Source organism: Burkholderia sp. WSM2230 (assembly GCF_000472445.1).
Classification (GTDB): domain Bacteria; phylum Pseudomonadota; class Gammaproteobacteria; order Burkholderiales; family Burkholderiaceae; genus Paraburkholderia.
Window position 1 is genome coordinate 57,672 of record NZ_AXAJ01000011.1, and the last position, 56,338, is coordinate 114,009.

Below are 56,338 nucleotides of genomic sequence, written 5' to 3' on the forward strand. Positions count from 1 at the left end.
CGGCAAGGTCGTGACGGCCGCGTGGACGCATAGCAACGCGCAATGGCCGACGAGCGGCGGCGTGTACAGCCAGACCTACTCGACGAGCTACACGCTCCAGGTCGACGGCGCGGGCACGTCGGGGAATGTGACGAAAATCGATGGATACGGCAACGTCAGTACGATTGCGTACAGCAACGGCGCTGTCACGCTGACGCTCACCGAGGTCCCTCAGTACATCGTGTCAAACAACGCCACGGTGGCGAAGAACAATTCCACCGTTCCACTGGGCTACACGGGACAGTAACTTTCACCTAAGCACCTGCCGGTATCCTGTGGCGTCAACTGCGCTCGCAGATACCGGCCCAATGTTGTGTTCTTCATTGCTTCAGTGCAGCGCACGCGAGCATCTGATCGCCGATCGGGTTCTCGCGTGCCTTCAGCGCTTCTCCTGCGCCCTGAATATCGCGCGCGTCCTTGTTCTGGCCGAGTTTGCGTTTGCCGACGAGCCGGGTAATGCCAATCTCCACGCCGACAATTGCTTTGAGCATCGCTTCAATGTACTCAGCCGGCGCGTCCCCCATTTTCCAAGGCTGCGGCAGAGCGGCTTCGTGCGTGCGCGTGAGGCGTGCCACTACACCGCGCACATATTTCTCGTCGTCGCGAATCGTGATGCGCCCATGCGCATGCGCCACGACGTAATTCCATGTCGGTACCTGCCTGTGCGATTCGTGTTTGCTGGGATACCAGGTCGGCGAAATGTATGCGTCGCCGGCATGAAAGACCACGAGCACTTCGTCGCCATTCGCGACGTCCTGCCAAACCGGGTTGTTTCGCGCCACATGCGCATGCAGCACGCCAAGCTCGCCTTCGTTGGGTGCGAGTTCAAAAGGAATGTGATTCGCGTCGAGTCCGCTCGCGCCATGTGTAATCAGCGTGCCGAACGGGTTCTGCGCGATAAGCGCATGTAGGACGTCTGTGCGAGCTTCGTTGAAATGGGCCGGTACGTACATGAATGCTCCAATGGGTTTCTGCCTGCAGTGTGCGCCGGAATTGGTTTATTCTGTAGAGCCAGTTCCGATCACTTTTATTGGGCCAGAATTATGGCGCGAGCCGCGCGCGTATTGGACATCCCCGCGCTTGGCTGGTACTTGGATTCGGCGGGTTCAGTCGTGCACAAATGGAGGCGGCGGCGCGGCGTCTTGCTCGAGTGATTAGTGACGCCATGCACTCAGGCATAAAGCCGCGGCGCAAAAAGACGGAACTCGTATGGCTGGCAAAAAAAATGGCCTCCCGCTGTAACGCAGCGGGAGGCCAGATTCGAATGCAAATGCGGGTATTCGCCGGATCAGGTGTCCGCGTGGCTCGACGTAAATGTGGTGAATGCACCGTACGGCGGATTCAGTGCAGTACCGTTCGTCATAATGCCAAACGTGTTGTTGCCGCTATCGAGCACGTAGTACATGACGGACTGGATGTTGTGCGTCTTGCGTGCCGCATAGAACGAGCCGAGTTGCGACGTGATGTAATTCGCCCGATACGTCTGCGTCTGTTCCGGGCCGGTATTCCATTCCGTAATAAAGAACGGCACGCCGTATCTGGCCTTGCAATAGGTAGGCAGGTCGATGCCGGGACCCGCGCCGTCCGTGCCGATGTCGAAAATGTTGCCATACACTTCGTAGTTGTGCCACGTCGTGATGTCCCAGCGCACCTTCGGGTAACCACCGCTGCCGTCGGGCTGCATGCCGTCCCACAGCGCGTCGGACGCGCCGACATCGGCGACGCAGAAGTTGATCCCGCATTTCGCGCCGGGCTGAGCCGCCTTCACGCCGTCGATCATGCCGCGCATCGCGCCACGCATGATCGGCCAGTTTGCATTGTTGAAGTCGAGTGCCTTGGTGCCCGCGTTGGTCGAATCGATAATGATCGCCCGGTCGCGCGTCAACTCGTTGCCGCATTCATAGAACGTCACGCCGTAAGGTTTCAGCGTATTGGCGATTGTGAAGGCCGGCCCATAACAGGCGTTGTAGGCGGCGGACTCGCCCGCCAGTAGATTGCCGCTGCTGTCGCGAAGACCCAGGTTCACCAGCACGAGCAGCGTCATGCCAGCCGATTGGAATGCCTGCGCAAGCTTGACCACGGCATTGAGTTGAGCAGGGTCGGCTGAGCAGCCGACACGGTAGCTCGTGCAACCGAGACCCTTCAGGATCGAGACGACCTGCGAGGGCGTGTACGTGTAGTCGAAGTGTCCGTTTATGCCGAAGAAGCTGCCAGCGCTTGCCGCGACGGGCGTGCGCGGATCGCTGCACGGCAGCCATTGTGCGGAGACCTCTGCATTGGCATAGAACTGTCCGCTCGTATTGCGGCAATAGATCTTGCCGCCGTACCAGAGCACCAGCGTCACGTCGTAGTTGATACCCACCACAGCGCCGTTTCGCGAGATGACGCCATTGGTGAGCGTCCAAACGGCGCCCGTCTTGTCGATGATGCTGGAGGCGGAAGGCATGGTGGTGCCGTCCGGCGAAGTGGTGCCGAGGCGTGGATCGCTCGAAGCCTGCCACGTCGATCCAGTCCACTGGTAGAACTGGCCGCTCGTGTTCTCAACGTAGATGTTGCCGTTGAAACACAGCGCGAGAACCACGTTGTAGTTGTTGCCGGCCTTCGCACCGTTGCGATAGGCGACGCCGCCAGAAAGCGTCCAGGTCGCGCCCGCGCCGTCGATCAGGGACGTTGCCGGGGGCATCGCCGTACCGTTCGCAGAAGCAGTCTTTGCGTTTGCGGTGGTCTTCTGGGCCCCTGAAATGGAAGTCGTCGCGCTTGACTCTTCCGTGCCGCCGCCGCCGCCGCATGCGCTCAACACCACACTGCCGCCCAGCGCTGTCAGTGCACCAATAAATTGTCGTCTTTTCAACATTGTGAATTATTCCGCTATCGAGAAAATCCCCGAATAAAGTCCAGGATGTGGGTTCTTATGTGGGTTATTGATTTTGCGAAACCAGAAAACGTTATTTTTTATTGGCACTACTGATGGTCCAGGAAATCCGAGTGCTGTTCGGGCGTTTAAGCTGGGTGTTGCAGAAACGGTCAATGCCGCTGAATCGAACAAGCCAATTCGACAAGCACGCGCGGGCGGTCAACGCTCGAGCCGACGCTTGCGTCAAGGGCTTGGTCAACAGTGGAATCAACTGACTCGGTTGCCGGGACCGGATGACCTCCAGGCCCCGCAAACGTTTGTTCGAGGAAGCGCGCTACTACGTAAATATTGCGGGCTGGCACTCGGAACGGGGTAGATCTTACCCGCTAGATGCGCTGCGCCAAATGAAAATTAGTGATTTTCCGCCAGAAAGCAAGATCGTTTCCGATCAACGCTCGAACGCCGAAGGAATCGCACTATCTCCTTATGGTATGGGAGTGTACCGCCCGCATTTTTTTCACTTTGACCCCAAGAAACACGGGTCATTTTTTCCGCTTTCGCGCAATCGGTTTGAAGGCGGCGGGTGTTCGTCACGGCTCCCGGAGTGTCGCCTCAACGGTCAACACTTTCGGACATTGCGGCGACTGGAGTTGGCCAAGATTGGCGCGTTTTCAGGTGATTTCGGCCATACGCGGCCGTTTCCTGCGTGCTAAGCTGGACTGAAGAATGCAGGTTCCAAATCACTCGATATTCGCCGAGCGCGGTTATCACGACGAGTACTCACCGCGTCGGAATAACGCTTCAGCTCGTTGTTCCGCAGGTGCGGTCTGACCGGAGATTGTCGAATGTCGCAGATTATTCAAGAGGCCCGTGGCGTGCATGGAAATAACGAAGCAAAAGGGGTGCGCCCACGCGTGCTGATGTGTCCTTTCACCAATCCCACGAACCGCTATATAGAGATTCAAAAAGATCTGTACAGGTCGGTCGGCTACGATGTTGCACCACTGTCGATCAAGGGCTTGCTCAACGGTGGCTTTGCCGACCTCTTCAAGCCTGAGAATGTACTCGTGTTCCATTGGCTCGAGTACCGGCCATTCAGCCGACAGAAAGGCACCGCGCGACTGAGCGTAATCGGCTCGTTGATTTTCGCCTTCTATTGCGCGCTGATTCTGATCGGGCGCGCCAAGGTGGTGTACTTCGTGCACGATCAGGCGGTGCACGACACCGTTGGGTTCAACAGGCGCCTGTCGATGCGCATCATCGCGTTCGTGCGGCGTATTGCAGACTTTCGCGTGGTGCACGCGCCGGATTTTCAGGAGCCATTCCGCGCACAGTACTTGCCTCATCCGTTGTATTGGGATGCGCCGGGGCATCCGCCGCGCCATGAAAAAGCGGAAAGATCGGCGCCGCTGTATACGATGCTCGGCGTAATTCGCCCGTATAAGCAGATCGATGCAGTACTCGATCTTTGGCCGGCCGATTGCAAGTTACATATAGCGGGACACGGCACCGACGCTTATCTGGCCACGCTGAACGAGATCATCAATAGAAGATCGCTGCGAGACGTGGTGCGCCTCGAATCCAGGTTTCTCACCGACGCAGAGTTCGCGCAAAGCATCGCGGACAGCGACGTGCTGATCCTCCCGCACGCGGCCGACTCCATGCTGGTGAGCGGCGCCTTTTTCGAGGCTATTGGACTAGTACCGGTACTGATTGCCCGCTCCACACCCTTCATGAAGTGGGCAGCGAGAAAGTTCAATAATGTGATTCTTTTCGATGACGTCAGCGAACTCCCCGCAATACTCCAATCGGTCAACAAGTCCTGGCATGCGGTTGCCAACAATGCGAGCCATCGCAAGGCGCTCGACGAGTTCGGCTGGAAAGCCTGCTGCCGGCATTACGGAACGTTCCTCGAGACTGTCGGGGGGCACGCGAACGCAGTTGAAAAACCAGTGACCGAGTGAGCGAGCTTATGAGCAGGCGCTCGCCGCTGGTTCGGTAACTCGAATTCGCTCGCGAGAGGCCAGAACTGTTGGCGGCAAGCTCTGCTTTGTCACTCAGCGCTGGGTGGCATCCTGGTGGCATAGATGTCCACGTAATTCTGTGGATTGTCGCGCCACTGGGTAATTGTGTTCCGCAAGCGCGCCGTGATGGCTGTCATTGACTCCGTCACGCCTTGCTTTCCCGCATTGGCGTCGGTCTCTTCGATCCGGCCGTGAGTAAAATGGGTTTCGAGAAACTGCAGCACGACATTGGGATCGCCGCCTAGCCGCGCCATATGATACGGCGACCATTCCACAAGGATCGCATCGGCTTTTGCAAGCGTATTCCTGCCGCCCGCAATGACGTAGGGCTCCGCACCTTGGGTGTCGATTTTGACGAAGACTGGCCCATCCAATTGAAGTGAAAGATCGTCCAGCCTCATGCAGCGCACCTCGATGACCTTGCGCCCCAGCTCATTCTGCTTTGCCGGAAGACGGGTTTCAACGTGAAGGCGATGATCACCCAGGTTGCCGTCGGCAATTTCAAAGGGCAACACTTCTTCGCGTTCGTGGAGTGCGAGCTGGAAAGTTTCTATATTGGATGACGGGCAGTTTTCAGCGATGTTGCGCTGCAGGTTCCGGTAATTGACCGGCTCGGGCTCGAACGCGTAACACTTCACGCGCTCGTTGTACTGTGCGATCGGAATGGTCGTCATGCCGATGTTCGCACCGATGTCGAGATAGGTCCCGGCAGAATCGCCAAAGAACTTGGTGAGCTTGTCTGCCAGTTCGGGTGCCCAGCGCCCGGTTTCGGCATATTTCCGCAGGATGCTCAGATCATTCGAGCTGCTAACCATCGTGCCGTACTGCCCCTCTGCCGAGAACCGCACCACGTTGAGCTTGCGCGAAAGACTGGAGAGATAAAGATAGCCATACTCCCTTGCAAGCGAGCTATCTTCGAGAAGCGACTTCGCCATGGCATGCCGGAGCCTCAGCGGAAGCATCGAGGTTACGGCGCCTGTTGCGGAGAGTATGAGTTTCTTCATGGGAAAGAGCATACCGCAGCGCTGTTTCACGGCGTGCGTCACGTCTCCGCGCTTTCGGCAAAGGCATCAACGAAATCGGCCACTCTTTGCGGAGCGCCATTGTTAAGCTTGCTTTGAAAGAGGTCGTCGTCTTTGCAGGTCGATCAAATACTTCGGCTCTGGCCACAACAGCGCCGACGCTAACCGCAACGGCTACCTAATACCGCGTGACATCAGTGTCCTGAACAGCATCTGATGGTCGAACGGCTTCTGGCAGCGCGGATAGTGACGGTAGGGATCGTCGACCGCGTCTGTGCCGTAGCCGGTGGCAAAGATGAAGCGGATGTGCCGCGACGCCAGCGCGTCCGCGACGGAGTAGGACTTCTCACCGTTCAGATCGACATCGAGAATGGCCGCGTCGATGTGTTCGTGACGCCCGGGGCTTTGATTGCGTGCTGTCGACGGGCCTCGCCGCCGGGGTATGTTGTCTGAACTGGTGTTGCCGCAGGCACAGTCTGCCGGCGACGGCTTCACTCGACCGACTGTTGCGGCCGGTATCAATTGCCGCTTTTATGACTATGGCGAGTTGCTCCGTAAGACTGACGCACGACGCCTGCTTGCCCGGCATGGGGGAACTCGCGAACGGATGGTTATCACGGTATCTTACCCCTCTGAGGCCAGGCATCCAATTCTGGACTGCGGCGCAACTGTTGTCCGCGCAGCTCCTCCCACAAGACGTTTCACAGCTCTTGATTGTGACATTCAGAGCCGGGCTTCGATTGCTGTTCTTCATGCAAGGCAGAAGCGTTCTTCCCGATCTTCTCGCGATTATTACGGACGTCGAACGTGTGTGCGTTTGATTGGTGCCTAAGGGACAACACCGTGGTCCCGTTTGCAGGGCTACCGGACCAGGCCGCGTCCGCCTACGATGATTTCGTACGGCGTGTTGCCGCTAACGACACTGCTCGAGCGCAAGTGTTAATCCGGAGAAGACAATGACTCAACGCATCAACTACATTCAGCAGTCGCCCGAGTTGTTCAAGAAGTTGCTGGACCTTAGCAATCAACTGAAAGAGAGTGCAATTGAAGAATCGATCCGTGACCTCGTGTCGATCCGCGCGTCGCAGATCAACGGCTGTGCCTTTTGCGTCGATATGCACGTGAAGGAAGCACGCATACACGGCGAGCGCGAGCTGCGTCTGCATCATGTCGCGATCTGGCGCGAGTCGACACTGTTCGCGCCGCGCGAGCGCGCTGCACTCGCGTGGACGGAAGCGTTGACGAAGCTTGCCGGGCACGGTGTAGCCGACGACATCTACGAACGTGTGCGTACGCAGTTCTCCGAGAAAGAACTGTCCGATCTCACATACGAGGTGATGGCCATCAATGCCTGGAACCGCGCGAACGTCGCATTCAGGACTGTTCCGGGTTCGGCGGACAAGGCATTCGGCCTCGACAAGGCGAATCTTTCCTGAATCGTCGAGTTCTGCTGTTCTTCTTCAGGCTTCGTCCCGCGCGTGCGGGACGCGTTATTGGAGGCACATCATGTTCAGACTGAAGACCGCCGTAATCGCCACGCTCGTCGTCGCAAGCGGGCTTACGGGCGCGGCGCGCGCGGCGGCGCCCGAAGCCATCGTGACCCCGCTGACGACGAGGCCGCTTGACGATTATCCCGGCAAGGAAGCGTTGATGATCAGCGTGACCTATCCACCCGGTGCTGTCGATCCCGTGCATCGGCATCACGCACATGCGTTCGTCTATGTGCTTGAGGGATCCATCGTGATGCAGGTGAAGGGCGGCAAGGAAGTGACTCTGACGCCCGGGCAGACCTTCTATGAAGGTCCGAACGATGTGCACACGGTCGGGCGGAACGCGAGCCAGACCCGACCCGCGAAGTTCATCGTGCTCCTTTTGAAGGACAAGGGTGCGCCCGTTCTCGTGCCCGAGAAGTAAGCGCGTTGATGCCGCGACGCTTTTGACTCTGATGCACAAACGAACGACGCTAATCGCAATGCACCGTCCGCAAACAACATTGAGGTGATATCGCTTTTGAGGCGCACCACTGCCTCGAATGCAGCGTGCTACGATTTAACCAATACCTTTGGTTCTATCGCACGCTCATGCGCAAACTCGCTTATTTGCTGCTGTCGATCACGCTCGGCGCGCCGCTGCCTGCGCTCGCGCTTGGAGGCGGGAACCCGGACTACGATCAGTGCATTCTGAATTCGTTGGCAAACAGCCAGAGCAGCTATGCGGCACGTGTGATCACTAACTCGTGCTATGCACTGTACCGGAATAGCGCGCTACTTTTGCCGCGCGAAAAGTCGTACCACGTATGTGTCCTGCAAAACGTTCAGAGTGTGCGAGGGGTATTTGCAGTCAACGAGATATTGCACGCCTGCCGTCGGCAGAATCCAATGTGAAAACGGACGTCGGCCCGCGACGTTGCGAAATCCCGGGCATCCAGCGGATCTTTCGCTAGCTGATGGTTGAACGGGGGTTACCGCGGAAGTGTCGACTCGTCGCATTCAGCGAGCCGGTTTACCAATGCGCCGCTATCGCGGTAGCAAGCCGGCCGCGCGATAGCTCTCGATTAATGCGTCATAGAGCGAGACATCCGAGCGGCTCCTCGCAATCAGCTGAGCGCCGGCGACGGCAGCGAAGATGGCGCGAGCCCGCGGTCCGCTTTCTGCGGAATCGACCACGCGCGCAGCAGACAGCACCTTACTCAGCCACGCCACATTCACATCTGCAAACCTCTGGACCTCTTTCATCACCGCTTCGGGCAGGTCATCACTTTCGGCAGACATGAAGCTGCAAAGGCACATGCGATTTCCATTCTGCAGCGCCTCGCGGAACGTATCTGGATACCGGTGCAGGCAGCTCAGCGGATCCGACGATTCCGCCAACAGTGCATCCAGCGCAGCCGCTGAATCTTCCCAATACCGCTTCGCAACCGCAGCGCCGAGATCGGCCTTGCTCGGGAAGTGGTGGTAGATGCTTGCCGCCTTGATGCCGACAATCTCCGCGAGATCGCGGAAATTCAGGCCGCTATATCCGTGCGCCTGCGCTACCCGCCGAGCGGCCGCCAGAATGTTCTCCCGCGAATTCGAGCTGACTTCGTTCCCCACTGTTGCCGCCTCATAGCGAAAAAGGACTCTTGACGCCAGGCATTATACCTCCTATCGTAAACCTACCAAGTGGCAGGTAGGGTCAAAGGATGTGGCCGTCGGCTTGTCCGTTCAACGCACTTCAAACGAAGAGGGAAGCAATGGATTTCACGAACTTGAACACCACCAGCATAGGTCCGATGACGATTTACGACTTTCCGACAGGGCCTTATCCGACGCGGGTGCGTATTGCGCTGGCCGAAAAGAATCTACAGTCGCGGGTCCAGTTCGTGATGGTCGACCTTTATAAAGGGGAGCACAAAAAGCCGGACTTCATTGCCCGGAAAAACTACTCGGGCACACTGCCGGTGCTGGAACTCGACAACGGGACCGTCATCGCCGAGTGCACGGCCATTACCGAGTATCTCGACGCGCTTGACGGCGCGCCCACGCTCACTGGCGTGAGCCCGCTGGAAAAAGGCTTGATCCACATGATGAACAGGCGCGCCGAAATCGAGTTGCTCGACGCGATCAGCGTCTATTTCCATCACGGCACGCCGGGGTTGGGGCCGGATGTCGAGATCTATCAGAACGCCGAGTGGGGATTCCGTCAGCGCGACAAAGCCCTCAGGGGTATGCACTACTTCAACGACGTTCTGCAAAGACAGCCGTTTGTCGCCGGAGAAGCCTTTTCGATGGCGGACATCACGGTCATCGGCGGGCTAGTGTTTGCGGCAATTGTGAAGCTACCGGTACCTGTTGAATGCCGGGCGCTTCTGGCGTGGTACGCGAGGATGCAGGAGCGCCCGAGCGTGAACAGCCAGCCCGCGTTCTCGGCGCTGGCCGTGACGTCTGGTTGACTCAACCTGTGTCAAAGAGCCTTGCCGGATTGAGCAGCGGTGCTTTGCGCTAACCTGGCCGCCTAGCCATGTAGAACATCGCCAAACTACGGACTCCTGCCCATATTGGAGAACAGCCTGTTGGCGCCGTCTCACGCACCCGTCGCGCTCGCCTGCTCGTCGCGCGCATATTGCGTGGGCGGCCGTCCTACATGTCGCGTGAACGCGACGCTGAACGTACTGGCGGAGCTGTAGCCGACGCGCTGCGCAATCTCGGCAACGCGGCCCCCGTTGCGACGCAGCAGGTCTTTCGCGAGCGCCATGCGCCAGGTGAGCAGATATCCCATCGGTGCAACGCCAACCGCGCGGCTGAAACGTTCGAAAAACGTCGAGCGGGAAAGCGCCGCTTCCTTCGCAAGCTCGGCGACCGTCCACGCGTGCATCGGCCGTTCGTGCATGACGCGGATCGCGGCCGCGAGGCGGCCATCGGCCAGGCCGCGCACCAGACCCGGCGACGCGTTCGTCCCGGTCGCGGATCTCAGCGCTTCTATCAGCAGCACTTCGAGTAGTCGCGACAGCACGACCTCGCGCGCGGGCCGCTGCTCGCGCCATTCTTCGCGTACGAGGTCCACGAGCGTGGCCAGTCGCGGTTCTCCGCGGACATGCACGAACTGCGGCAGCAGCGACACCAGCAGCGCCGCGTCCGGCGAACCGAAGCTGCAGTGGCCCGCCATCATGCGCGAGTCGACCAGGTTGTCCGACCCGCCGATTTTAAATTCGCCGTTGCCAAGCGCTATGGGCATTGACGTCTCGCCACCCGCCGGCGGCGCGAGGCTCGCTATGGACACGCCATGCGCTGCGGGAACCAGCAGGAAGTCCCCTGACAGCAACTCGATGGGCTCGTGCCCGTCGATCGTGATGCGGCATCCGCCGTCGAGAACCACGCAGTAAAGCGGCTGGCCGGTATCCGAGCGGCGGATGCGCCATGGGCTTGCACCGAGAACGAGTTTGGAATAACGCGCACTCGGCTGCAGCAGCGTGACGACCTCGGCCAATGGATCGATCATTGCCGGACTCCTGCAAATGAAATTCGGATTGTCGATTGTAGTCAGTGCAGACGCTGCAATCTATCGTAGGGGCGTGCACAAACCACCCAAACAGGAGTTTCCATGCCGACCGTACTGATCACCGGCTGCTCTTCGGGCTTCGGCCTTGAGATAGCCCGCTATTTTCTGGCCCGCGACTGGAATGTCGTCGCGACGATGCGCACACCGCGCGCCGACGTGCTGCCGCCTTCGGCCCGCCTGCGCGTGCTGGCGCTCGACGTCACGGATAGCGAGAGCATCCGCCACGCGATCGAGGACGCGGGCCCGCTCGATGTCCTCGTCAACAACGCCGGCTTCGGCGTCGCCGCCCCGTCCGAGCTGACCCCGCTCGCCGCGGTGCGCGAGGTCTTCGAGACCAACACGTTCGGCACGATCGCGTTGACGCAGGCGGTGCTGCCGCAGTTCCGGCAGCGCAGGGCCGGCGTCGTCGTGAACGTCACGTCGAGCGTGACGCTGAAGGCGCTGCCCCTCGTTGCCGCGTACAGCGCGAGCAAGGCGGCCGTTAATGCGTACACCGAATCGACCGCCGCAGAGCTGGCGCCGTTCGGCGTGCGAGTGTGCCTCGTGCTGCCGGGCCGTTCGCCGGAAAGCCGTTTCCGCGACAACGCACGGAGGCACGGGCTCGAGCACGAGGCTTATGCCGATCTCGTCCAGGAGGTGCTCGCGAGATTCGCGGATACGGCTTCGCCGATCACCCACGCGCAGGACGTCGCCCTGGCCGTATGGCGCGCGGCAACTGACCCGTCGTCGCCGATGCGCATCCCGGCCGGCGCCGACGCCGAAGCATGGGCGGCAGAAGCCGGGCGCCTACGCTGACGATCCAAGGGCGCGATGATCGCTTCATGCCGATGGACATCAGGCCGTCAACGACCCATCGATCGACGCCCGAAGCCGTCCCAGTAGCCACTTCTTGAAAATCTTGAGCTTCGGATTGAGGTCCCCCTTGCTGTAAAGGAGGTGATACCCATGATGAATGCAAACTGTGTGCGGGATCGCCTGCACCAGCCGAGCGTCTTTGAAATCCTCCTGAAACAGGAAGAGGGGCACCAGTCCGAAGCCGAGGCCTGACATGGCGGCTTCGCGCATCATCAGCATCTGCAGGAAACGCGGCGATTTGCCGAGGCTCGGCATCTGCAGCCCGTAGTGTTCGAAATAATTTTTCCACGGCTCTTCTCGAGCGCCGGCTACGCTCAGCAAGGGAGCCGTGAGGAGGTCGGCGGGTTCATGTACGTTGGCCTGCTCTTTCAGGCGCGGCGAGCACACCACGCCTGCCACGGTGGTCTCGAGCAGGGTGGTCGAATCGAAGCCCGGCCACGGGGGCGAGCCATAACGGATGCGCGCATGAACGGGCGCGTCGTGGTCGAGTTCCTTGAGTTCCTCTGCCAGCACGTCCACCTGTATGTCCGGGTACCTGGCGCGAAAGTCGCCGATGTTCCGCACCAGCCAAAGCGTGAACCCCACATTCACGGAGAGGACCAGCGTGGACTGAGCCGCGCTTTCTTTCAACCGGCTGCCGGCCTCGGCAATCAGGTTCAGGCCCGCCGTGATCTGCTCGTGATAAGCCCTGCCGACGGGTGTCAGGCTAATCCAGCGGCCATTGCGTTCGAACAGGCGGACTTCGAGTTGCTCCTCGAGCGTCTGGATCATGCGACTGACGGCGCCCTGGGTCACATGTAGCTCGGCGGCCGCCGCTGTAAAGCTTTGCAGACGGGCCGAGACCTCGAAATACCTGACGGCGGTCAGGGAAGGAAGGCGCTTCATTTCAGACGATCTTGCATGAGTTGAACTCATTCTAACGCCAAAGGAATCGTTTTAGATCAGGTACTTCCCCCACCTAAACTGTGCTCACTCGAATTACGCCAAAGAGAGACACGAGATGAACGCAGTGATTGAAAGCCAACCCTTCGCGGTCGCCGAAGGCGAAGCCTACCGGCAGCGCGCGCTGCAAGCGGGCCAGGCATTCCTTTCGGCCGTCGATGCCATCGTGCCGGTGCTGCGTGCCGGCCGTGATCAGTCCGAGCGCGACTGTCGCGTGCCGGACGCCAGCGTCGAGGCCATGCTCGAAGCCGGCGTGTTCCGCGCCCTCACGCCGTTGCAGTACGGCGGCCTCGAGCTATCCCCGGCGGACTTCTACGACGGCCTGATGCGCATCGCGCAATGCGACAGCTCCGCGGCCTGGATCGCCGGACAGATTGTCTGCCACAACCTGGAAATCGCGGCGATGGACCCGCAGATGCACGAGGATTTCTGGGGCGTCCACGGTCCGGATGCGCGCGCCTCGAGTTCGTACGCGCCGCTTGGCAAGACCGAACCGGTCGAGGGCGGCTACATGCTCGACGGCCGCTGGACCTTCTCCAGCGGCGTCGACTTCGCGCACTACGTGGTGCTCGGCGGCGGCGAGCGCAACTTCCTCGTACCGATCAGCGATCTGACCATCGACCACGACAGCTGGGACGTGCAGGGCATGCGCGGCACTGGCAGCAAGGCGGTCACGGCGAACAAGGTGTTCGTGCCGAATCACCGCATTCACGTGATGGCCGATGTGGTCAACGACATCAACCCTGGCTACGAGACCATCACCACGCCGTTGTACCGCGGCGTATCGTGGATGACCGTGTTCTACGCAACGGCCGCCAATACCGTAATCGGCACCGCGATGGAAGCTGTGAACGTGTTCCTGGAGCAGTCGCGCAACCGCTATACGAAGATGGGGACGGGCGCGCGCCTCGCTGAAAATCCGTTCCTCAATCTCAAGCTGGCGGATGCGAAAACGCGCCTGAACGACATCCGCACGCGCACTCTGAACAACTGGCGTCATATCTTCGATCAGGCCTGCAAGGGCGAGCCGATTTCGCATCAGGAGCGCCTGCGCGTGCGTTTCGAATCGGCCGATTCGTTCGCTGCCTGTTTCGATGTCGTGCAGGACATCTGGCCGATGGTCGGCGCGCTGGCTTCACAGAGCTCCAATCCGCTGCAACTCATCTACCGCAATCTGATGGCGTCGCGGGTCCACGGCACGGGCGGCAAGGAATTCGCTGCGATCGCCTATTCACGTTCGCTGCTGGGCCTGCCGGCGCCCGAATTCAAGGTCGTCGATTTCGGCGCAGCGGCCTACTGGCGCTGAGCAGCCGAACCTCATGGAGGCGAAAAATGATGATTGAAGAAGAAGTTGCCACCGGTCCGGGCCAGTCGTCCCTGCTCGAGCGTGGTCGCCCGCTGGATGACAGCCGCGCATTCCGGCGCTGTCTCGGCCAGTACCCGACCGGGGTGGCGGTCATCACTGCCAGCCACGGCAGCGGCCCCGTCGGCATGACGGTGAATTCCTTCGCGTCGGTCTCGCTCGATCCGCCGCTGATCCTGTGGTCGATCCGGCGCGAGTCGCGAAGTGTCGAAGTATTCCGGAGTGCAGAGCATTTCGTGGTGAACGTGCTCGCGCATAACCAGGTCGAGGTGTCGCAATGGTTTTGCAAAAGCGACCCGGAAAAATTCGAACTGGTGACGTGGGAAGCGGGGCTTGGCGGTGCGCCGCTGATCCATGGGGCGGTGGCGCAGCTGGAATGCCAGCGCTTTTCGGTGCAGGAAGCCGGCGATCACCTGATCCTGATCGGCGAGGTCAAGCAGTACGCGCACTTCGACGGCAAGCCGCTGACGTTCAGCAACGGCGAATATGCGATGACGCAGGTGCTGCCGCGCGAGCCGGTCAGCCGGCCCAATTGACGAGGGACTCACAGTGAAAATCGAAGAAATCGGATATCTGGGCATCGACGCCACCAACATGGACGAGTGGCGCAAGTTCGCGGCGGATTACATCGGCTTTGAAGTGCGTGACATGGATCACGGGCGCCTCGGACTGCGCATGGACGACTACGCCTGGCGCATGCTGGTGCGTCCCGCCGGGCGCAATGGCGTCGGTTTTCTCGGCATGAAGGTCGAAAGCCTCGAAGCCCTGGAGACGGTGCGCAGCGAAATGACTGCGGCCGGCCTGGAGGTGCATGAGGGCAGCGTCGAGGAGCGTGCCGAGCGCAGCGTGCAGCAAATGCTGTGGGTGGCGGACCCGGATGGCAATCGCGTCGAGTTCTTTGTCGGGCGCAGCATCGACGATGGTCTTTTCAAGCCGGGCCGTCCGATCGGGGGCTTCCGTACCGGGTCGCTGGGCTTTGGCCACGTGGTGATCGGCACGCCGCTGCTCGAAGAGATGGAACATTTCTACATGAAGCTGCTGTGCTTCGGCCTCTCCGACTACATCGACAAGGACATCAAGGTCCGCTTCATGCATGCCAATGCGCGGCATCATTCGCTCGCGCTGGTGAAGACGCCGGCGCCGTTCCTGCATCACGTGATGGTCGAATACAACTTCATGGACGATGTGGGCCGGCTTTACGACAAGGCGCTCAACATCCCCGGCATGATTCAGACGAGTCTTGGCCGGCACGACAACGATCACATGCTGTCGTTCTATTCGAAGACGCCGGGCGGATTTCTCATCGAAACCGGCTGGGGCGGCCGGCTGATCGACCGCGACACCTGGAAGCCCGTGGAGCTCTGGTGTATGAGCCTGTGGGGACATGAGCGCAGCTGGGAAACGGCTGACAACCAGATCAAGCAGCGCGCTCAAAAAGAACGCGCGGCCAGCGAGGGTCGGCTCACGCCGGTGGAAATCAATGAAGCCGGCGGCTTCGTGACCCGCGGGGCCGCCATCTGACGGATGGGGCGCAAGCGCCCGCGCGCGTTTGCCCGCAGGCGCGGAACAACTGCTTCCAATGCATCTGCGATGCCCCATCTTGCCCGACGCCGGACTCACCGGGCGGCAACTGTCGCCCTGAATCTAATGAAGGCGTTTGCATGATCTGGGCTCATCCAGGCCGCGAAAATGTTGCTTTGTCACAGAGTTTCGGGCCCATATCCTTGATGCATTGGTAGCTGGGCACGACGGCTCATCAACACTTACCAGACAGACCTATAAATTGGAGACTCAGCATGTCACAGGCACTCAAGGCCAGCTTCAAGCACGTCGGCATTCACGTGATGGATGTCGACACGATGGTGGACTTTTACACGAACTGGTTCGGTCTGGTCAAGACGGATGAAGGCAACGGTCCGGTAGGAAAGGGCGTATTCCTGAGCGGGGATCCCAGCGAGCACCACCAGATCGTATTCGTGGCCGGACGCGAACCCGGTACCCGATCCATCATTAATCAGTTGTCCTTTCAGGTCGCCGATCTGGCCACGGTGCGGGCTTACCACAAGCGGGCTCAGGACGAAGGCCGCACGGTCACCCAGATCAAGAGCCACGGTAATTCCTTCAGCGTCTACGTGCTGGATCCGGAAGGCAACCAGATGGAAATCTATTGCGACACGCCCTGGTACGTCAGCCAGCCGGTCAGCCTGCCGCTGGACCTGAGCCAGTCCGACGAAGACATTCTGGCGCAAGTGGAGAAGGCCGTACGCGCCAACCCGACCTTCATGATGCAGGACGAGTGGGTCAAAAAGGCCAGGCAATTGATGGCGAGCTGAGCCCGGACCGAATATCTCGCGCAAGCTGGACGATATCGGGCAACTGAGCAAGGCATGCCGGGGTATAGGCGCGATCGCTATTTAGACAACCATCAAGACAAATAAAAAATGCCGCGCAACGGCTAATCGGAGACAGAAATGAAGAAGGCAGTAATGGCGGCTGCTGTCGCTGCGATATTCGCAGGCCCCGCGTATGCGCAAAGCAGCATCACGCTATACGGGGTTATCGATGACGGCCTCAGCTACATCAGCAACGCGGGCGGTCACAGCAATTTCAAAATGGATAGTGGCGTGATCTATTCCGACCGCTGGGGAATGACAGGCAAGGAAGAACTGGGTGGCGGTCTGAGGGCAATCTTCACGCTGGAAAATGGCTTCGACGTCAATTCGGGCGCTGCGTCGCAGGGCGGCGCGCTATTCGGCCGGCGGGCATTCGTCGGCTTGTCGAGCGACCGCTTCGGTACGCTCGTCGCCGGTAACGACTACGACTTCATCTACGACTATGTGACGTTCTACACGAACACGGCGCAGTTCGGTGGCGTGTACTCGTTCCACCTCGGCGATGACATCGACCGCCTGGCCGGCGAGCAGGTACATAACGCGATCCGCTACGAAACGCCGAACGTCGGTGGCTTTGGCGCCGGGGTGATGTACGGCTTCAGCAACGTGGCAGGCGGGTTCGGTGGCACATCCACGGTGCCGCGCACACTCAGTGTTGGCCTGAAGTACAGCCCGACGGGCAGTTTCAATGCACCGTATTCGTTTGGCGCGGCGTTCACCAAGCTGGATGGTGGCTACGCCGCACCAGGGGCGGGCTCGATCGCTCAGGTGGCGCTGGGCGCCAGGTCGATCTATACCGCAGCCTTGGGCGGGATCGTGAAGCTCGGCAATTTCTCGATCAACGGCGTGTATACCTATACGAATGCGTCGGACACCCCGCGAGGCACCGTGACCGTGAACGCCTATGAAGGCGGCCTGTCCTGGCGCGCTTCACCGGCTTTCCTGGTGGGCGCGGGCCTCGCGTATATCGATGAACGCAAGCTCGGTAAATACGATATCGCGACGCTCGGCGTCGACTATCTCCTGTCGAAGCGCACCGATCTGTTCGCGGTCGGCACCTACCAGCACGCATTCGGTGGCGCTCATGTCGCGGGGAATTTCTTCGCGGTGACGCCATATTCGGAATCGCCCGCCATGCCGAATGGCGCCGGCGCTTCGTCGACATCGAGCCAGGCGATCGCGCAGATCGGCATCCGTCACAAGTTCTAGGGAGAGCGTCATGAGCAGTCCTTTGAGCACGAAGATGATGCCGGCCTCGCTCGAGGCATCGTCGAAACTAACCAGATCAGCAAGCCTCTGGATCGTTTGCGGTGCCGCCATCGGCTTGATGTTCGGCTTCGGTCCTCTGTTTTTCAGCGTCGCCGGGGTCTTTCTGAAACCGATGGCCGCGACGTTCGGGTGGGGCCGCTCCGACGTCGCGATGTTGCCGATGTTTTCGCTCGTGGGAACGACGTTGGGCGGACCCGCCGTCGGCTACCTTGCCGACCGGCTTGGCTGGAGCAAGGTCGTGGCGGGTTCGGTCGCGCTTCTCGCCATCTCGCTAGCCGCGCTTGCTGTTGCGCCAGCCAGTCACGCCTATATCGGTGCAGTCGGGTTTCTGATCGGCTTTCTCGGAGCAGGAACGACACCGGCGGGTTATCTGGGCGTGTTGCCGCGCGTCTTTGACAAGCGGCTGGGTATGGCGCTCGGATTCGCGATGATCGGTACCGGTATCGGTGGGCTCTTTGCGCCGATTGCCGCCAACCGCCTTGGCACGATGATGGACTGGCGCCACTGGTATGGCGCCTGCGCACTGGTCGCGCTGGTGTTCGGCATCGTTGCACACCGGCTGATGTTCCGCAATTTGCCCACTCAAAAGTACTTTGCCGCAGAGGTACAGGCGGCTGCGTCCGTCGAGGCAGGGCACACGCTCGGCGAAGCGGTGCGTACGTACCGCTTCTGGCTGCTTGCTGTCGTCATGTTCCTCATTTCCAGCGCGATTATTGGCGGCTTCGTGCATCTCGCGCCGTTCGCCAGCGACCGCGGGCTTGGACGTGACGTCGGGGCACAAGCGGCGGGCGTGGTGGGTGCCGGTCTTGCGATTGCGCGAGTGGGACTCGGTGCGGTGCTTGATCGCGTGTTCGCTCCTCTCGTGGCGTGCGCTGCGTTTTTTGTCGGTGCGGTGGGCTTCGCGATCTTTTTGACCGATGCATCGCACGTACCTTCGATGGTCATTCTGGCTGCCCTGCTGCTCGGCATCTCAACAGGTTCCGAAGGCGATCTGATTCCGTTTCTGGCACGCAGGTATTTCGGCAAGCGTTCATTCGGCTCGATCTACGGTTGCCTGTTTGGCGCGGCGACGCTGGGTGGCGGGGTGGGTCCGTTCCTGTATGGCCTCGCTTTTGATCGCCTTGGCTCTTATACCGTGGTGCATGTGGTGTCGTTGGCCGCATGCCTCACAGGCGCTGTCGGGATTCTGCTGCTCGGGCGCTATCCGGCGGCGAATGCGACAGCTCAGTAACGATCGGGAGGACACGCCAATGACACTGACAAGAGACAACACCTCGAAATTTATCCAGGCCGGTGCCGTCAACGTGCATTACCACGAGGCGGGCACGGGCCCGGCCCTGCTGTGCATCCATGGCGGTGCGCCGGGCGCATTTGGCTGGGGAAACTTCGGCCGCAATCTGGAGGCGCTGTCGCGCAACTTTCGCACGATCATTGTCGATCTTCCGGGTTACGGCCGATCCGACAAGCCGCAAATCGAAGGGCCGCGCACCAGTTTTTATGCCCGCACCTTTCGCGACATGTTGGATGCACTCGATATCGGCAAGGCGCATGTGATGGGTCTGGCAACGGGTGGTTCAGTAGCGATGAAGATGGCGCTCGACTATCCGGAGCGAGTCGATCGTCTGGTGGTCATCAGTTCGCCTGGCGGCCTGTCTCTTTTTCAGCCCATGCCGCCGAGGCCGGACACGCACAACTACTACAGCGGCGAAGGCCCCAGCATGGAACGCATGCGCGCAAATCTGGAGCGTCTGGTCTATGACCCGACAATCCTGACCGAGGAAGTGATCCGCGAACGCTACGAAGCCAGTATCGAGCCGGAATTCATGAATCAGGCGCCGGAAGGGCACGGCGGTAAGCCGGGGCAGACCCTGGAGCCGCTGTGGCAGGACTTGCACCGAATCCAGGCCGAGACATTGATCATCTGGGGCCGTAGTAACCAGACGATCAACTACGACAACGCTCTGTTCATGCTGACCCGGATCCCCAAGGCGCGCGTCCATATCCATGGCAACTGCGGCCTGTGGGTGCCCTACGAAAAGATGGAAGAGTTCAATAGCAACGTCACCGGCTTCCTGTCGGTGGACCTGACGGCGAGGCCCGCACAATGATGAAGCACACCAGCATCTGGCAACACCTGTTCAAGACTCCTCACAAGCTCGCGTGGATCGATGCGGCCGGCGTCAATACACGCTGCCTCGAAGCGGGACCAGCCGATGCACCGGTGGTCATTCTGCTGCATGGTACCGCGGGCAGTCTGGAGAATTTCAGCGCAAATTATGCGGCCTATGCCAGGCACTTCCGCGTGATTGGCCTGGATATGCTGGGCTGCGGCTTGACCGACAAGCCCGACTACGACTATCAGATCAAGGACTACGCCGAACATGTGCGCAGCTTCATGGATGCCCTGGGTATTGCGAAGGCAGCCGTGGTAGGCGTTTCCTTGGGTGCATGGGTGGGAGCAGCATTGGCTTTGGCGCATCCGGCTCGTGTCGACAAGCTGGTTCTGGTGGCCCCTGCGGGCATCATCGTCGATCCGGAAGAGGAACGGCGCTTTGCTGAAGGCTTGCGTAAGGCCCGCTCCTCCGCCGCGGCCGAGCCGAGCTGGGAAACTGTTTCCGCTGCGCTGAAAGCGCTCGTGTTGAACAAGGAAACCCTGTCCGACGAATCGGTCGCGATCCGCCTGGACATTTATCGCGATCCACGCATGCAGGCCGCCATGCCTCATCTGCTAGCCTTCTCGCAAGGCGGACAAGCGCTTCGGGAAGATCAATGGCGCAGCCTGGCCCTACCTATTCTTGTGATCGCCGCGGTGGATGCACCCAACATGTTCCTCACTAATGCGTATGCAATTGCCAGGACCGCACCGCATGTACATCTCGTGGAAATGAAGGGCTGCGACCACTGGGCTCAATATGAACAGCCAGAAGTCTTCAACGAGCATAGCATCGCTTTTCTAGAGGATGCCTGATTATTCCCTGAACTACACGCGCACTGATGCTGCCTTAGGCGACGGCTGCGCGCGTGGGTGATTCTCTCGGCCAGTTGAAGGCGCCGCGACGCAATCCGCCTTGCAAGAATGACGGCGCTACTTTTCGTTCAGTGCGGCGACGACCTGCGCCGCCGCTTCCTGCAATGGCGGAACATAGCGGCGCACCGCATCCGCCAGAGTCACCGCGCGCGATAGAAACACTACGTTCAGACTCGCGAGAACGCGATCCTCGGCCTTGATGGCCACCGCCACCGCGCCGATCTTCGCCTGCGCAGTCCAATCCCCGTAATTCGTCCCGAAGCCGTCTTCGCGCACGCGCCGGATCAGGCTGCGCACCAGCGTGTCGTTGCGCGCGAGCGCCTGCTGCTCCTCGCCGCCGGAACCCGAGCGCAATAGTTCCAGAATGTCCTCGCGTTCCTCGTCGGGGCACATTGCGAAGTAGGCGCGGCCCGCTGCCGTCAAGAGCATCGGCAAACGCCGCCCGACCATCGCGCGATGAAACGACAACTGGCTGAAGCGATGCGTCGTCTCGCGGATGATCATTGCGTCGCCGTCGGGCGTCGTGAGATCGGACGGCCACGCGACCCGCTGCAGGAGCTGACCCATGATCGGAGGCGCGACGGTGGCGACGCGCTCCGTATCTGTGAAACCTTCGCTCAATGAACGCACCGCCAATGTCAGGCGAAAGCTGTCGTCTGACGTACTTCGGCGTACAAAGCCTTCTTCCATCAGCGTTTCGAGCAGACGGCGCACCGTCGTGCGATGCAGGCCCGTCAACTCCGCGATCTGCTGGCTTGTTGCGCGTCCGCCTTCGATGGCATTCAACGCGCGCAGCACCTGGAGGCCGCGCGCGAGTCCGCGCACGTTCGTGTAAGTCGTCACGAGAAAATCTCTATGAATCAGCCGTGTGCATTCTATGCACAAATCGGAGATTTTGTTGAGCGGGTTTTTCCCGGCTCATAGACTGCACACATCAATCGAGCAAAGCCTCGCTTTCGCAGCGTTCGACGAAACACACTCAGGAGACAAGCATGCGCCCCGCCTTCGACCCGGTGGCCGGCAACGGCCGCGCTCATCCGTTCGAAACATCACATCAGCTGCTCGACGCCGATGTCGCCATTATCGGAGCCGGTCCCGTCGGGTTGATGATCGCGAATATTCTTGGCTCGCAGGGCGTGCGTGTCGTGCTCGTCGAGAAGCTCGCGCAGATCATCGATTATCCACGCGCCATTGGTCTGGACGACGAAGCGCTGCGCGTATTCCAGTCGATCGGTCTCGCCGACACGCTGCTACCGCACACGACGCCGAATCACTGGATGCGCTTCACGCTGAAGGGCAAGTGCTTCGCGTCGATAGAGCCGCGCACCGACGAGTTTGGATGGCCGCGCCGCAATGCCTTCATTCAGCCGCTCGCGGATCAACTGTTGTACAGCGGGCTGCAGCGCTTTGCGCATGTCCAGTCCTTGCTCGGCCATACGGTCGAGAGTTTCGCGCAGGACGAAGACGGCGTGATGATCGACGTGACGGACGCCGGCGGCGTACGCAAGACTCTACGAGCGGCCTATATGGTCGGCGCGGACGGCGGCAACAGTTTCGTGCGGCGCACGCTCGACGTGCCCTTTGAAGGCCGTACGAAGCCGAATCAGTGGATCGTGATCGACGTGCGCCATGATCCGATCGGCTCGCCGCACATCTATCTGCATTGCGATGCCAGGCGTCCTTATGTATCCGCCGCGCTGCCCCACGGGATTCGCCGCTTCGAGTTCATGGTGATGCCGGGCGAGACGGAAAGCGAACTCTCGAAGCCGGAGAACATGGCGGCGCTTTTGAGGAATGTAGTGGCCGATCCGCAAAAGGTGGATTACATCCGTCAGCGTGTCTATACGCACAACGCGCGGCTCGCGAGCACCTTTCGCGTGAAGCGCATCCTGCTCGCAGGCGACGCCGCGCACATCATGCCGGTGTGGCAGGGGCAGGGCTACAACAGCGGCATTCGCGACGCCAGCAATCTCGGCTGGAAGCTTGCGATGGTCGTGAAGGGCATCGCCGGCGACGCGCTGCTCGACAGCTACACAATGGAACGCCGCGCCCATGCGCGCGCGATGATCCATCTCTCTGAAGTGGCCGGCGATATCTTCGCGCCGACGAGCTTCGTCGGTTCGAAGGTGCGCGACGCCTTCGTGCGCAGCTTCAGCGTCCTGCCTGCGGTGAAGCGTTATTTCGTGGAAATGCGCTTCAAGCCGATGCCACGCTACGAGGAAGGCGTTGTGCTGCTGGACAAACACGAGCGGCGCGACGGTCTGCTCGCACGCATGATCGCGAGAGGTGGGCATTCGGCGCTCGGCCGCCTGCTCGGTGTGATGAGCGAGAAGCGCGAATCGTGGATCGGGCGCGTGGTGCATGGCCGCGATCCGCACGCGCATACGCCGGTGGGCCGCATGTTTATCCAGCCGCGCGTGCGTCTCGCGGATGGCGCGGTCGTGCGTTTCGACGATGCGATCGGCAATCGATTCACGATGATCGGCTGGGGCGCGGACCCGACGTTTTGCCTTACGCCCGAGGCGCGGCGCATCTGGGCGTCGATTGGCGGCGTGTTCGTCATCGCCAAGCCCGATCCGCAGCTCGCCTTCCATGACGACGTGCCCGAAGGCGTGATCGCGCTTGGCGATATCGACGGGCGCCTGAAGGACTGGTTCGCGCGCGTGCCCGAGTCGGTCGTGCTGTTGCGACCGGATCGCTTCGTCGCGTCGATGTGCTCGCCACAGCGCGCGTCGGATCAGGTCGTGCAACTCGCGCGCAAGCTCTCGCTCGCGACGCCGCCCGAAGCGCACGAGGTAGCGCAAGCCGGTGCGAAGCGCATGCGCGACGTCATCACGGAAGGAGCCTGACATGACCATTCATCTCGAGTGCATGTCCCACACGCCGCTCTCGGGCTACTACGATCCCGCGCCGGAAGTCGTCGCTGAAGTGGAGCGGGTGCAACGCGCGGCCCGCGAACGCGTGCGCCAGTTCGACCCGGAACTCGTGATCGTGTTCGCGCCCGATCACTACAACGGCTTCTTTTACGACGTGATGCCGCAGTTCTGCATCGGCGCGAATGCGACCGCCATCGGCGACTTTGGCAGCGCCGCTGGGCCGCTTGGCGTCGCGCAAGAGGCCGCGCTCGCCCTCGCCGATGCGGTGCTCGCAAGTGACATCGACGTCGCCGTGTCGTATCGCATGCAAGTTGACCACGGTTGCGCGCAGGCACTCGATGTGATGACGGGTGGCCTCGATCGGTACCCGGTGGTGCCGGTGTTCATCAATTCGGTCGCGCCGCCGATAGCTTCCTGCCGCCGCGCGCGGCTGCTCGGCGAGGCCATCGGCCGCTTCGTCGCCGGTGCACAGCGGCGTGTGCTGCTGCTCGGTTCGGGCGGCATTTCTCATGAGCCGCCGGTTCCGGAGATTCACGGCGCGGATGACGTCGTCGCGGAACGGCTGATCGCGGGACGCAATCCGTCGCCGGAATCGCGCGATGCGCGCCAGTCGCGCACCGTTGCGGCCGCGAAAGCGTTCGCCTCGGGCGAGAGCCGTCTGCATCCGCTGAATCCGGCGTGGGATCGCGCGTTTCTCGAACTGCTGGCGCGCGGTGACGTAGCCGCCGCCGACGGTTTCACCAACGACGCGATCACGCGTGACGCGGGGAAGTCTGCTCATGAAATCCGCACGTGGATCGCGGCGTTCGGCGCGCTCGCGGCGTGCGGGCCGTACGAAGCCTCGATCGATTATTACCGTGCGATTCCCGAGTGGATCGCGGGCTTCGGCGCCATGCACGCGCGTTCGAGCCGACGCGCGCCGTTGCATATCGCTGCGGCCACCAGTAACGAACCCGCGTGAAAGGAGAACACGACATGTCGAACATTCAGTCCATCGCTGCGCGCCTGCGTGAAGCGCAAAGCTCGTGCGAGCCGATTGCGCCCGTACGCGACGAAGTGCAAGGAGGCGACGTGGCGCTCGCTTATGCAATCCAGCAGGTCAACGTCAATCTGCGCGTGGAGAAGGGCGAACGCATTGTCGGCAGAAAGATCGGCCTCACGTCGGCCGCAGTGCAACAGCAGCTCGGCGTCGATCAGCCGGACTTCGGCACGCTGTTCGCGTCGATGGCCTACGGCGACAACCAGCCGATGCCGCTCGCGTCGCTGGTCCAGCCGAAGGTCGAAGCCGAGATCGCGCTCGTGCTCGAACACGATCTGACTTGCGAGAAGCACACGTTCGCGGATCTGATGCGCGCGACCGCATACGCCGTCGCCGCGATCGAAGTGGTGGACAGCCGAATTCGCGACTGGAACATCCGCTTCTTCGACACGGTCGCGGACAACGCGTCGAGCGGGCTCTTCGTGCTCGGCAGCCGTCCGGTGCTGCTGCGCGACGTCGATCTCACGGCATGCGCGATGACGCTTTCTCGCGACGGCGAGGTGCTGTCGCGCGGCAACGGCGCGGCCTGCCTCGGTAATCCTCTCAACGCCGCGGCGTGGCTCGCGGACCGAATGGTGGAGCTCGGCACGCCCTTGCGTGCGGGCGACACGGTTCTGACCGGCGCGCTCGGTCCGATGGTCACGGTGAAAGGCCCCGGTTCATACCTCGCACAGATCGAAGGCCTCGGCGACGTGCGAGCCACCTTCAGCGAATGATTCACGAAACATACGGAGACACTTGATGGCAACAGACAACCCCAAACGCAAAGCCGCGATCATCGGCTCGGGCAACATCGGCACCGATCTGATGATCAAGATCATGCGGCGCAGCGAGTATCTGGAAGTCGCGGCGATGGTCGGCATCGATGCGGGATCGGATGGACTTGCACGCGCGGCACGTCTCGGTGTAGCAACCACGCACGAAGGCGTGGAAGGTTTGGCACGCCTGCCCGTGTTCGAGGAAATCGACTTCGTGTTCGATGCGACTTCCGCCGGAGCGCACGTGAAGAACGACGCGTTTCTGCGCAATCTCAAGCCCGGCATCCGCATGATCGATCTGACGCCCGCCGCCATCGGCCCATACTGCGTGCCGGTAGTGAACCTCGACGCTCATCTCGATGCGCTCAACGTCAACATGGTCACGTGCGGCGGACAGGCGACCATTCCGATGGTGGCCGCCGTATCGCGCGTCGCCAAAGCGCACTATGCGGAGATCGTCGCATCGATCAGCAGCAAGTCGGCCGGTCCTGGCACGCGCGCCAATATCGACGAGTTCACCGAGACCACTTCGAAAGCGATCGAAGTTGTTGGGGGTGCGAAGAAAGGCAAGGCGATCATCGTGTTGAACCCGGCCGAGCCGCCGCTCATGATGCGCGACACGGTATATGTGCTGTCGGAAGCGACGGATCAGGCCAAGGTCGAGGCTTCTATCGAAGAGATGGCCAAGGCCGTGAACGCCTACGTGCCCGGCTACCGGCTCAAGCAAAGAGTCCAGTTCGATGTGATTCCCGAGAGCGCGCCGCTCAACATACCGGGCCTTGGCAAATTCAGCGGGCTGAAGACGTCGATCTTCATCGAAGTCGAAGGCGCGGCACATTACCTACCTGCGTATGCAGGCAATCTCGACATCATGACGTCCGCTGCGCTCGCTACCGCCGAGCGCATGGCCGGAACGCTCGTGGATACAGCAGCATAAAGTGGACGCCAACATGGACAAGAAACTCTATATCTCCGACGTGACGCTGCGCGACGGCATGCACGCGATTCGTCACCAGTACTCGATCGACGACGTGCAGGCGATCGCCCGTGCGCTCGATGCAGCGAAGGTGGACAGCATCGAAGTCGCCCACGGCGACGGCCTGCAAGGCTCGAGCTTCAACTACGGTTTCGGCGCGCACAGCGATCTCGAATGGATCGAAGCTGTCGCCGACGTCGTCACGCACGCGAAGGTCGCGACGCTGCTCCTGCCGGGCATCGGTACGATCCACGACCTGAAGGCCGCGCACACCGCGGGCGCGCGCGTCGTGCGTATCGCGACGCACTGCACCGAGGCGGACGTGTCGAAGCAGCACATCGAGTACGCGCGCGAACTCGGCATGGATACGGTCGGCTTCCTGATGATGAGCCACATGACCACGCCCGCGAACCTCGCCATCGAAGCGAAGAAGATGGAGAGCTACGGCGCGACGTGCGTATATGTCGTGGACTCGGGCGGCGCGCTGAACATGAACGATGTGCGCGATCGCTTCCGCGCACTGAAGGGCGCATTGAAGCCTGACACGCAAACCGGCATGCACGCGCATCACAACCTGTCGCTCGGCGTCGCGAACTCGATCGTCGCGGTGGAGGAAGGTTGCGACCGTATCGACGCGAGTCTGGCAGGCATGGGCGCAGGCGCGGGCAATGCGCCGCTCGAAGTGTTCATCGCCGCGGCCGAACGAATGGGATGGAACCACGGCACGAATCTCTACACGCTGATGGACGCGGCCGACGACATCGTGCGCCCGCTGCAGGACCGTCCGGTGCGCGTGGACCGCGAAACGCTCGCGCTCGGTTATGCAGGCGTGTATTCCAGCTTCCTGCGGCATTCTGAGGCGGCCGCGAAGAAATACGACCTGAAGGCGGTGGACATTCTCGTTGAACTCGGCAAGCGTCGCATGGTGGGCGGTCAGGAAGACATGATCGTCGACGTGGCGCTCGATTTGAAAAAGCGCGCCGCGCACGCCTGAGAACTTTCGATTTGCGAAGCGCCATGAAGAGCGCCGCATCCTTTAAACCGGAGACTTTTCGATGAAACCTTCAACGATCGTGCCCGTGCGTTCCGGCGGAGCGCACACCATCGGCACCATCGGCCTGTGCCTCGTGGTCGCGCTGCTGGAAGGGCTGGACCTGCAATCGACGGGCGTCGCCGCGCCCCGCATGGCGGCCGAATTTCATCTCGCCGTGGCGCAACTCGGCTGGGCGTTCGGCATCGGCGCGCTCGGGCTGCTGCCGGGCGCGGCAATCGGCGGACGTCTCGCCGACTCCGTGGGCCGCAAGCGCGTGCTGATGCTGTCGGTGGCGCTGTTCGGCCTCTTCTCCATCGCGACGACGCAAGTGTGGGATCTGCAAAGCCTGCTCATCGTGCGCTTTCTCACTGGCCTGGGTCTAGGGGCCGCGATGCCTAACCTCATTGCGCTGTGCGCCGAGGCCGCTTCGCCCGAGCGGCGCGGCGTGGCGGTCGGCGCGATGTATTGCGGCATGCCCTTCGGTGCAGCGTTGGCGGCGGTCATCGGCATCGTGAGTCCGGGCGAGGAAGGCTGGCGGCACATCTTCTATGTCGGCGGTCTCGGGCCGCTTCTCGTTTTGCCGCTGCTCGGCCTGTATCTGAAGGAGTCGACGCACTTCATCGCCGCCAACGAACGCACGCGAGGCGGTGTCGTGAAGGCGCTCTGGAAAGAAGGGCGTGGCGGCACGACTCTCGCGCTGTGGACGAGCTATCTGGGCACGCTGATCGTGCTGTACTTCCTGATGAACTGGCTGCCGTCGATGGTCGTGAGCCGCGGCCTCACGCGAGTGCAGGCGAGCGTCGTGCAGATGATGTTCAACATCGGCGGGGGCATTGGCGCGATCGTCATCGCGGCGCTGATGGACCGCATTGGCAAGCGGCCGGTGGTCGTCGGCATGTATGTCGGCATCACAGCATCGCTGCTTGCGCTGGCGGGCGCGACCGGCAGCGTATCGATGGCGTGCGGCGGGCTGCTTGCCGGACTGTTTCTCGTGGGCGGGCAATCTGTGCTCTATGCGCTGGCGGGCGCTGCCTATCCGACGAAAGTACGGGGAACGGGCGTCGGCGCCGCTGTGGCCGTGGGCCGCATCGGCTCGATGGTTGGCCCGCTGATCGCGGGGCAATTGCTGGCGCTCGGTCAAAGCGCGTCGATGCTGGTGCTGTCGAGCATTCCGTTGATCGTCATTGCGGCAATCGGGGCGCTCGCCGTGGCCGCGAATCTTACCCGCGAAACGCCCGATGTCTCGGTGGCGCTTCACACCGAATCTATTTGAACGAATGTCTGAGGAGATTGACATGACGACCAACGAAACATGGACGGAAGCCGCCACGAGCAAGTTCGTGAGCGTGATGGAAGGCGACAGCGAACTGCGCATCCACTACAACGATACTGGCGCGGGCGGCGAAACGCTGGTCATGCTGCATGGCTCGGGCCCCGGCGCGAGCGGCTGGGCAAACTTCTACCGCAACGTCGATGCGTTTGCCAGTGCAGGCTATCGCGTGATCCTCATCGACTGTCCGGGCTGGGGCAAGAGCGATTCGATCGTCTGCACGGGCTCGCGCTCCGACCTCAACGCGCGTGTCGTCAAGAGCGTGCTCGATACGCTCGACATCGAGCGCGCGCACTTCGTCGGCAACTCGATGGGCGGACATAGCGCGGTGGCATTTGCGCTGTCGTATCCGGAGCGAGTCGGCAAGCTTGTGCTGATGGGAGGCGGTACAGGCGGCCCGAGCCAGTTCGTGCCTATGCCGACTGAAGGAATCAAGCTCTTGCAGGCGCTGTATCGCGAGCCGTCGCTCGAGAACCTCAAGCGCATGCTCAACGTGTTCGTGTACGACGCCAGCACGATGACCGAGGAACTGATGGCGGCGCGTCTGCAGAACATGCTGGCGCGACGCGACCATCTGGAGAACTTCGTGAAGAGCCTCGCCGCGAACCCGAAGCAGTTTCCCGACTACGGCCATCGACTCAACGAGATCAAGGCGCCAGCGCTCGTGATCTGGGGACGCGACGACCGTTTCGTGCCGATGGATGTGGGCTTGCGTCTCGTTTGGGGCATGCCGGATGCCGACTTGCTCGTGTTCGGTCGCTGCGGGCACTGGGCGCAGTGGGAGCATGCGGAGCGATTCAATCAGACAGTGCTGACGTTTCTGGCGCGGTAGTGCGGGGTGCAGCGCTGCCGTATTCGCTCGCGGGAAATCAGCTGCTTCGTTTCCACGCCTGGAGTTGTAGCGCTTCGCAAAGCATCGATTGGGGCCACGTTTCGTCGAGTGCGCGGCGCAGGAGCGCTTGCTGACTCGCGGGCGCGAGGCCACCTGCTGGTGGATCGCGATCGAGGTTGGTCGGAAACGCGTATCCTTCCGCCGTTGATGCAATGACGGAATCGATGTCAGTCGCAGTCAACTGGCCGTTGGCCTTGTACTCGAGAAGTATCGGATAGACGGCCTCGCACATGCGCGTGCGATCGACACTTTCCATCGCGCGCCCATAGGCCGAAGATATCTGCAACAGATTCGCCATACGCTGCACGTCTGACGTGCGATTCGCGCCGGCGGCATGAAACAGCGCCGGATTAAAGAAGAGCGCGTCCCCTTTCGCAAGCGGTAACTGCACGCAGTGGGCTTCGAAGAAGTTGCGAAAGTCGGGACGTCGCCACGCCAGATAGCCTTGTGCATAACGCTGCGAAAAGGGCAGCAGCTTCGTGGGACCACTTTCAACTGGCATATCGCTGTGGGCGACGGCGCCTTGTAGCGTCAGGAACGGCGACATCGTATGGACATGCGCGGGAAAACGCTGCGCCTCCTCTACGGTCTGGAAGCCAAGATGGTAGTCGCGATGTGCTTGCTGTGCCTCTCCACCGGGGCGAACGACGTTGACCTGACTGGTCATCTGAAAGCCAGGGCCGAGCCATGCGTGCGCTACAGATGCGATGAACGCATTCGAGAAATAGCGTACAAACACCGAGGGTGCCTGCAGACAGAGCTTCTGCTGAGCGTTCCAGATGCGATCGTTCGCGCCCGCTTTGGCAAAATGATCCGCTCCGTGTGTCCCAGATTCACGTTCTTGCCGGATGATCTCTTCGAAGACGCGAGTCGCTTCGTCGACGGGTGCGGTATCCTGGAAGGCGTTCTTCAGTATCAGCACGCCCGCGCCGTCGAGAAGCACGTTTGCCCATTCGGCCTGCAGCGTCTGTTTCCGCACAGGATCCGCCAGAACTTCACCAAGCCCATGGCAATCGTAAATGGGAATTTCGCACTCCGTCTTGGCCGCAAATCGCAACTCCAGATCAGGCTTCTTTCGAAGTTGATCCGAGAAAGCTTCGAGTGAGCAGCCGCTCTCCCGATACCAGTACTCTGCCAAGGTTTCGCCGCCTTGCTTCGTGGCATTCATGTCTCCCTCCATTTTCGTCAAGCATAGACGCATCGTCGGGCAGGGAGTTACCTCGTCTTTACAAAGGCAGCGATCAGATGCGGGGCGCGGTTCCGCTCCAGGCATCCTGCAGTAAAGACCGAAGCGGGAACACCAGTACGTGCGATTTGCTCATGCCCCGCTGTCGATCAAGCATGGGCTTTATGTCGCCGTGCTTCAACGTTGCGGAACTGCTCCATGGTTGTATCGAACGACCTGGTCGCCATTTCTGGCCGCGGGAGCTTGCGATATTCGGTCGAGATGATCTCCACGCCATACCATTCGCCATTGAACCCGGCGTTCAGAACCGCCTCTCTGAAGCCCGGACAGTCGAACTCGCCTTCGCCACAAAGCTTGCGGCGAAAGACAGTGTCTTCCAGCAAAGATCCTTCGACGATCGGGCTGACGTCGAGTTAAATCGCCTTGATGAACTGCGGAGGGACTTTTGCGATTTCGCTGAAGTCGATGCCTCCGCGAACGGTTTTATTCCCCGTCCTAGTGGTTTCTACTGACCGTTGTACGGGCCGCCCGTTGCACGCCGGTTACAGCCGGCGAGGGCCTCGACCGGCTGCGTCACATAGGGGCGATCGTCCAGCAAGTCATTGTATTCATGAGAATTTTCGGTCGGCAGTGGCGTACTCAGAGTTCAGACTCAAGTGAACAAAGTCCAGAGTTAGCTGAAATTCGACCCCTCCAGCCCCGCTCCGCATCCCTTCTTGAATTTGTCACCACCCGTCCATATAATTAGCACTCGCTGCACGAGAGTGCTAACAACTTCGCCGGTTGGCTCGGCCAGCCGGGTTTTCCAAGCGTTCTTCAGTCTCAATCAAGAGAGGAGTATGTATGAACCTTCGTCCTTTGCATGATCGCGTGATCGTCAAGCGTCTGGATCAAGAAACCAAGACCGCGTCGGGCATCGTGATCCCCGAAGCCGCAGCAGAAAAGCCGGATCAGGGCGAAATCCTGGCCGTCGGCCCGGGCAAGCGTGACGACAAGGGCGCAGCAATCGCCCTCGACGTGAAGGTTGGCGACCGCGTTCTGTTCGGCAAGTACGCAGGCCAGACCGTCAAGGTCGACGGCAACGAACTGCTGGTGATGCGCGAAGAAGACATCATGGCCGTGGTGCAGAAGTAAGCGCAAAGCCGCTACTTCCCCGGTTATATCTCAAGAATTCAAGGAGTTAGAAGATGGCAGCTAAAGACGTCGTATTCGGTGATTCCGCCCGTGCCAAGATGGTCGAAGGCGTGAACATCCTCGCGAACGCTGTGAAGGTCACGCTGGGTCCTAAGGGCCGCAACGTTGTCCTGGAACGCAGCTTCGGCGGCCCGACGGTCACCAAGGACGGTGTGTCGGTCGCAAAAGAGATCGAACTGAAAGACAAGCTCCAGAACATGGGCGCGCAAATGGTCAAGGAAGTCGCTTCCAAGACCAGCGACAACGCAGGTGACGGCACCACGACCGCAACGGTCCTGGCTCAGTCGATCGTCCGCGAAGGCATGAAGTACGTCGCATCGGGCATGAACCCGATGGACCTGAAGCGCGGTATCGACAAGGCTGTGACGGCCGCTATCGAAGAACTGCGCAAAATCAGCAAGCCGTGCACGACCAACAAGGAAATCGCTCAGGTCGGCGCGATCTCGGCAAACAGCGACACGTCGATCGGCGAGCGCATTGCTGAAGCAATGGACAAGGTCGGCAAGGAAGGCGTCATCACCGTCGAAGACGGCAAGTCGCTGCAAGACGAGCTGGACGTCGTCGAAGGTATGCAGTTCGACCGCGGCTACCTGTCGCCGTACTTCATCAACAATCCGGACAAGCAAGTCGCCGTGCTCGACAACCCGTTCGTGCTGCTGCACGACAAGAAGGTGTCGAACATCCGTGATCTGCTGCCGGTTCTGGAACAGGTCGCCAAGGCTGGCCGTCCGCTCCTGATCATCGCAGAAGACGTGGAAGGCGAAGCACTGGCAACGCTGGTTGTGAACAACATCCGCGGCATTCTGAAGACGGTTGCCGTGAAGGCTCCGGGCTTCGGCGATCGTCGTAAGGCCATGCTGGAAGACATCGCGATCCTGACCGGCGGCCAGGTCATCGCTGAAGAAACCGGCCTGACGCTCGAAAAGGCAACGCTGGCAGAGCTGGGCCAGGCAAAGCGCATCGAAGTGGGCAAGGAAAACACCACGATCATCGACGGCGCTGGCGAAGCTGCGAACATCGAAGCTCGCGTCAAGCAAGTGCGCAAGCAGATCGAAGAAGCGACGTCGGACTACGACCGTGAAAAGCTGCAAGAGCGCGTTGCCAAGCTGGCAGGCGGCGTTGCAGTGATCAAGGTCGGCGCTGCGACCGAAGTCGAAATGAAGGAAAAGAAGGCACGTGTCGAAGACGCACTGCACGCAACGCGCGCAGCTGTGGAAGAAGGCATCGTTGCTGGCGGCGGCGTCGCGCTGATCCGTGCACGTACGGCAATCGCCGGCCTGAAGGGCGCTAACGCCGATCAGGACGCAGGCATCAAGATCGTGCTGCGCGCAATGGAAGAGCCGCTGCGCCAGATCGTCACGAACGGCGGCGAAGAAGCCAGCGTCGTGGTGGCGGCAGTTGCTGCTGGACAGGGCAACTACGGCTACAACGCAGCAACCGGCGAGTACGTCGACCTGGTCGACGCAGGTGTCGTGGACCCGACCAAGGTTACGCGCACGGCGCTGCAAAACGCAGCATCGGTTGCTGGTCTGCTGCTGACCACCGACGCAGCTGTTTGCGAACTGCCGAAGGAAGACGCACCGATGCCCGGCGGCATGCCCGGCGGCATGGGCGGCATGGGCATGGACATGTAACTTCATGTCCGCTCTCCGTCTGGGCTTCGCAAAGAGGCTCAGCCGGGAGCTCATGGGAAAGCGCGCCGCGAGGTGCGCCTCGCCAAAGAAAAACCCGCAGAAATGCGGGTTTTTCTTTGGCTTCGTGCTTTTGCTGGACTCAGTTGCCGGCTATGCCGCCACCGCGAGGCAGTGTTCGCGCAAGTACCCGAAGATGCCGGCCACGCTTTCACTCGGCGTCAAAGTGGCGGTGTCGATAACGAGTTCGGGATCCAGCGGCATTTCATACGGCGCCGAAATGCCCGTGAACGCCGGAATCTCGCCGGCCAGCGCTTTCGCGTAGAGCCCCTTCGGGTCGCGGCGCGCACAGGTTGCGACGGATGCCGACAGGTAGGTCTCGATGAAATTGCCGGCGCCAATGATGTCGCGCGCCATTGCGCGGTCGGCGTGCATCGGCGAAATGAGCGCCGTGATGACGATCAGGCCGGCGTCGTTCATCAACTGCGCGACATGCGCCACGCGGCGGATGTTTTCGTGGCGGTCGTGCGGGTCGAAGCCAAGGTCGCTGCCGAGGCCGTGGCGCACGTTGTCGCCGTCGAGCACATAGCAGGCATGCCCTTGCGCCACGAGCTGCCGCTCGAGTTCGAACGCTATGGTTGACTTGCCCGCACCCGAAAGGCCCGTGAGCCAGATCGTGATCGGCTTCTGACGAAGAATCCGCATTCTGTCCGCAAGCGTGATAGCGCCGTGAAAGCGTTGCACCGGGCCGCAGGGCTGTTTCATTCTATGTTCCTGAAAACTTAAACGCAGTGCCAACCCTGGCGCCACACGCCCGCGTTGTGCAGTTGTTCCGCCGAATCGGCGAGAGCGACATGAAATCCGTCGGGCGCGCCCGGCGGCAAAGCGATCGAAAAGCCGGCGTAGGCACTCGGGTAGCCGGCATTGGCAACATCCGGCCGAGGCTCGCCGCTCGAGCCGCGCGCAATGACTTCGCTGCCGACGCGCACTTCGAGCAGCACCTTTTGTTCCGGGCGGCTGAGGTTCACGGCCCAGCCGGAGACGACACCATCGCGCACCGCGTCGACAAATCCGTCGTACATGTCCGCAAGCGTTTGCGTTTCGGTCTGTGCAAATCGCAGATATTCGTCGATCGGTGCGAGGTCGAAACGGCCGATCACGCCGTGTACCTTCGCGAGGAAGGCTTCGTCGAAGCCGAACACCACGGACCTATGCAGATACGGATTCTCAAGTCGATTGATCTCGGTCTGAATCTTCTCGACCAATTCCAGAGCTTTCGCGAACACGCCGGCTGACCTGTGCGCGTCGTTGCGAATCTCGCGCCTGACATGCTCGAAAAGCTCGTAATCGAGGCGATTGTCGTCGATAAATTTCTGTTTCGCGCTTTCGCTCAACTGGCCGATCTGTTCAGACGAACCGCTCGTAATGTTCGTCTTGAAGTAAAACGGCAATTTCAATCCGGTCTTTGCGCAAAGCCGGAGAAGAAATTCGCTCATGTTTTCGCAGATGCCGACCGTGCTGAAGTAATGCTGGAGGTTGGCTTTGGCAATACCGAGACTCAGTTCGTCCGGCGCCGAATGACCGCTCAGCATTTGCACGAATATATTCCTGCCGCCGAGCGACTCGCTTACCCACTCATCCAGCGAAAGGGTGCCGCGAAGCACGAGCGCCTCAGTTGCCGACACACTTGCGCCGCGTGCCACTTCGCCATTTTTTCCATTCAGCGCATAGCGGTAATGCGATATGTGCCGCGCAAGGGGGTCGCGCAGAACGGTGCAATAGGCGAGTGGAGTCTTCAGGCTTCTGTGAATGCCATACGATTGATGACCGCCGCCAATATGCGTTTCGAGTAACCTGTTGCGGCAGTTGTCCCAGCCTTCTCTATCCCACTCAAACACGACGAATTGATCTTTGCCTTTGTTCAGGTCGAAGAATGAGATTACCGTCGATCCCCCGCTCTTGGGCGGGTGGATAAAAAACGTTGGCGCGGACATATAACCACTGAAGAGAATTACGATCTGCAAGTTTAGCGCGCGGTTTTGCCGCCATTGTAACGTTTGTTTACATAACTCAAATTCGCTTACGTCCGCCGTCACGTCCGAATGGACAATGCTGCAGCGTCGCGGGACCGCACGCTGCAGAAAGCGCCAGATTGCGCGAAGTTCGTTGAAGAAGGTGTGGGAAGCGATAGGGCGGATCCCGCGACTGCAAGGTGTGCCGTCCTGGCCGGCGCGCCATGAGTGCGGAACGCGCAACGTGCGCTAAAGCGAAAACGCGTCAGTGCCGGGCTTCGCCGGGTGCCGCGTCCTTGCCGCTCGTCGGCGGCGTTTCGTCGTCGCTGCTTCGCGCCCAGAAGAAGCGATCCGGCATATAGGCGCCCATGCCCGGCCGGAATGCGCTGCGTACCGCCTGGTAAAGATATTCCTGAGCCTCGCGTACAGCCTCCGCCGGCTCCTGACCGTTGGCGAGGAGTGCCGCGATGGCCGAGCCGAGCGTGTCGGTCAAGCCCATGATGCGGTTACTGCCGCGATCCCACATGTCCTGACGTAACTGGCCGTCTTCGCTGAAAAGCGTATTGACGAGCCTGTGAGTGCCGGTTTCCGTGGAAAGGATGTATTCGCAGCCGTGCGACAGCAGATGCGAAATGGCCGCGTCGAGGCTTGGTGCTTCCGCGTCGCCGTCCGGCTGGGCAAGCGCGAGCAGTGTGGCCGCATCGGCCACCAGCAAAGTGGTCTGGGGCGCAAGCAGATCGGCGATGGCCTCGCGCAGTTCGTCGGCCGCCAGCACGTGTTCGTCGTCGAGCGTGAAGTCGGGGGCGAGAATCAGCGGAATGTCGTCGTAATCGGCTACCACTTCGGCAATCGCGCTGACCACCTCCGCGCGGGTGCAGGCGCCGACCTTGAACGCTGCGATCGGCATGTCTTCGAGCAGCATGCGCGCCTGGGTCGCCACCACTTCTGGATCGAGCCCGTTGACCTCGTCGCAGGTTGCCGAGTCGCGCACGGTGTAGCCGGTGAGCACGGAGACGCCGTGACAACCCATGCTGGCAAGGGTCATCAGGTCGGCTTGCAGGCCGGAGCCGCCGGTGGGATCGGAAAGGCCGAAGGTGAGGACAATCGGAGGCGTGTCGCTGGGCATGAAGATTTGAGAGGAGCAGTATTTTCGGCGCACTGGGTGCGCAATTGGCTCAATTATGCGTCCTAAACCGACGCGGGGGCGTTTTTTCGCAACCTGACGGCTTGCTGCGCAGTGCGCGGCCAGGCTGTGGCGCCACGCCGCACATTCCACCGGCGCCATCCATCCGGCATTGCCGGAGGCCGTTGGCGCGTTGGATTGCGCGTTTGCCATTGCTAGGCATTGGGGCGGCAACACGGTACCATCATGGCTCCCGTTTCCACGGACTTCACGACGCGACACAAGAATGGAATATCAAAGCTGGATGTGCCTGATTTGCGGCTGGATTTACGATGAAGAAGCCGGTTTGCCGGAGGAAGGCATTGCGCCGGGCACTCGCTGGGAAGACGTTCCCATCAATTGGACCTGCCCTGAGTGCGGCGCTCGCAAGGAAGACTTCGAGATGGTCCAGATCTGAAGTCGAATGGCGGCCGGCGGCGCGCGGCCGGGTGTGGCATCGCGCCGGAACGTCGCCGTATCGGCAGTGTCGCAAGCGTAAGCTGACATTGTCCCGTCTTTGCGGCGCATTGGTCGTTCAGTATTCGTCAGTGCGCACGCGTCATCCGCGCACTGGTCATTGTGTGTTTGTCATTGTTCAGTGGCCGGTTCGCGCGTAAGGCGCTCAGTCTGCGCGCGGCGCCAAACGGCGGCCCGCCGACTTTCCGTCGCCAACTCATGACTCTTCGATCCGCAGCTCCCGTTTCCTTCGACGCATTGCCCAACCCGCGCGGCGGCGCTGTACGTCCCGCGGAGCTGGCGCTGGCCGAGGCGCTGTTGGCCTTCGAGCAGCACACCGGCTGCACCACCGCGCTGGTGCGCGCTTCGCACGCGTTGCGCAGCGCCGGCTGGCTCAGCGCCACACGTTTCGCCGACGTGCTGGTGCGCCTGTCGCCGCTTGCCGCGGGCGATCCGGCCGAGGCCGAAAGCGTACGGCCGGGGTTCGGCGCCGCGCTGCGCGATTTCCGGGCGGCGCTCGAGCGTCACAATCTTCGCGAGCTTGCCTGCTCGCCGACGCTCTTCAACCATTACCGCGCGCTGTGCGCCGATCTTGGCGAGCACACGGCGGCGTCCCCCGTCGCTTTCGAAGATCTCGCGCTGACCGCGCGACCTGTGCCGCCGGTGCTGTTTCATGTGCAGCCGGCCGAGCAACTGGCTCATCTGCGTGCTCGCTATGAACGGGCGCTGCTGCCGGTTCTGCGCTCGCAGCCGGACAGCGGCAGCATGGCGGCGCGCGCGGCCACCGAAGCCGCGCTGGACGAACTCGACGCGGTATTCACCGAACTTGCCGGCCCCGATGCCTACGATTTCTGGCGTCTCGCGAAGGCGTGCGCGCGGGCGTTGCGAGTCAGCGGCCGCGCAGCCGGCGAACCCGACGCGCGCCGCTTTTACGCGCGCTGCAATCTCGCGCTCGCCGAGCATGCGCGCGGCATCGAGCGCGCGCAACGCTCGCTCGTGCGGGCCACGCTCGCGCTGCTGTGGCGCGACTACGCGCTGTTCGGCGCCGCCGCCGAAGACGCCGACCAGGTCGAGGTGCTGCACGACTACGGCTTGACGGTCGACTGGCACGTCGCGGGCACCCAGGCATCCGAAATGCTTTGGGAAGCGGGCGCGGTCGACGCGCAGTCGTTGAGCGCGCGCACCTCGCTGACGCGCGAACTGGGCGTGCTGAGTGTGAATGCGCATGCCTACGAGGACTTTCTGCAGACAGCCGACGCGGCCATCGCCGCGCTCGCCGACCATGCGCGCGCCGCGGATCAGCCCGAAAAGGCCGATCCGGGCGAAGCGCTGCAAGCCGGCGACGCCGCCTACCGGCTCGGGTCCGCAGCTTGCGCGCTGGGTCTCGGCCACGTCGCGCTGCTGGCCGATGCGCTTGGGCTCGCGTGGCGCCGTCGCGCGCATGCCGGTGTCTCGACGCCAGCGGTGCGCGCGCATGTAATCGTCGATGCCCCCGCGGCGAGCGCGCTGGAACATGCCGCCGAGGCCTTGCGGGCGACGCTGCACAAGGTGGCGGCGGGCGTCGCGCCGCCCGCGAGCGGCGCGGCGCTGGCCGCGCTGACGCGCGCGATCGAGCAGGGCGGCGCATAACTGGCGCATAACGGGGAATAAACGGCGCAAAAGCGGTGGCGCAAAAGCGGTGGCGCACAGTCGGCGCACCACTGAAGCGAGCCCCGCGAAGGCTACGCGGCGGACCCGCCAAACAGGCCGCCACGCAAGCCGGCGCGCCCCTCGAATACGCGGCATGGCAAGGGCCGCGTGCGTGATAGAGTGCAACATGATTCGCCGTCGATGGCTCGCGGCACGCTTTCAGGATCCACGTCGCCGCTCCACGCTCAAAGCCCGCCATCCTGCACCGTCTTTGCTAAAATCCGAACTATGTCCAAGAGTACCGATCGCATCAATCTGACCAACCAGTTCCTGATCGCCATGCCGAACATGGCCGATCCGACGTTTTCCGGAACGGTGGTTTACCTTTGCGATCACAGTGAGCGCGGCGCGCTCGGCCTCGTGATCAACCGGCCGACCGACATCGACCTGCAAGCGCTCTTCAGTCGCATCGACCTCAAGCTCGAAATCGAGCCTCTTCTTCACGTTCCCGTGTACTTCGGCGGCCCGGTGCAAACCGAGCGCGGCTTCGTGCTGCACGATCCGAAAGACGGGAATACCTACACGTCGTCCATGTCGGTGCCGGGCGGGCTCGAGATGACCACGTCGAAAGACGTGCTCGAAGCGGTCGCAAGCGGCACCGGTCCTGAGCGTTTTCTGCTCACGCTCGGTCACGCCGGGTGGGGCGCGGGTCAACTCGAAGAAGAGATTTCGAAGAACGGCTGGCTGACGGTCGAGGCCGATCCGAAAATCGTCTTCGACGTGCCCGCCGAAGAGCGCTTCGAAGCCGCGCTCGCGCTGCTGGGCGTCTCGCTGTCCATGCTGTCGGGCGAGGCCGGGCACGCATGAGAGGCACCGCATGAGCCTGCCGGGCGTGCGTGAGGCGACGCTGCTCGCGTTCGACTACGGCGAGAAGCGCATCGGCGTGGCGGTCGGCAATTCGCTCACGAAAAGCGCGCGGCCGCTCGTCATCGTACAGAATCGCAGCCGCGAATATCGCTTCGCGGAAGTCGGCAAGCTGATTGCCGAATGGAAGCCGGACGCGCTCGTCGTGGGCTTGCCCATGCATCCGGACGGCACGCCGCACGAAATGACGCAACTCGCCAAGCGCTTCGGCAATCAGCTGAACGGCCGTTTCAATTTGCCCGTGACGTGGGTGGACGAGCGCTATTCGTCGGTCGAGGCGGAGGCGGGCATGCGCGCCAACAAGGGCCGCGCGGATATGCTCGACGCCGAAGCCGCCAGCATCATCCTTCAGCAATATCTTGACGGACTTTCCGACAACCATGAGTTCCATTGACGCCGAAGCGCTATATCGCACGCTGCTCGATCAGATTCGCGCCGCCTACGGCGAGAAGCTCGGTGCGGCCGAGGGCGCCGCCGGGACAGTGCTCGCCGGCATCCACAGCGGCGGCGCGTGGCTCGCCGAGCGGCTCGCGCACGACCTGAATCTGGCGAGCTACGGCGTCGTCAATGTCGCGTTGCATCGCGACGACTACGCGAAGAAGGGGCTGCACGCGCAGGCGAGCCCGACGTCGCTGCCTTTTTCCGTCGACGGCCGGCGCATCGTGCTCCTCGACGACGTGCTGTACACCGGCCGCACGATTCGCGCGGCGCTCAATGAGTTGTACGACTATGGCCGCCCTGCGGCGGTCGAACTGGCGGTGCTCGCCGACCGCGGCGGGCGCGAACTGCCGGTGGCGGCGCGCTTCGTCGGCGGCGTGGTGGACGTGCCCGCGGACGCAACGCTCGTGCTCGCGCGCGACCAGAGCGGCGGCGCGGGGCAGCCGCGTTTCACGTTTCACACCGAAGCACGCGTTGATTGAGTGCGGCGCAGAAGCGTTGGGAGCGAGGCAATAAAAGCGCCGCGCTCACCGCCGAGCTCCGCATCAGCCAACTGCGAAGCGCCACCCGAGCGACGAGCAACGAAAGACGAAACGAAAGACGAGCGACATCCAGCACCCAGCGCCCAACGCGCACATCGCATCGCAACCACACGTTGAAGCCCGTATTTCAAGCAGGTACATCATGAACACCGCCACCCAGGCTCCGCAGGATTCCGCCGATAGCGCCACCGAGCGCTTCCGTTATGGTTTCCTGAAGGGCAACCCGCAGCTCACGAAGAACGGCGAGCTCAAGCATCTGTTGTCGATCGAGGGTTTGCCGAAGGCGATCGTCAATCACATTCTCGACACCGCGAGCCAGTTCGTCAGCGTGACGGATCGCGAGGTGAAAAAGGTGCCGCTTCTGCGCGGCAAGTCGGTGTTCAATCTGTTCTTCGAGAACTCGACGCGCACGCGCACCACGTTTGAGATTGCGGCCACGCGTTTGTCGGCGGACGTGCTGAATCTGAACATCAATGCGTCGTCGACGAGCAAGGGCGAATCGCTGCTCGATACGATCAACAACCTGTCGGCCATGCACGCCGACATGTTTGTCGTGCGCCATGCGTCGAGCGGCGCGCCGTATCTGATTGCTCAGCACTGTGCGCCGCATGTGCATGTGATCAATGCCGGCGACGGCCGTCATGCGCACCCCACGCAGGGGCTGCTCGACATGTACACGATCCGCCACTACAAGAAGGACTTCACGAATTTGCGCGTGGCGATTGTCGGCGACATTCTGCATTCGCGGGTCGCGCGCTCGGACATTCATGCGCTGACCACGCTCGGCGTGCCGGAAGTGCGCGCCATCGGCCCGCGCACGCTGCTGCCGGGCGGACTCGAGCAGATGGGCGTGCGCGTGTTCCATAACCTCGACGAAGGCCTGAAAGACGTCGACGTGATCATCATGCTGCGTCTGCAGAACGAGCGGATGAGCGGCGCGCTGTTGCCCTCGGCGCAGGAGTACTTCAAGAGCTGGGGCCTGACGCCCGAGCGGCTCGCGCTGGCGAAGCCGGATGCAATCGTGATGCACCCCGGCCCGATGAACCGTGGCGTCGAAATCGACTCGCAGGTGGCGGACGGTCCGCAATCGGTGATCCTGAATCAGGTGACGTTCGGCATCGCGGTGCGCATGGCGGTGATGGGCATTGTCGCGGGCAACAACGACTGATGCGCGGCTAAGACCAACGCGCCCACCGCAACCACGCATACGCGGCAAACAACGCAGAATCTGGCCAAACCCGGCTGAAACAAAAAGGCAGCGCATGAAGATTCATATTCAAGGCGGCACGCTGATCGATCCGGCAGCGGGCACCGAGCAGCAGCAGGACATTTTCATCGCGGCGGGCAAGATTGTCGCGCTCGGCAACGCGCCCGCCGGTTTCGAGGCGACGCAAACCATCGACGCGCGCGGCTTGCATGTCGCGCCGGGCCTCGTCGACCTGTCCGCGCGCCTGCGCGAGCCGGGCTACGAACACAAGGCCACGCTCGAATCGGAAATGGCAGCGGCACTCGCGGGCGGTGTGACGAGCCTCGTGTGCCCGCCGGACACCGATCCGACGCTCGACGAGCCCGGCCTCGTCGAGATGCTGAAATTCCGCGCGCGCAATCTCGATCAGGCGCACGTGTATCCGCTCGGCGCGTTGACCGTCGGCCTCAAAGGGCAGGTCATCACCGAAATGGTGGAGCTGACCGAGGCGGGCTGCATCGGTTTTTCGCAGGCCGATTCGCCGGTGGTCGATACGCAGGTGCTGATGCGCGCGCTGCAATACGCGAAGACCTATGGCTTCACGGTGTGGCTGCGTCCGGTCGATGCGTATCTCGGCAAGGGCGGCGTCGCCGCGAGCGGCGCGCTGGCGTCGCGCCTGGGTCTTTCCGGCGTGCCTGTTGCGGCTGAAACCATCGCGCTGCATACCATTTTCGAACTCGTGCGCGTGACGGGCGCGCGGGTGCATCTGTCGCATGTGTCGTCGGCGGCGGGCATTGCGCTCGTGCGCGCGGCCAAGGCCGAGGGCCTGCCGGTTTCGTGCGACGTCACCGTGAATCACGTGCATCTGATCGACCTCGACATCGGCTACTTCGACGCGCAGTTCCGGCTCGACCCGCCGCTGCGCCAGCAGCGCGATCGCGAAGCGATCCGCGCGGGTCTCATCGACGGCACGATCGACGCGATCTGCTCCGACCACACGCCGGTCGACGACGACGAAAAGCTGCTGCCGTTTGGCGAAGCCACACCGGGCGCGACGGGCCTGGAGCTGTTCCTCTCGCTGACGGTGAAATGGGCCGACGAAACCGGCGTGCCGCTTGCGAAGGCGCTCAACCGCATCACGGCTGCGCCGGCTCAAGTGCTCGAGCTCGAAGCCGCCGGCCGTGTCGCGGTGGGCAGCGTGGCTGACCTGTGTGTGTTCGACCGTCACGCGCATTGGCGCGTCGAGCCGCGCGCGCTGAAGAGCCAGGGGCACAACACGCCGTTCCTCGGCTATGAATTGCCGGCGCGCGTGCGCGCGACCATCGTGTCGGGCCGCGTTGCGTTCGAACAGCGCTGAAGTTCGCTGCACGATCTCGCGGCAGAATTCACGAACCGGCCCCGCATTGAGCCCATATTGACCCGCCAGGAAAAGCTCCGACCATGAAGCTCGCGTTACGCAAAGCCCGTCTCATCGCGCATCTGCTGCACGGCATGTGGATCGTCACAACGCGTTTTCCGAAAGCCGATGCCGACCGGCGTCACGCGCTCAATCGCGCATGGTCGCTGAAAATGCTGCGTCTGTGCGGCATGCGCCTCGTCGTGCATAACGACGGCGCGCGGCTCGACCGCGGCGCGCTGGTGGTGGCCAATCACATCTCGTGGATCGATATCTACGTGATCAATGCGTGGCGGCCCACGCCGTTCGTCTCAAAGGCGGAAATCCGCCAGTGGCCGGTGGTCGGCTGGCTCGCGGAGCAGCTCGACACCGTGTTCATCCAGCGCGAGAAGCGCAGCGACGCGAAGCGGATCATGCACGAGTTGTCCGACCGTCTGGGCGCGGGCGAGTTGATGTGCGTGTTTCCTGAGGGCACCACGTCCAATGGTCTCGCGCTGCTGCCGTTTCACGCGAACATGTTTCAGGCGGCGGTGTCGGCGTCCGTGCCGGTTCAGCCGCTGTGCATCATGTACGAGGACGCCGAGGGCCGGCAGTCCACGGCGCCTGCCTATATCGACGATCTATCACTCGGCGACTCGCTCAATCTGCTGCTGCGCGGGGGTCCGCTGACTGCGCACGTGTATGTATGCGGGCCGCTGGCGCCTGGTGCCGACCGCCGCACGCTGGCGGCGGAGGCGCAGGGCGTGATTGCCGCCGCGCTGCGCGAAATGCAGGGAGGCACGGCGGCGAGCGGCGCGCTGATAGAGGAGCCGATGGAGCCGATCGAGCCGTCCGCTGTCAGCGAGACGCTGATTGAACCAGTCGATCCGTCGGGCCGCTCGCCGAGCGTCTGACGAAGGATTAGCGAACTGTCGCGTTGCCGCCGCGCGCGCGGCAGTTCTCGCATTCCACCTGGGTCAGCGTGCGCTCCGCCGGATTCGCCGCGAGCCGCACTGCCGAGAGCTTTTCGCCCCATACGCAGCCCGAGTCGAGCCCGATCAGGTTATCGCGCAACATGAGGCCAAGCGCGGCCCAATGGCCGAACACCACGGTCACGTCCGCGGTCTTGCGCCACGGCACGTCGAACCACGGCATGCAGCCAGGCGGCGCGGCGTTCAGGCCGCCGCTGCTGCTGAAGTCCATCGCGCCTTCGGCATTGCAGAAGCGAACGCGCGTCAACGCGCTGCACGTCACGCGCAGCCGCTCGATGCCCTTCAGATTCGGCGTCCACAGACTCGGCTCGTTGCCGTACAGGCCTGCGAGCGTTTCTTTCCAGTTCGGCGCGCGTAGCGCTCGCTGCAATTCGTCGGCGAGTTCGAGCGTGAGGTTCACGTCCCATTGCGGCACCACGCCCGCATGCACCATCAACATGCCGTTTTCGTAGTAGGCGATCGGGCGGTGGCGCACCCATTCGAGCAGATCGGCGGCGTCGGGCGCGGAAAGAATTTCGTCGATCGTGTCGCCTTTTTTCGACTTGCGAATACCCGCCGACACCGACAGCAGATGCAGGTCATGATTGCCCAGCACCGGCACGGCACGCTCGCCAAGCGCGATGATGTCGCGCAGCGTGGCGAGCGATTCGGCGCCGCGGTTGATCAGGTCGCCCGCGAACCACAACGGCGCATCCGCCGGCGGCGCGGCCTTCGCGAGCAGGCGCTGGAAAGGCGTGCGGCAACCTTGCAGGTCGCCGAAAGCGAGAGGCGCCGGGCGCTGCTGCAAAGTGGATGGAGCGAAGGAAGGCGCGGTGGACGGTGTCATCGACGGAATATTTGCGGTTCGATACACGCGGCGGCGCACGGCGCGTGCCGCGTTGAAGCGGTGCAGCAAAAGAGCGTGACATAATAGCCCGTTTGCAGCGTCGGCATCGGCCAGTGCGGCAGCCGCGGCTTCTGTTTGGCCCATGCGTTCGGCACACGCGTCGGCCGCAGTGAACGACGGGCGCGATATTGCATCACAACAGAATGACCCTCGTGAACGGAGAAAGCATGTCGTCTTCCCATGCGAAGCAACCAGTCCGCACGCTCGTCACCGGAGCGAGCGGCTTTACTGGCCGCTATCTGGTGGACAATCTGCTCGAACGCGGCCATACCGTGATCGAAACTTTTGCCGGCAGCGACCAGGCGGAAACGCCCACGCGCCTGCGGCTCGACATCACGTCGCCGCAAAACTGCCGGCGCGTGATCGAAGCCGTGCGGCCCGATTACATCGTGCATCTGGCTGCGATCAGCTTTGTCGGGCATGACGATCCGCTCGACTTTTACCGCGTCAACGTGATCGGCACGCTGAACGTGCTGGAGGCGTGCGCCGCGACCGGTCACACGCCGCGTAAGGTGCTGATTGCGAGCAGCGCGAATGTGTATGGCAACGTGACGAGCGACGCGATCGACGAAAGCTTTCCGCTCACGCCGGTCAACCACTATGCGGCCAGCAAGGCGGCCATGGAAACGATGGTGCACACGTGGTTCGAGCGGCTGCCTATCCTGATCGTGCGGCCGTTCAACTACACCGGCCGCGGACAGGCGTCCAACTTTCTCGTGCCGAAGATCGTCGAGCATTTTGCGCGGCGCGAGCCGTCCATCGAGCTGGGCAATATCGACGTAGCGCGCGATTTTTCCGACGTGCGCTATGTGGCGCGCGCTTACGAAGCCTTGCTGGATTCGGCCGCGACGGCTGAGACGGTGAACGTCTGCACGGGCACGCCTTATACGCTGCGCGAGATTCTGTTCGCCGCAAGCGATCTGACCGGCCATAAGCTGCAGGTGCATGTCAATCCCGCGTTCGTCCGGCAAACCGATGTGAAGGTCCTCGCCGGGTCGCCCGCCAAGCTGCGCTCGCTGGTTCCCGAAGTGCAGGCCATTCCGTTCATGGATACGCTGCGCTGGATGCTCGCGGCCTGAAACACGCGGACGGGCGCTCGCCCGTCCGTCGAATTGCGCCGGCCCGAGGGGGCCGCGGCCCGCACCATTCCCTTTCCATGCTTTTCTCCACCGCGCCGCGCGTCCCGCGTACGGGGCACAGCGTGGTGTCGTATCACGCCTCGCGTGTGCGCAAGGCGATTCGGTAAGCATGAACGGTCAGCATGCAGCAGCGGAAATTGAACCCGAAACCAGACTTGTCAAGCTGTTTCAAGTTGTTAGGGTCCTAGTTTTTGTTCTCCGCGGCTTTATAATCGGGGCTTCATAAGATTGGCGTCTAAGCGCCTGCGTGCTGTGCACAGGCCGCGGGCGTCGAAAAATCGGACTCACAACGCGTGGCGAGCGGGCCGGCTGACCAATGCCGGGGCTGTCGCTGACATCTGGAAGGGAATTTCATGATCCTGGTAACGGGCGGTGCCGGCTTTATCGGCGCCAATTTCGTGCTCGACTGGCTGAATACGTCGGACGAAGCGGTGCTGAATGTTGACAAGCTGACTTATGCCGGCAATCTCGGCACGCTCAAGTCGCAACAGGGCAATCCGAAACATGTGTTCGTGCGCGCGGATATTTGCGACCGCGCCGCCATGGACGCCCTGTTCGCCGAGCACAAGCCGCGTGCCGTGCTGCACTTCGCCGCTGAAAGCCACGTCGACCGTTCGATTCATGGCCCGGCCGATTTCGTTCAGACCAATGTCGTGGGCACCTTCACGCTGCTCGAAGCTGCGCGAAGCTACTGGAACACGCTCGGCCAGGCCGACAAGGCCGCTTTCCGCTTCCTGCACGTGTCGACTGACGAAGTGTTCGGCTCGCTGTCCGCAACCGATCCGCAATTCTCCGAAACCACGCCGTATGCGCCCAATAGCCCGTACTCGGCCACCAAGGCCGGTTCGGACCACCTGGTGCGCGCGTACCATCACACGTACGGCCTGCCGGTGCTCACCACGAACTGCTCGAACAACTACGGTCCGTACCAGTTCCCCGAAAAACTGATTCCGCTGATGATCGCCAACGCGCTCGGCGGCAAGCCGCTACCCGTCTACGGCGACGGTCAGAACGTGCGTGACTGGCTGTATGTGGGCGACCATTGCAGCGCGATTCGCGAAGTGCTCGCGCGTGGCGTACCGGGCGAGACGTACAACGTGGGCGGCTGGAACGAGAAGAAGAACCTCGAGGTCGTGCACACGCTGTGCGATCTGCTCGATCAACTGCGTCCGAAGGCGGGCGGCTCCTATCGCGACCAGATCACGTATGTGAAGGACCGTCCGGGCCACGACCGCCGTTATGCAATCGACGCGCGCAAGCTCGAACGCGAACTCGGCTGGAAGCCCGCGGAAACCTTCGAGACGGGTCTGGCCAAAACGGTCCAGTGGTATCTCGACAATCAGGCATGGTCTGACGAAGTCGCTTCGGGCGAGTACCGCAAGTGGGTTGAGACCAACTACGCGCAACGCGCGTAAGGGCATAGCCATGGCGCGCAAAGGCATTATTCTCGCGGGCGGATCGGGCACCCGGCTCTATCCGATTACGCACGTCGTCTCAAAGCAGCTGCTGCCGGTCTACGACAAGCCGATGATCTACTACCCGCTTTCCACGCTGATGGTGGCGGGCATTCGCGACGTGCTGATCATCTCAACGCCGCAGGACACGCCGCGCTTTGAAGCCATGCTCGGCGACGGCAGCCAGTGGGGCATGAACATTCAATACGCGGTTCAGCCCTCGCCGGACGGTCTCGCGCAGGCGTTCATCATCGGGCGCGAGTTTGTCGGTAATGATCCGTCGGCGCTGATTCTCGGCGACAACATTTTCTACGGTCACGACCTCGCAAAGCAGCTCGAGCGCGCCAACAATCAGGCCGAAGGCGCGACCGTTTTCGCCTACCACGTGCACGATCCCGAGCGCTACGGCGTGGTCGAGTTCGACAAGCAGTTCCGCGCATTGTCGATTGAGGAAAAGCCTGCCAAACCGCGGTCGAATTACGCGGTCACCGGTCTGTACTTCTACGACAAGCAGGTTTGCGACATCGCCGCGGACATCAAGCCGTCGCCGCGCGGCGAGCTTGAAATCACCGACGTCAATTCGCGTTACCTCGCCAACGCCGCGCTCAATGTCGAGATCATGGGCCGCGGCTATGCGTGGCTCGATACGGGCACGCACGATTCGCTGATCGAAGCGGCCACATTTATCGCAACCTTGCAGAAGCGCCAGGGCCTCGTGGTCGCGTGTCCCGAGGAAATCGCGTACCGCCAGCAGTGGATCGGTGCCGAGCAATTGCTCGCGCTCGCCGCGCCGCTCGCGAAGAACGCCTACGGGCAATATCTGCAAAACATTCTTACGGACCAAGTTGCATGGCCATCCAAGTAACCGCTACGGCGCTGCCTGAAGTCAAGATCATCGAGCCGAAGGTGTTCGGCGATGCGCGCGGCTATTTCTACGAGAGCTTCAATGCCGTTGAGTTCGCGGAGCACGTCGAAACCGGCGTGACGTTCGTGCAGGACAATCATTCGCGCTCCGCGAAAGGCGTGCTGCGCGGCTTGCACTATCAGATTCAGCATGCGCAGGGCAAGCTCGTGCGCGTGGTGGAAGGTGAAGTGTTCGACGTCGCCGTGGATATTCGCAAGAGTTCGCCGAATTTCGGGAAGTGGGTGGGGGTGACGCTGTCGGTGGAGAACCATCGGCAACTGTGGGTGCCGCCTGGCTTTGCGCACGGTTTTGTCGTGCTGTCCGAGTCCGCGCAGTTCCTCTATAAGACGACCGACTACTGGTTTCCTGAGCACGAGCGCAGCATCGTCTGGAATGATCCGGCAATTGGTATCGAGTGGCCTATCGATTTTGAGCCGTTGCTCGCTGCGAAGGATGCGGCGGGTAAGCGGTTGGGTGACGCGGAAGTCTACGCATAAGGGGCCGCCGCATGAGCGCACAGAATGGCAAGCGGACGATTCTCGTCACCGGCGTCAACGGCCAGGTTGGCTATGAGCTCGCTCGCACGTTGCAAGGGCTCGGCAGCGTGGTCGCGGTGGACCGGTCTACGCTGGACCTGTCGAACCCTGATCAGATCCGCGCGGTGGTTCGCGATGTGAAGCCCGCGTTGATCGTCAATCCCGCGGCCTACACGGCGGTTGACAAGGCGGAACAGGAGCAGGACCTTGCCATGCGCATCAACGGCGAAGCACCGGGCGTGCTGGCCGGGGAGGCAAAGAAGCTCGGCGCGGCACTGATCCACTATTCGACCGACTACGTGTTCGACGGCGAGAAGGAGGGCGCTTATGTGGAAAGCGACCCCACCAATCCGCAAAATGTGTATGGCCGGACCAAGCTTGCTGGCGAACAGGCCATCGCGGCCAGCGGCGCCAATCACCTGGTGCTGCGCACGAGCTGGGTCTATGGCACGCGCGGCAAGAATTTTCTGCTCACCATGTTGCGGCTCGGCGCCGAGCGGCCCGAGTTGAAAGTCGTCGCCGACCAGTTCGGCGCGCCCACGTGGTGCAACACCATCGCAACGCTCACCGCGCATATCGCGGCGCAGTCGTTCGCGGCGCAAGACAGCGCCTCCTGGTGGCAGGAACGTTCGGGCATCTATCACCTGTGTGCCGGCGACTCCACGTCGTGGCACGGTTTTGCGTCGGCCATCTTCGAACTGGCGGACTTGCCCAACCGGCCCAACACGCTGCCTATTCCTGCTGCCGAGTATCCGACGCCAGCGAAGCGTCCGTCCAATTCGCGCATGTCGAATGAAAAGCTCGGACAGGTCTTCGGGCTCGCTGCGCCCCATTGGCGCGATGCGTTGAAGCTGTGCCTGACCGACGGGTTCCCGAAGTCGCCTGCCGCGCGCCTCTGAGGCTTTGGCGCAAGCTGCCGGCGCGGCTCGTGAAGGGTCCGGGTTGCGGGCTGCGGTTCGCGGCACGCTCGTCGCCCGAGCCCCACGCTGGCTGACGATACTGAAAGAGGGCGAGGGTAGAATATTGATCTTCCTGTGACGCTTGCTCCGGCCTGACTGATGTGTTGTGCAGAACGTCTGCCGACCGTCGCGACGGGCTGTGGCGCGGCATGCCCGACATGCTCGCGGCAAAGCGGCCAAGTAATAGATGCGGTATTGAAGGGGTGCCTGTGAGTTTGTTGCCGATCATTCTGTGTGGCGGGGCGGGTTCGAGACTGTGGCCGGTCTCGCGCGAGTCGCACCCGAAGCCGTTCATCCGTCTCGCGGATGGCGAGAGCCTTTTGCAGAAAGCTTTCCTGCGCGCGGTCGCATTGCCCGGCGTGAAGGAAGTGCTGACGGTAACCAATCGCGAGCTGTTCTTCAAAACGGAAGACGACTTCCGCGAGGTGAACACGAAGGGCTGCGCGACCTCGTTCATTCTTGAACCGTTTGGCCGCAACACGGCTGCTGCTGTCGCGACGGCGGCGCTCCATACGGCGAAAGCGCACGGCGATCAAACCGTCATGCTGGTGCTGGCGGCCGATCATCTGATCGCCGACCAGGCGGCGTTTGCCAAGGCCGTGGCGGCAGCGCAAAAGCTTGCCGAGGCCGGTAAGGTGGTCACCTTCGGCGTGCAACCGCAAACACCCGAGACGGGCTACGGCTATATCGAGGCGGACGGCGAGAACGTCGTGCGTTTCGTTGAAAAGCCGTCGCTCGAAAAAGCACGCGAGTACCTGGCGTCCGGCAAGTTCGTCTGGAATTCGGGCATGTTCTGTTTCACCGCGCGCACCATTCTCAAGGAGATGCAGCAGCACTGCCCCGAGATTCTGAGTGCAGCAGCCGAATGCATGAAGACTTCGCCATCGGCGCAAGGGCCGGACGGCGCCGCGCAGATCCGTCTCGAACCGGGCTGTTTCGGCGCCGTGCCCGACGTCTCGTTCGACTATGCAGTGATGGAGAAGTGCGAGCACGCCGCGGTCGTGCGTTGCGACATCGGCTGGACAGACGTCGGTTCCTGGACGGCGCTGAGCGATCTTTCGCCGGCGGATGCGAGCGGCAACCGCGTGGAAGGCGAAGCGCTGCTGTTCGACGTGAAGAACTGCTACGTGCGCGGCGGCAACCGGCTGATCGGCGCGGTGGGCGTCGAGGATCTGATCGTGATCGACACGCCGGACGCGCTGCTGCTTGCGAACAAAGATCGCGCTCAGGACGTGAAGCAGATCTTCGCGGAACTGAAAGCGCGTGGGCACGAGGCGTACAAGGTGCATCGCACGGTGCACCGGCCGTGGGGCACGTACTCGGTGCTCGAGGAAGGCCCACGTTTCAAGATCAAGCGTATCGAAGTCAAGCCGGGCGCGAGTCTGAGCTTGCAGATGCATCACCACCGCAACGAACATTGGGTGGTGGTGAGCGGCATGGCCAAGGTCGTCAACGGAGAAAACGAATTCTTCGTGTCGACCAACGAGTCCACCTATATTCCGGCGGGCCACAAGCACCGCCTCGAGAATCCGGGCGTCGTCGAGCTCGTGATGATCGAAGTGCAAAGCGGCGAATATCTGGGCGAAGACGACATCGTCCGCTTTGAAGACATTTACGGACGTACTTGAGATGGACATCACCTTTATCAACGACAGTAGTGAAGACCTCACACGGCACACGCAGAACGACGATCTCGTCGTCGGCATGAAGTCGGTGCGCGTGTGGGGCACGCTCGGCTGGCACGACATCCGTCAACGCTATCGCCGTTCGGTGCTCGGGCCGTTCTGGTTCACGTTGAGCACGATCATCATGGTCGTCGTGCTTGGCGCGCTGTACTCCACGCTGCTGCATCAGGAAATCTCCGACTACCTGCCGTACCTCGCGGTTGGCCTCGTGGTCTGGGCCTATCTCGCTTCTGTCGCCAACGAAGGCTGTCTGGCATTCATTGGCGCCGCGTATCTGATCAAGCAGATCCGTCTGCCGCTTACCGTGCACGTATGCCGCATCGCGTGGCGCAACTTCGTGATCCTGCTGCATAGCCTGCCGGTGGTCGTGGTGTTGCTGCTCGCTTTCGGGCGCTGGCCAGGCTGGGAATTCCTGCTGGTGCCCTTCGCGCTCGGCATTCTGTTGCTGCACGGCGTATGGCTCGGCGTCACGCTTGGCGTGTTGTGCGCGCGCTTTCGCGACATTCCGCCCATCGTCACCAATCTGATCCAGGTCGTGTTCTTTTTCACGCCGGTCATGTGGTCGCCGGAAATCCTCAAGGATCGCGGCTGGATCGCCGATTACAACCCGCTCTATCACCTGATCGAAACGGTTCGCGCGCCGCTCACCGGCCGTCCTACGCATTGGGAGTCGTGGGCGTGGTCGATCGGCCTGTTGATTGTCGGCTTTGCATTCGCGCAATTCCTGATGAAGCGTTTCCGTAATCGCGTTCCTTACTGGCTTTGATATTGTGAGTTCTTCATCGATTGTCGCTCGTAACATCTCCGTCGAATTTCCGATTTACGAGAACTCGCATCGCTCGCTGAAAAAGGCGGTGCTCAACCTCACGACGGGTGGCCGCATCGGCCAGGACGCAGGACGCCATGCGATCGTCAAGGCGATCGACGATCTGTCCTTCAGCTTCACCGAGGGCGATCGCGTGGGCCTCGTCGGTCACAACGGCTCGGGCAAGACCACGCTGTTGCGCACGCTGTCGGGCGTGTATGCGCCGGTGCGCGGCGAGCTGAAAGTGCACGGCAAGATTGCGTCGCTGCTGGACGTGTCAATGGGCCTCGACCCCGACGCGACCGGCTTCGAAAACATCTATTTGCGCGGCATTCTTGATGGGCTGAAGCCAGCGCGCATCCGCAGCAAGATTGACGAAATCGCGGATTTCAGCGAACTGGGCGACTACCTGAACCTGCCGGTGCGCACGTATTCGAGCGGCATGATGCTGCGCCTCGCGTTCGCAATTTCCACGAGCGTCGAAGCCGACATCCTGATCATGGACGAGTGGCTGAGCGTGGGCGACGCCGAGTTCAGCATCAAGGCTGCGGAGCGTTTGGAAAGTCTTGTCGGCAAGGCGTCGGTGCTGGTCGTTGCGTCGCACGATCCGTCGCTGGTGGCACGCGTGTGCAATCGCAAGATTTCGATGGAGCACGGCCGGATGATCGCAGACGAACCCGTCGTCCCGCCGGCCGAGAGCGAGGGCCCGGTCGTCAGCCACACCGCGCAATTGCCCCATTGACGCTGGAGTAAGAGTCGAGGTCGCGGGGGTACCGGGTCGTTGAGACTTGCCGCCGCAGCAACGCATGCAGTGTGTCAATGAAAGCCGGATGCGTGCGGGCCGTACTGTTTCCGCGCGTTTTCATTCCAGGCAAAGCTTCGCGCTCAATACAAATCGTGCCGCCGAAGCGCCCGCGAAACTTTCGCGGCGCATCCGGCGACAGCAGTCAGGCGCAAGAGAGGCGCAACAAGGTTCGAAGTCATGCGAGCTAATCACCCATTCCTGCGTTATTCCGAATCCCTGTTCGTGCGCCAGCCGTTTCGCACGCTGAAGGGTTTTGCCGGTGGCTACATCGCCTATCCGATCGCGGAGAGCCGCGAAAAGCGCAGCGTGCGCCCAAAAATCCAGGAACTGCGCGAGCACTACAGGCTGCCCATGCCGCATCGCCGGCGCATTGCCCTGGAACGTCTTGCGGGCATGCTCGAATTCGCCGGCGAAAAAGTGCCGTATTACCAGGACCTGTTCAAGGCGAGGCAGTTCGATCCAGCCAAGGTCAAGCAGGACCCTCGCTACCTGGAAGAGCTTCCGTATCTGACCAAGGACATCATCCGTGAACAGGGGCCGCGCCTCCTGTCCGGGCCGCTCGAAGCAGGCCAGCATCACGCATGCAAGACCGGCGGGTCGACGGGTTTGTCCACCACGATCTATTACGATCAGGAAGGCGCGGACTACTCGTCGGCGGTCACCAACTATTGCCGCGAGCGCATCGGCAAACTACGTCATCGCTCGGAGCTTCACTTTGCGTGCCGTTTCCCGGATCAGGTGATTCCCGAATGGCCCTCGCGCGAAGATTTCAAGTGCTTCGCGATGAACCGCAGCAATATCTTCTTCGACCGCATCGACGATCAGGGTCTCGAGGAGATGTGGCGCACGTTGAAGCGCCGCAAGCCTTACCTCGCGCATTCGCATCCTTCCACCATGTACGCGCTCGCCTGCTACGTGCAGCGCAAATACGGCGGCGGCAAGGCGTTCCAGGTGTTCGAGTCGAGCGGCGAACTGCTCGAACCGCATGCGCGCGAAATGATCGCGTCGGCGCTGCGTTGCCGCGTGATCGACCGTTATGGCCTCGCTGAACTTGGCGTGATGGCCTATGAGCTCGACGGTCACGAAGGCGGTTTCCAGATTCTCGAATCCGAAGGATGGCCGGAAAGCCGCGTCCCGGAAGGCAATCCGGACGGCACGCACGAACTCGTGTTCACGGGCTTTCGCAACAAGCTGATGCCGCTCATCCGCTATGCGACGGGCGACAACGCGCGCGTGCAGGAAACGGAGAAAGGCTTTTTCCTGACCGATGTGGTCGGCCGCATTCACGACGTCGTGCCGATCAACGGCGTTGCGCACCCCACGCACCACATCCAGGACATGCTCGATCATCGCGTCGGCGGCATTCAGGAGTTTCAGATCGATCTGCGCACCTCGCCGCCCACGCTGCGCATCGTGCTGGAGCCGCACGCGAATGCGGAAGAAACCACCGCCAGGCTGCGGCATTTCTGGCAGGACGCCTTCACGATCGCCTATGTCGGACACGACGATTTCGTGCGCGTCGGCAGCCGGGCCAAGTTCCGTCACGTGGTGACTGCATGATCGGGATTCTTTCATCAAACGCTTCGGCACAAGCCGGCCACCATGCGCTCGCCGCCGTGCAGCGCTCGGTCAGCGCGAGCCAGGTGCAGCCGATCTCGCGCAGCCTGCTGCGTGGGATGGCGCCTGATATCGTGGTTGCCGTCGACACGCCCGATGGCTGGAGCGCCGATCTGATCGCGTGGCTGCGCGCCCGCCCTCGCAAGCTGGTGGTGTTCGGCAAGATGCCGATCGCGCTTGCCGACTATCTCGGTTATCAAAGTGCGGATCCGCACGCCGATCTCACTATGGCAAGCCGCAGCGAACCGGCGCCCCCGGGCGAGCAGCGCGAGAGCGCCGCGGCGGTGAATTACGGCGCGCTGGCGCAGACGCTTGGCGGCGACACGTGGCATCGTCCGTTCGAGCGTTTCGATTTCGCCGACGAATGGAACGATCTCGGCTTCGGCGCGATCCGCGGCGACGGCTCGATGTGGGCGGTCGGCAAGCCGGTGCAGGTGCCCGCAGAGGCGGAACTTGCGGCGGTCTTTGTCGGCGGCGAGAGGCAGTTCTCGTACGGCGCGCTGTCCGATGCGGGTGCGTCGAGCGTGCTGTGGTTCAACCGGCCAGTCGGTCCGTGCGATTCGTTCGAGTGGCGCCTCGTCGAAAATTTTCTGTCGAGCTATCGGGCGCAGGACATGCTGCCCTGCCAGCCGGTGCTGAGCGAACTGCCGTGGGGCTACGACGCGGCAATCACGTCGCGCCTCGACTGCGACGAAGGCGTTGAATCCGCGCGTCCGTTGTGGCAGGCCTATCAACGTCTTGGCGTGCCGTTCACGCTCGCCGTCCACACGCAAAACCTGAACCGCCCCGAGCAGCACGGCATTTTGCGCGAGCTTCTCGTCGACAGGACACACGCTGCGGTGCTGTCGCATACGGCGACGCATGCGCCGAACTGGGGCGGCACTTACGACAATGCCGTCGCGGAAGGCATGCAGTCGGCGGCCTTGCTGGAAGCGGCGACGGGCGTGCCTGTGCGCTATGCCGTCTCGCCGTTTCATCAGTCGCCGTCCTATGCAATGCGCGGTCTCGCGGACGCCGGCTACGAAGGCTGCGTCGGCGGAATCATCCGCAACGATCCGGAGTTTCTGACCGCTCGCGGCGGCGCGCTGGCC

General features: G+C 61.9%; 56 protein-coding genes (2 of these 56 only partly in view). 42 read left to right on the forward strand and 14 right to left on the reverse strand.

What is annotated here, in order from left to right; genetic code table 11:
• On the forward strand, nt 1-286 hold the 3' portion of the coding sequence (locus A3AC_RS0120565; RefSeq protein ID WP_025601110.1) for a hypothetical protein. The gene continues 2,015 nt to the left of window position 1, outside the view; 286 of the gene's 2,301 nt are visible here — the last part of the coding sequence; its start codon lies off the left edge, out of view; the stop codon is at nt 284-286.
• 73 nt (nt 287-359) lie between these two features.
• On the opposite strand, the gene A3AC_RS0120570 is transcribed toward A3AC_RS0120565, so the two are convergent.
• Together A3AC_RS0120570 and A3AC_RS0120575 are read right to left on the reverse strand one after the other, a co-directional pair.
• On the reverse strand, nt 360-992 hold the full coding sequence (locus A3AC_RS0120570; RefSeq protein ID WP_025601111.1) for an FMN-binding negative transcriptional regulator: 633 nt from the start codon (nt 990-992) through the stop codon (nt 360-362).
• 335 nt (nt 993-1,327) lie between these two features.
• Nucleotides 1,328-2,893 carry a hypothetical protein gene (locus tag A3AC_RS0120575; RefSeq protein ID WP_025601112.1) on the reverse strand — a complete coding sequence of 522 codons (1,566 nt, stop codon included), beginning with the start codon at nt 2,891-2,893 and terminating at the stop codon, nt 1,328-1,330.
• An 809-nt stretch (nt 2,894-3,702) separates the two neighbouring features.
• Here A3AC_RS0120575 and A3AC_RS0120585 point away from each other — a divergent pair.
• Entirely contained in the window at nt 3,703-4,857 is a 1,155-nt protein-coding gene (locus tag A3AC_RS0120585) for a hypothetical protein (RefSeq protein ID WP_232231974.1), read from the forward strand.
• 89 nt (nt 4,858-4,946) lie between these two features.
• Here the strand turns inward: A3AC_RS0120585 and A3AC_RS0120590 are convergent, their stop codons facing one another.
• Both A3AC_RS0120590 and A3AC_RS29415 read right to left on the reverse strand, forming a co-directional pair.
• Complete coding sequence (locus tag A3AC_RS0120590) at nt 4,947-5,921, reverse strand: FkbM family methyltransferase (RefSeq protein WP_232231975.1); 975 nt, start codon at nt 5,919-5,921, stop codon at nt 4,947-4,949.
• 192 nt (nt 5,922-6,113) lie between these two features.
• The gene (locus tag A3AC_RS29415) at nt 6,114-6,434 is read right to left on the reverse strand and encodes a hypothetical protein (protein WP_025601115.1); all 321 of its coding nucleotides are present in this window, start codon (nt 6,432-6,434) and stop codon (nt 6,114-6,116) included.
• A 461-nt stretch (nt 6,435-6,895) separates the two neighbouring features.
• Here A3AC_RS29415 and A3AC_RS0120605 point away from each other — a divergent pair, with 461 nt between their 5' ends.
• From A3AC_RS0120605 to A3AC_RS31240, 3 genes are all read left to right on the forward strand, one after another.
• Nucleotides 6,896-7,375, forward strand: coding sequence for a carboxymuconolactone decarboxylase family protein (locus A3AC_RS0120605; protein WP_025601117.1), 480 nt, complete (start codon nt 6,896-6,898; stop codon nt 7,373-7,375).
• A gap of 70 nt (nt 7,376-7,445) precedes the next feature.
• Nucleotides 7,446-7,853 carry a cupin domain-containing protein gene (locus tag A3AC_RS0120610; RefSeq protein ID WP_025601118.1) on the forward strand — a complete coding sequence of 136 codons (408 nt, stop codon included), beginning with the start codon at nt 7,446-7,448 and terminating at the stop codon, nt 7,851-7,853.
• Between the two features lie 167 nt (nt 7,854-8,020).
• Nucleotides 8,021-8,323, forward strand: a complete 303-nt coding sequence (locus A3AC_RS31240; protein WP_025601119.1) for a VF_A0006 family four-cysteine protein — start codon at nt 8,021-8,023, stop codon at nt 8,321-8,323.
• Between the two features lie 132 nt (nt 8,324-8,455).
• On the opposite strand, the gene A3AC_RS0120620 is transcribed toward A3AC_RS31240, so the two are convergent.
• Entirely contained in the window at nt 8,456-9,031 is a 576-nt protein-coding gene (locus A3AC_RS0120620) for a TetR/AcrR family transcriptional regulator (RefSeq protein ID WP_025601120.1), read from the reverse strand.
• Between the two features lie 179 nt (nt 9,032-9,210).
• Between A3AC_RS0120620 and A3AC_RS0120625 the strand changes: the two genes are divergently transcribed.
• On the forward strand, nt 9,211-9,870 hold the full coding sequence (locus A3AC_RS0120625; protein WP_025601121.1) for a glutathione S-transferase: 660 nt from the start codon (nt 9,211-9,213) through the stop codon (nt 9,868-9,870).
• 131 nt (nt 9,871-10,001) lie between these two features.
• Here A3AC_RS0120625 and A3AC_RS0120630 read toward each other — a convergent pair whose 3' ends face one another.
• Nucleotides 10,002-10,916: an AraC family transcriptional regulator gene (locus A3AC_RS0120630; protein ID WP_025601122.1), complete on the reverse strand. Its 915-nt coding sequence runs from the start codon at nt 10,914-10,916 to the stop codon at nt 10,002-10,004.
• A gap of 102 nt (nt 10,917-11,018) precedes the next feature.
• Here A3AC_RS0120630 and A3AC_RS0120635 point away from each other — a divergent pair, with 102 nt between their 5' ends.
• Entirely contained in the window at nt 11,019-11,771 is a 753-nt protein-coding gene (locus A3AC_RS0120635) for an SDR family oxidoreductase (RefSeq protein ID WP_025601123.1), read from the forward strand.
• 39 nt (nt 11,772-11,810) lie between these two features.
• Here the strand turns inward: A3AC_RS0120635 and A3AC_RS0120640 are convergent, their stop codons facing one another.
• Entirely contained in the window at nt 11,811-12,716 is a 906-nt protein-coding gene (locus tag A3AC_RS0120640; protein ID WP_025601124.1) for a LysR substrate-binding domain-containing protein, read from the reverse strand.
• Between the two features lie 115 nt (nt 12,717-12,831).
• Between A3AC_RS0120640 and A3AC_RS0120645 the strand changes: the two genes are divergently transcribed.
• The 8 genes from A3AC_RS0120645 to A3AC_RS0120680 all read left to right on the forward strand — a co-directional run bounded on the left by A3AC_RS0120645 (nt 12,832) and on the right by A3AC_RS0120680 (nt 20,766).
• The gene (locus A3AC_RS0120645; protein ID WP_025601125.1) at nt 12,832-14,079 is read left to right on the forward strand and encodes an acyl-CoA dehydrogenase; all 1,248 of its coding nucleotides are present in this window, start codon (nt 12,832-12,834) and stop codon (nt 14,077-14,079) included.
• 26 nt (nt 14,080-14,105) lie between these two features.
• The gene (locus tag A3AC_RS0120650) at nt 14,106-14,672 is read left to right on the forward strand and encodes a flavin reductase family protein (RefSeq protein WP_025601126.1); all 567 of its coding nucleotides are present in this window, start codon (nt 14,106-14,108) and stop codon (nt 14,670-14,672) included.
• A 13-nt stretch (nt 14,673-14,685) separates the two neighbouring features.
• On the forward strand, nt 14,686-15,657 hold the full coding sequence (locus A3AC_RS0120655; protein WP_025601127.1) for a VOC family protein: 972 nt from the start codon (nt 14,686-14,688) through the stop codon (nt 15,655-15,657).
• A 275-nt stretch (nt 15,658-15,932) separates the two neighbouring features.
• Complete coding sequence (locus A3AC_RS0120660; protein ID WP_025601128.1) at nt 15,933-16,469, forward strand: VOC family protein; 537 nt, start codon at nt 15,933-15,935, stop codon at nt 16,467-16,469.
• Nucleotides 16,470-16,607: 138 nt separating this feature from the next.
• On the forward strand, nt 16,608-17,738 hold the full coding sequence (locus tag A3AC_RS0120665; RefSeq protein ID WP_025601129.1) for a porin: 1,131 nt from the start codon (nt 16,608-16,610) through the stop codon (nt 17,736-17,738).
• A 10-nt stretch (nt 17,739-17,748) separates the two neighbouring features.
• Nucleotides 17,749-19,029 (forward strand): MFS transporter, encoded by a 1,281-nt coding sequence (locus tag A3AC_RS0120670; protein WP_025601130.1) that lies wholly within the window; start codon nt 17,749-17,751, stop codon nt 19,027-19,029.
• Nucleotides 19,030-19,048: 19 nt separating this feature from the next.
• Nucleotides 19,049-19,906, forward strand: a complete 858-nt coding sequence (locus tag A3AC_RS0120675; protein WP_025601131.1) for an alpha/beta fold hydrolase — start codon at nt 19,049-19,051, stop codon at nt 19,904-19,906.
• Nucleotides 19,903-20,766 (forward strand): alpha/beta fold hydrolase, encoded by an 864-nt coding sequence (locus tag A3AC_RS0120680; protein ID WP_025601132.1) that lies wholly within the window; start codon nt 19,903-19,905, stop codon nt 20,764-20,766. Before A3AC_RS0120675 ends, A3AC_RS0120680 begins: the two co-directional genes overlap by 4 nt.
• Nucleotides 20,767-20,883: 117 nt before the next feature.
• Here A3AC_RS0120680 and A3AC_RS0120685 read toward each other — a convergent pair whose 3' ends face one another.
• Nucleotides 20,884-21,669: a DNA-binding transcriptional regulator gene (locus A3AC_RS0120685; protein WP_025601133.1), complete on the reverse strand. Its 786-nt coding sequence runs from the start codon at nt 21,667-21,669 to the stop codon at nt 20,884-20,886.
• A 149-nt stretch (nt 21,670-21,818) separates the two neighbouring features.
• On the opposite strand from A3AC_RS0120685, the gene A3AC_RS0120690 reads away from it, so the two are divergent.
• The 7 genes from A3AC_RS0120690 (at nt 21,819) to A3AC_RS0120720 (ending at nt 29,670) form a co-directional block, all read left to right on the forward strand.
• Nucleotides 21,819-23,675, forward strand: coding sequence for a bifunctional 3-(3-hydroxy-phenyl)propionate/3-hydroxycinnamic acid hydroxylase (locus A3AC_RS0120690; protein ID WP_025601134.1), 1,857 nt, complete (start codon nt 21,819-21,821; stop codon nt 23,673-23,675).
• A gap of 1 nt (nt 23,676) precedes the next feature.
• Nucleotides 23,677-24,663: a 3-carboxyethylcatechol 2,3-dioxygenase gene (locus A3AC_RS0120695; RefSeq protein WP_025601135.1), complete on the forward strand. Its 987-nt coding sequence runs from the start codon at nt 23,677-23,679 to the stop codon at nt 24,661-24,663.
• Nucleotides 24,664-24,677: 14 nt separating this feature from the next.
• A complete protein-coding gene (gene mhpD / locus A3AC_RS0120700) occupies nt 24,678-25,457 on the forward strand; it encodes a 2-keto-4-pentenoate hydratase (RefSeq protein WP_035475571.1) in 780 nt (259 codons plus the stop codon).
• 25 nt (nt 25,458-25,482) lie between these two features.
• On the forward strand, nt 25,483-26,436 hold the full coding sequence (locus tag A3AC_RS0120705) for an acetaldehyde dehydrogenase (acetylating) (protein WP_025601137.1): 954 nt from the start codon (nt 25,483-25,485) through the stop codon (nt 26,434-26,436).
• A 13-nt stretch (nt 26,437-26,449) separates the two neighbouring features.
• The gene (gene dmpG / locus A3AC_RS0120710; RefSeq protein ID WP_025601138.1) at nt 26,450-27,469 is read left to right on the forward strand and encodes a 4-hydroxy-2-oxovalerate aldolase; all 1,020 of its coding nucleotides are present in this window, start codon (nt 26,450-26,452) and stop codon (nt 27,467-27,469) included.
• A 61-nt stretch (nt 27,470-27,530) separates the two neighbouring features.
• Nucleotides 27,531-28,781: a 3-(3-hydroxy-phenyl)propionate transporter MhpT gene (gene mhpT / locus A3AC_RS0120715; protein ID WP_025601139.1), complete on the forward strand. Its 1,251-nt coding sequence runs from the start codon at nt 27,531-27,533 to the stop codon at nt 28,779-28,781.
• A gap of 22 nt (nt 28,782-28,803) precedes the next feature.
• The gene (locus tag A3AC_RS0120720; protein ID WP_025601140.1) at nt 28,804-29,670 is read left to right on the forward strand and encodes an alpha/beta fold hydrolase; all 867 of its coding nucleotides are present in this window, start codon (nt 28,804-28,806) and stop codon (nt 29,668-29,670) included.
• Nucleotides 29,671-29,707: 37 nt separating this feature from the next.
• Here A3AC_RS0120720 and A3AC_RS0120725 read toward each other — a convergent pair whose 3' ends face one another.
• Entirely contained in the window at nt 29,708-30,898 is a 1,191-nt protein-coding gene (locus tag A3AC_RS0120725) for a phytanoyl-CoA dioxygenase family protein (protein ID WP_025601141.1), read from the reverse strand.
• Nucleotides 30,899-31,065: 167 nt separating this feature from the next.
• Complete coding sequence (locus A3AC_RS30495) at nt 31,066-31,299, reverse strand: hypothetical protein (protein WP_156924649.1); 234 nt, start codon at nt 31,297-31,299, stop codon at nt 31,066-31,068.
• Between the two features lie 460 nt (nt 31,300-31,759).
• Between A3AC_RS30495 and groES the strand changes: the two genes are divergently transcribed.
• Both groES and groL read left to right on the forward strand, forming a co-directional pair.
• Entirely contained in the window at nt 31,760-32,050 is a 291-nt protein-coding gene (groES, locus tag A3AC_RS0120735; protein WP_008923887.1) for a co-chaperone GroES, read from the forward strand.
• 53 nt (nt 32,051-32,103) lie between these two features.
• Complete coding sequence (gene groL / locus A3AC_RS0120740) at nt 32,104-33,744, forward strand: chaperonin GroEL (protein WP_025601143.1); 1,641 nt, start codon at nt 32,104-32,106, stop codon at nt 33,742-33,744.
• Between the two features lie 150 nt (nt 33,745-33,894).
• On the opposite strand, the gene cysC is transcribed toward groL, so the two are convergent.
• From cysC to A3AC_RS0120755, 3 genes are all read right to left on the reverse strand, one after another.
• Nucleotides 33,895-34,506 carry an adenylyl-sulfate kinase gene (cysC, locus tag A3AC_RS0120745; protein ID WP_025601144.1) on the reverse strand — a complete coding sequence of 204 codons (612 nt, stop codon included), beginning with the start codon at nt 34,504-34,506 and terminating at the stop codon, nt 33,895-33,897.
• A gap of 17 nt (nt 34,507-34,523) precedes the next feature.
• Entirely contained in the window at nt 34,524-35,735 is a 1,212-nt protein-coding gene (locus A3AC_RS0120750; protein ID WP_025601145.1) for a sulfotransferase family 2 domain-containing protein, read from the reverse strand.
• A gap of 283 nt (nt 35,736-36,018) precedes the next feature.
• Nucleotides 36,019-36,879, reverse strand: a complete 861-nt coding sequence (locus A3AC_RS0120755) for a hydroxymethylpyrimidine/phosphomethylpyrimidine kinase (protein ID WP_025601146.1) — start codon at nt 36,877-36,879, stop codon at nt 36,019-36,021.
• Nucleotides 36,880-37,162: 283 nt separating this feature from the next.
• Between A3AC_RS0120755 and A3AC_RS0120760 the strand changes: the two genes are divergently transcribed.
• The 8 genes from A3AC_RS0120760 (at nt 37,163) to A3AC_RS0120795 (ending at nt 44,379) form a co-directional block, all read left to right on the forward strand.
• The gene (locus A3AC_RS0120760; RefSeq protein WP_007178992.1) at nt 37,163-37,333 is read left to right on the forward strand and encodes a rubredoxin; all 171 of its coding nucleotides are present in this window, start codon (nt 37,163-37,165) and stop codon (nt 37,331-37,333) included.
• A gap of 257 nt (nt 37,334-37,590) precedes the next feature.
• Entirely contained in the window at nt 37,591-39,000 is a 1,410-nt protein-coding gene (locus tag A3AC_RS0120765; RefSeq protein ID WP_025601147.1) for a hypothetical protein, read from the forward strand.
• Between the two features lie 288 nt (nt 39,001-39,288).
• Nucleotides 39,289-39,867 carry a YqgE/AlgH family protein gene (locus A3AC_RS0120770; RefSeq protein WP_013338356.1) on the forward strand — a complete coding sequence of 193 codons (579 nt, stop codon included), beginning with the start codon at nt 39,289-39,291 and terminating at the stop codon, nt 39,865-39,867.
• A 10-nt stretch (nt 39,868-39,877) separates the two neighbouring features.
• Entirely contained in the window at nt 39,878-40,318 is a 441-nt protein-coding gene (gene ruvX, locus A3AC_RS0120775) for a Holliday junction resolvase RuvX (RefSeq protein ID WP_025601148.1), read from the forward strand.
• Entirely contained in the window at nt 40,305-40,844 is a 540-nt protein-coding gene (gene pyrR, locus A3AC_RS0120780) for a bifunctional pyr operon transcriptional regulator/uracil phosphoribosyltransferase PyrR (protein WP_025601149.1), read from the forward strand. The genes ruvX and pyrR overlap by 14 nt, the downstream gene beginning before the upstream one ends.
• A gap of 202 nt (nt 40,845-41,046) precedes the next feature.
• Nucleotides 41,047-42,072, forward strand: a complete 1,026-nt coding sequence (locus A3AC_RS0120785; protein WP_006048658.1) for an aspartate carbamoyltransferase catalytic subunit — start codon at nt 41,047-41,049, stop codon at nt 42,070-42,072.
• A gap of 94 nt (nt 42,073-42,166) precedes the next feature.
• Complete coding sequence (locus tag A3AC_RS0120790) at nt 42,167-43,447, forward strand: dihydroorotase (protein WP_025601150.1); 1,281 nt, start codon at nt 42,167-42,169, stop codon at nt 43,445-43,447.
• Between the two features lie 83 nt (nt 43,448-43,530).
• Nucleotides 43,531-44,379 (forward strand): lysophospholipid acyltransferase family protein, encoded by an 849-nt coding sequence (locus A3AC_RS0120795; protein ID WP_025601151.1) that lies wholly within the window; start codon nt 43,531-43,533, stop codon nt 44,377-44,379.
• A gap of 7 nt (nt 44,380-44,386) precedes the next feature.
• Here the strand turns inward: A3AC_RS0120795 and A3AC_RS0120800 are convergent, their stop codons facing one another.
• On the reverse strand, nt 44,387-45,283 hold the full coding sequence (locus A3AC_RS0120800) for a symmetrical bis(5'-nucleosyl)-tetraphosphatase (RefSeq protein ID WP_025601152.1): 897 nt from the start codon (nt 45,281-45,283) through the stop codon (nt 44,387-44,389).
• 227 nt (nt 45,284-45,510) lie between these two features.
• Here A3AC_RS0120800 and A3AC_RS0120805 point away from each other — a divergent pair, with 227 nt between their 5' ends.
• The 10 genes from A3AC_RS0120805 to A3AC_RS0120850 form a co-directional block, all read left to right on the forward strand.
• Nucleotides 45,511-46,422 carry a GDP-mannose 4,6-dehydratase gene (locus A3AC_RS0120805; protein WP_025601153.1) on the forward strand — a complete coding sequence of 304 codons (912 nt, stop codon included), beginning with the start codon at nt 45,511-45,513 and terminating at the stop codon, nt 46,420-46,422.
• Between the two features lie 413 nt (nt 46,423-46,835).
• Nucleotides 46,836-47,897 carry a dTDP-glucose 4,6-dehydratase gene (gene rfbB / locus A3AC_RS0120810; RefSeq protein ID WP_025601154.1) on the forward strand — a complete coding sequence of 354 codons (1,062 nt, stop codon included), beginning with the start codon at nt 46,836-46,838 and terminating at the stop codon, nt 47,895-47,897.
• Nucleotides 47,898-47,907: 10 nt separating this feature from the next.
• Nucleotides 47,908-48,801, forward strand: coding sequence for a glucose-1-phosphate thymidylyltransferase RfbA (rfbA, locus tag A3AC_RS0120815; protein WP_025601155.1), 894 nt, complete (start codon nt 47,908-47,910; stop codon nt 48,799-48,801).
• Entirely contained in the window at nt 48,786-49,337 is a 552-nt protein-coding gene (gene rfbC / locus A3AC_RS0120820) for a dTDP-4-dehydrorhamnose 3,5-epimerase (protein ID WP_025601156.1), read from the forward strand. Before rfbA ends, rfbC begins: the two co-directional genes overlap by 16 nt.
• 11 nt (nt 49,338-49,348) lie before the next feature.
• Nucleotides 49,349-50,275: a dTDP-4-dehydrorhamnose reductase gene (rfbD, locus tag A3AC_RS0120825; protein ID WP_025601157.1), complete on the forward strand. Its 927-nt coding sequence runs from the start codon at nt 49,349-49,351 to the stop codon at nt 50,273-50,275.
• A 269-nt stretch (nt 50,276-50,544) separates the two neighbouring features.
• Nucleotides 50,545-51,963, forward strand: coding sequence for a mannose-1-phosphate guanylyltransferase/mannose-6-phosphate isomerase (locus tag A3AC_RS0120830; RefSeq protein ID WP_025601158.1), 1,419 nt, complete (start codon nt 50,545-50,547; stop codon nt 51,961-51,963).
• Between the two features lies 1 nt (nt 51,964).
• Nucleotides 51,965-52,786 (forward strand): ABC transporter permease, encoded by an 822-nt coding sequence (locus A3AC_RS0120835; protein WP_025601159.1) that lies wholly within the window; start codon nt 51,965-51,967, stop codon nt 52,784-52,786.
• Between the two features lie 4 nt (nt 52,787-52,790).
• A complete protein-coding gene (locus tag A3AC_RS0120840) occupies nt 52,791-53,567 on the forward strand; it encodes an ABC transporter ATP-binding protein (protein ID WP_025601160.1) in 777 nt (258 codons plus the stop codon).
• Nucleotides 53,568-53,807: 240 nt separating this feature from the next.
• Nucleotides 53,808-55,190, forward strand: a complete 1,383-nt coding sequence (locus A3AC_RS0120845; protein ID WP_025601161.1) for a phenylacetate--CoA ligase family protein — start codon at nt 53,808-53,810, stop codon at nt 55,188-55,190.
• Nucleotides 55,187-56,338 carry the 5' portion of a polysaccharide deacetylase gene (locus A3AC_RS0120850; RefSeq protein WP_025601162.1) on the forward strand. The gene runs 450 nt beyond the window's last position, so only the first 1,152 of its 1,602 coding nucleotides appear in the window; its start codon is at nt 55,187-55,189; its stop codon lies off the right edge, out of view. The genes A3AC_RS0120845 and A3AC_RS0120850 overlap by 4 nt, the downstream gene beginning before the upstream one ends.

Bases quoted from the DNA above. Each gene is read 5' to 3' on its own strand.
- A3AC_RS0120570 (WP_025601111.1), bottom strand. From the start codon at position 992: ATGTACGTACCGGCCCATTTCAACGAAGCTCGCACAGACGTCCTACAT.
- A3AC_RS0120575 (WP_025601112.1), bottom strand. From the start codon at position 2,893: ATGTTGAAAAGACGACAATTTATTGGTGCACTGACAGCGCTGGGCGGC.
- A3AC_RS0120590 (WP_232231975.1), bottom strand. From the start codon at position 5,921: ATGAAGAAACTCATACTCTCCGCAACAGGCGCCGTAACCTCGATGCTT.
- A3AC_RS0120605 (WP_025601117.1), top strand. From the start codon at position 6,896: ATGACTCAACGCATCAACTACATTCAGCAGTCGCCCGAGTTGTTCAAG.
- A3AC_RS0120610 (WP_025601118.1), top strand. From the start codon at position 7,446: ATGTTCAGACTGAAGACCGCCGTAATCGCCACGCTCGTCGTCGCAAGC.
- A3AC_RS31240 (WP_025601119.1), top strand. From the start codon at position 8,021: ATGCGCAAACTCGCTTATTTGCTGCTGTCGATCACGCTCGGCGCGCCG.
- A3AC_RS0120625 (WP_025601121.1), top strand. From the start codon at position 9,211: ATGACGATTTACGACTTTCCGACAGGGCCTTATCCGACGCGGGTGCGT.
- A3AC_RS0120630 (WP_025601122.1), bottom strand. From the start codon at position 10,916: ATGATCGATCCATTGGCCGAGGTCGTCACGCTGCTGCAGCCGAGTGCG.
- A3AC_RS0120635 (WP_025601123.1), top strand. From the start codon at position 11,019: ATGCCGACCGTACTGATCACCGGCTGCTCTTCGGGCTTCGGCCTTGAG.
- A3AC_RS0120640 (WP_025601124.1), bottom strand. From the start codon at position 12,716: ATGAAGCGCCTTCCTTCCCTGACCGCCGTCAGGTATTTCGAGGTCTCG.
- A3AC_RS0120645 (WP_025601125.1), top strand. From the start codon at position 12,832: ATGAACGCAGTGATTGAAAGCCAACCCTTCGCGGTCGCCGAAGGCGAA.
- A3AC_RS0120650 (WP_025601126.1), top strand. From the start codon at position 14,106: ATGATGATTGAAGAAGAAGTTGCCACCGGTCCGGGCCAGTCGTCCCTG.
- A3AC_RS0120660 (WP_025601128.1), top strand. From the start codon at position 15,933: ATGTCACAGGCACTCAAGGCCAGCTTCAAGCACGTCGGCATTCACGTG.
- A3AC_RS0120665 (WP_025601129.1), top strand. From the start codon at position 16,608: ATGAAGAAGGCAGTAATGGCGGCTGCTGTCGCTGCGATATTCGCAGGC.
- A3AC_RS0120670 (WP_025601130.1), top strand. From the start codon at position 17,749: ATGAGCAGTCCTTTGAGCACGAAGATGATGCCGGCCTCGCTCGAGGCA.
- A3AC_RS0120675 (WP_025601131.1), top strand. From the start codon at position 19,049: ATGACACTGACAAGAGACAACACCTCGAAATTTATCCAGGCCGGTGCC.
- A3AC_RS0120680 (WP_025601132.1), top strand. From the start codon at position 19,903: ATGATGAAGCACACCAGCATCTGGCAACACCTGTTCAAGACTCCTCAC.
- A3AC_RS0120690 (WP_025601134.1), top strand. From the start codon at position 21,819: ATGCGCCCCGCCTTCGACCCGGTGGCCGGCAACGGCCGCGCTCATCCG.
- A3AC_RS0120695 (WP_025601135.1), top strand. From the start codon at position 23,677: ATGACCATTCATCTCGAGTGCATGTCCCACACGCCGCTCTCGGGCTAC.
- mhpD (WP_035475571.1), top strand. From the start codon at position 24,678: ATGTCGAACATTCAGTCCATCGCTGCGCGCCTGCGTGAAGCGCAAAGC.
- A3AC_RS0120705 (WP_025601137.1), top strand. From the start codon at position 25,483: ATGGCAACAGACAACCCCAAACGCAAAGCCGCGATCATCGGCTCGGGC.
- dmpG (WP_025601138.1), top strand. From the start codon at position 26,450: ATGGACAAGAAACTCTATATCTCCGACGTGACGCTGCGCGACGGCATG.
- mhpT (WP_025601139.1), top strand. From the start codon at position 27,531: ATGAAACCTTCAACGATCGTGCCCGTGCGTTCCGGCGGAGCGCACACC.
- A3AC_RS0120720 (WP_025601140.1), top strand. From the start codon at position 28,804: ATGACGACCAACGAAACATGGACGGAAGCCGCCACGAGCAAGTTCGTG.
- A3AC_RS0120725 (WP_025601141.1), bottom strand. From the start codon at position 30,898: ATGAATGCCACGAAGCAAGGCGGCGAAACCTTGGCAGAGTACTGGTAT.
- groES (WP_008923887.1), top strand. From the start codon at position 31,760: ATGAACCTTCGTCCTTTGCATGATCGCGTGATCGTCAAGCGTCTGGAT.
- groL (WP_025601143.1), top strand. From the start codon at position 32,104: ATGGCAGCTAAAGACGTCGTATTCGGTGATTCCGCCCGTGCCAAGATG.
- cysC (WP_025601144.1), bottom strand. From the start codon at position 34,506: ATGAAACAGCCCTGCGGCCCGGTGCAACGCTTTCACGGCGCTATCACG.
- A3AC_RS0120750 (WP_025601145.1), bottom strand. From the start codon at position 35,735: ATGTCCGCGCCAACGTTTTTTATCCACCCGCCCAAGAGCGGGGGATCG.
- A3AC_RS0120755 (WP_025601146.1), bottom strand. From the start codon at position 36,879: ATGCCCAGCGACACGCCTCCGATTGTCCTCACCTTCGGCCTTTCCGAT.
- A3AC_RS0120760 (WP_007178992.1), top strand. From the start codon at position 37,163: ATGGAATATCAAAGCTGGATGTGCCTGATTTGCGGCTGGATTTACGAT.
- A3AC_RS0120765 (WP_025601147.1), top strand. From the start codon at position 37,591: ATGACTCTTCGATCCGCAGCTCCCGTTTCCTTCGACGCATTGCCCAAC.
- A3AC_RS0120770 (WP_013338356.1), top strand. From the start codon at position 39,289: ATGTCCAAGAGTACCGATCGCATCAATCTGACCAACCAGTTCCTGATC.
- ruvX (WP_025601148.1), top strand. From the start codon at position 39,878: ATGAGCCTGCCGGGCGTGCGTGAGGCGACGCTGCTCGCGTTCGACTAC.
- pyrR (WP_025601149.1), top strand. From the start codon at position 40,305: ATGAGTTCCATTGACGCCGAAGCGCTATATCGCACGCTGCTCGATCAG.
- A3AC_RS0120785 (WP_006048658.1), top strand. From the start codon at position 41,047: ATGAACACCGCCACCCAGGCTCCGCAGGATTCCGCCGATAGCGCCACC.
- A3AC_RS0120790 (WP_025601150.1), top strand. From the start codon at position 42,167: ATGAAGATTCATATTCAAGGCGGCACGCTGATCGATCCGGCAGCGGGC.
- A3AC_RS0120795 (WP_025601151.1), top strand. From the start codon at position 43,531: ATGAAGCTCGCGTTACGCAAAGCCCGTCTCATCGCGCATCTGCTGCAC.
- A3AC_RS0120800 (WP_025601152.1), bottom strand. From the start codon at position 45,283: ATGACACCGTCCACCGCGCCTTCCTTCGCTCCATCCACTTTGCAGCAG.
- A3AC_RS0120805 (WP_025601153.1), top strand. From the start codon at position 45,511: ATGTCGTCTTCCCATGCGAAGCAACCAGTCCGCACGCTCGTCACCGGA.
- rfbB (WP_025601154.1), top strand. From the start codon at position 46,836: ATGATCCTGGTAACGGGCGGTGCCGGCTTTATCGGCGCCAATTTCGTG.
- rfbA (WP_025601155.1), top strand. From the start codon at position 47,908: ATGGCGCGCAAAGGCATTATTCTCGCGGGCGGATCGGGCACCCGGCTC.
- rfbC (WP_025601156.1), top strand. From the start codon at position 48,786: ATGGCCATCCAAGTAACCGCTACGGCGCTGCCTGAAGTCAAGATCATC.
- rfbD (WP_025601157.1), top strand. From the start codon at position 49,349: ATGAGCGCACAGAATGGCAAGCGGACGATTCTCGTCACCGGCGTCAAC.
- A3AC_RS0120835 (WP_025601159.1), top strand. From the start codon at position 51,965: ATGGACATCACCTTTATCAACGACAGTAGTGAAGACCTCACACGGCAC.
- A3AC_RS0120845 (WP_025601161.1), top strand. From the start codon at position 53,808: ATGCGAGCTAATCACCCATTCCTGCGTTATTCCGAATCCCTGTTCGTG.